Origin of the sequence: Micromonospora sp. CA-248260, assembly GCF_050942205.1 — a bacterium.
GTDB classification, from domain to species: Bacteria; Actinomycetota; Actinomycetes; order Mycobacteriales; family Micromonosporaceae; genus Micromonospora; species Micromonospora antibiotica.
Genome location: NZ_CP192021.1, coordinates 6,845,001 through 6,902,671 on the forward strand (window position 1 = coordinate 6,845,001; position 57,671 = coordinate 6,902,671).

45 protein-coding genes and 1 pseudogene (1 of these 46 only partly in view) are annotated in these 57,671 nt (G+C 72.6%); 21 read left to right on the forward strand and 25 right to left on the reverse strand.

Annotated features, from left to right (window positions below):
• Positions 1-56: the 5' portion of an SCO4848 family membrane protein gene (locus ACQP2H_RS29805; protein WP_433229749.1), read on the reverse strand. The gene continues 331 nt to the left of window position 1, outside the view; only the first 56 of its 387 coding nucleotides appear in the window; it begins with the start codon at positions 54-56; the stop codon falls past the left edge of the window.
• Positions 57-635: 579 nt separating this feature from the next.
• On the opposite strand from ACQP2H_RS29805, the gene argS reads away from it, so the two are divergent.
• Positions 636-2,354 carry an arginine--tRNA ligase gene (gene argS / locus ACQP2H_RS29810; protein WP_433229752.1) on the forward strand — a complete coding sequence of 573 codons (1,719 nt, stop codon included), beginning with the start codon at positions 636-638 and terminating at the stop codon, positions 2,352-2,354.
• A gap of 53 nt (positions 2,355-2,407) precedes the next feature.
• On the opposite strand, the gene ACQP2H_RS29815 is transcribed toward argS, so the two are convergent.
• From ACQP2H_RS29815 to ACQP2H_RS29825, 3 genes are read right to left on the reverse strand one after another with little or no spacing between them, the layout of a single operon-like run.
• The gene (locus tag ACQP2H_RS29815) at positions 2,408-2,923 is read right to left on the reverse strand and encodes an SRPBCC family protein (protein WP_219465172.1); all 516 of its coding nucleotides are present in this window, start codon (positions 2,921-2,923) and stop codon (positions 2,408-2,410) included.
• Entirely contained in the window at positions 2,920-3,282 is a 363-nt protein-coding gene (locus tag ACQP2H_RS29820; RefSeq protein ID WP_219465173.1) for a metalloregulator ArsR/SmtB family transcription factor, read from the reverse strand. Before ACQP2H_RS29820 ends, ACQP2H_RS29815 begins: the two co-directional genes overlap by 4 nt.
• A gap of 46 nt (positions 3,283-3,328) precedes the next feature.
• Positions 3,329-4,258 (reverse strand): SDR family NAD(P)-dependent oxidoreductase, encoded by a 930-nt coding sequence (locus ACQP2H_RS29825; protein ID WP_433229755.1) that lies wholly within the window; start codon positions 4,256-4,258, stop codon positions 3,329-3,331.
• 110 nt (positions 4,259-4,368) lie between these two features.
• Between ACQP2H_RS29825 and ACQP2H_RS29830 the strand changes: the two genes are divergently transcribed.
• Positions 4,369-4,962, forward strand: a complete 594-nt coding sequence (locus tag ACQP2H_RS29830) for a TetR/AcrR family transcriptional regulator (protein ID WP_219465175.1) — start codon at positions 4,369-4,371, stop codon at positions 4,960-4,962.
• On the opposite strand, the gene ACQP2H_RS29835 is transcribed toward ACQP2H_RS29830, so the two are convergent.
• Entirely contained in the window at positions 4,959-6,773 is a 1,815-nt protein-coding gene (locus ACQP2H_RS29835) for a sigma-70 family RNA polymerase sigma factor (RefSeq protein ID WP_433229758.1), read from the reverse strand. The two genes, ACQP2H_RS29830 and ACQP2H_RS29835, sit on opposite strands and share 4 nt — an antisense overlap.
• Before the next feature lie 129 nt (positions 6,774-6,902).
• On the opposite strand from ACQP2H_RS29835, the gene ACQP2H_RS29840 reads away from it, so the two are divergent.
• The 4 genes from ACQP2H_RS29840 (at position 6,903) to ACQP2H_RS29855 (ending at position 12,118) form a co-directional block, all read left to right on the forward strand.
• Positions 6,903-9,422 (forward strand): S8/S53 family peptidase, encoded by a 2,520-nt coding sequence (locus ACQP2H_RS29840; RefSeq protein ID WP_433229761.1) that lies wholly within the window; start codon positions 6,903-6,905, stop codon positions 9,420-9,422.
• Between the two features lie 74 nt (positions 9,423-9,496).
• Complete coding sequence (locus ACQP2H_RS29845; RefSeq protein ID WP_363817233.1) at positions 9,497-10,363, forward strand: hypothetical protein; 867 nt, start codon at positions 9,497-9,499, stop codon at positions 10,361-10,363.
• A gap of 301 nt (positions 10,364-10,664) precedes the next feature.
• A complete protein-coding gene (locus ACQP2H_RS29850; protein ID WP_357538224.1) occupies positions 10,665-11,891 on the forward strand; it encodes a cytochrome P450 in 1,227 nt (408 codons plus the stop codon).
• Positions 11,888-12,118, forward strand: a complete 231-nt coding sequence (locus ACQP2H_RS29855) for a ferredoxin (protein WP_433229765.1) — start codon at positions 11,888-11,890, stop codon at positions 12,116-12,118. Before ACQP2H_RS29850 ends, ACQP2H_RS29855 begins: the two co-directional genes overlap by 4 nt.
• 87 nt (positions 12,119-12,205) lie before the next feature.
• Here the strand turns inward: ACQP2H_RS29855 and rph are convergent, their stop codons facing one another.
• Positions 12,206-14,848, reverse strand: coding sequence for a rifamycin-inactivating phosphotransferase (rph, locus tag ACQP2H_RS29860; protein ID WP_433229768.1), 2,643 nt, complete (start codon positions 14,846-14,848; stop codon positions 12,206-12,208).
• Positions 14,849-15,289: 441 nt separating this feature from the next.
• Positions 15,290-15,997, reverse strand: coding sequence for a TetR/AcrR family transcriptional regulator (locus ACQP2H_RS29865; RefSeq protein ID WP_357538229.1), 708 nt, complete (start codon positions 15,995-15,997; stop codon positions 15,290-15,292).
• Positions 15,998-16,111: 114 nt separating this feature from the next.
• Here ACQP2H_RS29865 and ACQP2H_RS29870 point away from each other — a divergent pair, with 114 nt between their 5' ends.
• The 4 genes from ACQP2H_RS29870 (at position 16,112) to ACQP2H_RS29885 (ending at position 20,489) form a co-directional block, all read left to right on the forward strand.
• Positions 16,112-17,092 carry an NAD(P)-dependent alcohol dehydrogenase gene (locus ACQP2H_RS29870; protein ID WP_357538290.1) on the forward strand — a complete coding sequence of 327 codons (981 nt, stop codon included), beginning with the start codon at positions 16,112-16,114 and terminating at the stop codon, positions 17,090-17,092.
• 286 nt (positions 17,093-17,378) lie between these two features.
• Positions 17,379-18,770: a carbohydrate-binding domain-containing protein gene (locus tag ACQP2H_RS29875; protein ID WP_219465184.1), complete on the forward strand. Its 1,392-nt coding sequence runs from the start codon at positions 17,379-17,381 to the stop codon at positions 18,768-18,770.
• Between the two features lie 136 nt (positions 18,771-18,906).
• Positions 18,907-19,500 (forward strand): DUF4956 domain-containing protein, encoded by a 594-nt coding sequence (locus ACQP2H_RS29880; RefSeq protein ID WP_219465185.1) that lies wholly within the window; start codon positions 18,907-18,909, stop codon positions 19,498-19,500.
• Positions 19,497-20,489, forward strand: coding sequence for a polyphosphate polymerase domain-containing protein (locus tag ACQP2H_RS29885; RefSeq protein ID WP_433229772.1), 993 nt, complete (start codon positions 19,497-19,499; stop codon positions 20,487-20,489). The genes ACQP2H_RS29880 and ACQP2H_RS29885 overlap by 4 nt, the downstream gene beginning before the upstream one ends.
• On the opposite strand, the gene ACQP2H_RS29890 is transcribed toward ACQP2H_RS29885, so the two are convergent.
• The 6 genes from ACQP2H_RS29890 to ACQP2H_RS29915 form a co-directional block, all read right to left on the reverse strand.
• On the reverse strand, positions 20,423-21,154 hold the full coding sequence (locus ACQP2H_RS29890; RefSeq protein WP_363818222.1) for a response regulator transcription factor: 732 nt from the start codon (positions 21,152-21,154) through the stop codon (positions 20,423-20,425). The genes ACQP2H_RS29885 and ACQP2H_RS29890 overlap by 67 nt on opposite strands.
• 149 nt (positions 21,155-21,303) lie before the next feature.
• On the reverse strand, positions 21,304-22,593 hold the full coding sequence (locus ACQP2H_RS29895; protein ID WP_433229775.1) for a cellulose binding domain-containing protein: 1,290 nt from the start codon (positions 22,591-22,593) through the stop codon (positions 21,304-21,306).
• Positions 22,594-22,696: 103 nt separating this feature from the next.
• A complete protein-coding gene (locus ACQP2H_RS29900; RefSeq protein ID WP_219465188.1) occupies positions 22,697-23,809 on the reverse strand; it encodes an SGNH/GDSL hydrolase family protein in 1,113 nt (370 codons plus the stop codon).
• Between the two features lie 423 nt (positions 23,810-24,232).
• Complete coding sequence (locus ACQP2H_RS29905; protein ID WP_433229778.1) at positions 24,233-28,135, reverse strand: multifunctional oxoglutarate decarboxylase/oxoglutarate dehydrogenase thiamine pyrophosphate-binding subunit/dihydrolipoyllysine-residue succinyltransferase subunit; 3,903 nt, start codon at positions 28,133-28,135, stop codon at positions 24,233-24,235.
• Between the two features lie 208 nt (positions 28,136-28,343).
• Positions 28,344-30,056 (reverse strand): PQQ-dependent sugar dehydrogenase, encoded by a 1,713-nt coding sequence (locus ACQP2H_RS29910; protein ID WP_219465190.1) that lies wholly within the window; start codon positions 30,054-30,056, stop codon positions 28,344-28,346.
• Positions 30,057-30,089: 33 nt separating this feature from the next.
• Entirely contained in the window at positions 30,090-31,136 is a 1,047-nt protein-coding gene (locus ACQP2H_RS29915) for an SMP-30/gluconolactonase/LRE family protein (RefSeq protein WP_357538240.1), read from the reverse strand.
• A gap of 534 nt (positions 31,137-31,670) precedes the next feature.
• Here ACQP2H_RS29915 and ACQP2H_RS29920 point away from each other — a divergent pair.
• Positions 31,671-32,522 (forward strand): SAM-dependent methyltransferase, encoded by an 852-nt coding sequence (locus tag ACQP2H_RS29920; protein ID WP_255597780.1) that lies wholly within the window; start codon positions 31,671-31,673, stop codon positions 32,520-32,522.
• An 89-nt stretch (positions 32,523-32,611) separates the two neighbouring features.
• Here the strand turns inward: ACQP2H_RS29920 and trpS are convergent, their stop codons facing one another.
• Positions 32,612-33,664 carry a tryptophan--tRNA ligase gene (trpS, locus tag ACQP2H_RS29925; protein ID WP_357538292.1) on the reverse strand — a complete coding sequence of 351 codons (1,053 nt, stop codon included), beginning with the start codon at positions 33,662-33,664 and terminating at the stop codon, positions 32,612-32,614.
• A gap of 393 nt (positions 33,665-34,057) precedes the next feature.
• Between trpS and ACQP2H_RS29930 the strand changes: the two genes are divergently transcribed.
• On the forward strand, positions 34,058-34,402 hold the full coding sequence (locus ACQP2H_RS29930; protein WP_433229783.1) for a GlsB/YeaQ/YmgE family stress response membrane protein: 345 nt from the start codon (positions 34,058-34,060) through the stop codon (positions 34,400-34,402).
• A 50-nt stretch (positions 34,403-34,452) separates the two neighbouring features.
• Here ACQP2H_RS29930 and ACQP2H_RS29935 read toward each other — a convergent pair whose 3' ends face one another.
• Complete coding sequence (locus tag ACQP2H_RS29935) at positions 34,453-35,238, reverse strand: class I SAM-dependent methyltransferase (protein ID WP_363817253.1); 786 nt, start codon at positions 35,236-35,238, stop codon at positions 34,453-34,455.
• 47 nt (positions 35,239-35,285) lie between these two features.
• Here ACQP2H_RS29935 and ACQP2H_RS29940 point away from each other — a divergent pair, with 47 nt between their 5' ends.
• The gene (locus ACQP2H_RS29940) at positions 35,286-35,873 is read left to right on the forward strand and encodes a helix-turn-helix domain-containing protein (RefSeq protein ID WP_363817256.1); all 588 of its coding nucleotides are present in this window, start codon (positions 35,286-35,288) and stop codon (positions 35,871-35,873) included.
• Here the strand turns inward: ACQP2H_RS29940 and ACQP2H_RS29945 are convergent.
• From ACQP2H_RS29945 to ACQP2H_RS29955, 3 genes are all read right to left on the reverse strand, one after another.
• Positions 35,863-36,009, reverse strand: a complete 147-nt coding sequence (locus ACQP2H_RS29945) for a hypothetical protein (protein ID WP_219465202.1) — start codon at positions 36,007-36,009, stop codon at positions 35,863-35,865. The two genes, ACQP2H_RS29940 and ACQP2H_RS29945, sit on opposite strands and share 11 nt — an antisense overlap.
• A gap of 173 nt (positions 36,010-36,182) precedes the next feature.
• Positions 36,183-36,956, reverse strand: a complete 774-nt coding sequence (locus tag ACQP2H_RS29950) for a hypothetical protein (RefSeq protein WP_357023216.1) — start codon at positions 36,954-36,956, stop codon at positions 36,183-36,185.
• A 453-nt stretch (positions 36,957-37,409) separates the two neighbouring features.
• On the reverse strand, positions 37,410-37,703 hold the full coding sequence (locus ACQP2H_RS29955; RefSeq protein ID WP_433233777.1) for a hypothetical protein: 294 nt from the start codon (positions 37,701-37,703) through the stop codon (positions 37,410-37,412).
• A gap of 143 nt (positions 37,704-37,846) precedes the next feature.
• Here ACQP2H_RS29955 and ACQP2H_RS29960 point away from each other — a divergent pair, with 143 nt between their 5' ends.
• Complete coding sequence (locus ACQP2H_RS29960; RefSeq protein ID WP_433233779.1) at positions 37,847-38,539, forward strand: hypothetical protein; 693 nt, start codon at positions 37,847-37,849, stop codon at positions 38,537-38,539.
• Here the strand turns inward: ACQP2H_RS29960 and ACQP2H_RS29965 are convergent.
• The 4 genes and pseudogenes from ACQP2H_RS29965 to ACQP2H_RS29980 form a co-directional block, all read right to left on the reverse strand.
• Positions 38,425-39,084: pseudogene (locus ACQP2H_RS29965) on the reverse strand (serine/threonine-protein kinase); the annotation flags it as partial. The gene ACQP2H_RS29960 and the pseudogene ACQP2H_RS29965 sit on opposite strands and share 115 nt — an antisense overlap.
• Before the next feature lie 341 nt (positions 39,085-39,425).
• Positions 39,426-40,967: a cellulose binding domain-containing protein gene (locus ACQP2H_RS29970; RefSeq protein ID WP_357538251.1), complete on the reverse strand. Its 1,542-nt coding sequence runs from the start codon at positions 40,965-40,967 to the stop codon at positions 39,426-39,428.
• Positions 40,968-41,172: 205 nt separating this feature from the next.
• Entirely contained in the window at positions 41,173-42,654 is a 1,482-nt protein-coding gene (locus tag ACQP2H_RS29975) for an endo-1,4-beta-xylanase (protein ID WP_433229788.1), read from the reverse strand.
• 345 nt (positions 42,655-42,999) lie between these two features.
• The gene (locus ACQP2H_RS29980; RefSeq protein ID WP_208564973.1) at positions 43,000-44,409 is read right to left on the reverse strand and encodes a helix-turn-helix domain-containing protein; all 1,410 of its coding nucleotides are present in this window, start codon (positions 44,407-44,409) and stop codon (positions 43,000-43,002) included.
• Between the two features lie 132 nt (positions 44,410-44,541).
• On the opposite strand from ACQP2H_RS29980, the gene ACQP2H_RS29985 reads away from it, so the two are divergent.
• From ACQP2H_RS29985 to ACQP2H_RS30000, 4 genes are all read left to right on the forward strand, one after another.
• Positions 44,542-44,712, forward strand: a complete 171-nt coding sequence (locus ACQP2H_RS29985; protein ID WP_208564974.1) for a putative ATP-grasp target RiPP — start codon at positions 44,542-44,544, stop codon at positions 44,710-44,712.
• A 71-nt stretch (positions 44,713-44,783) separates the two neighbouring features.
• The gene (locus ACQP2H_RS29990; protein ID WP_433229793.1) at positions 44,784-45,779 is read left to right on the forward strand and encodes an MvdC/MvdD family ATP grasp protein; all 996 of its coding nucleotides are present in this window, start codon (positions 44,784-44,786) and stop codon (positions 45,777-45,779) included.
• Positions 45,776-46,768, forward strand: coding sequence for a TIGR04500 family putative peptide maturation system protein (locus ACQP2H_RS29995; protein ID WP_433229796.1), 993 nt, complete (start codon positions 45,776-45,778; stop codon positions 46,766-46,768). Before ACQP2H_RS29990 ends, ACQP2H_RS29995 begins: the two co-directional genes overlap by 4 nt.
• On the forward strand, positions 46,765-48,918 hold the full coding sequence (locus tag ACQP2H_RS30000) for a peptidase domain-containing ABC transporter (protein WP_433229798.1): 2,154 nt from the start codon (positions 46,765-46,767) through the stop codon (positions 48,916-48,918). The genes ACQP2H_RS29995 and ACQP2H_RS30000 overlap by 4 nt, the downstream gene beginning before the upstream one ends.
• A 5-nt stretch (positions 48,919-48,923) precedes the next feature.
• Here the strand turns inward: ACQP2H_RS30000 and ACQP2H_RS30005 are convergent, their stop codons facing one another.
• Complete coding sequence (locus tag ACQP2H_RS30005; RefSeq protein WP_433229801.1) at positions 48,924-49,619, reverse strand: histidine phosphatase family protein; 696 nt, start codon at positions 49,617-49,619, stop codon at positions 48,924-48,926.
• Between the two features lie 243 nt (positions 49,620-49,862).
• Here ACQP2H_RS30005 and ACQP2H_RS30010 point away from each other — a divergent pair, with 243 nt between their 5' ends.
• The 3 genes from ACQP2H_RS30010 (at position 49,863) to ACQP2H_RS30020 (ending at position 55,231) form a co-directional block, all read left to right on the forward strand.
• Entirely contained in the window at positions 49,863-50,921 is a 1,059-nt protein-coding gene (locus ACQP2H_RS30010; RefSeq protein ID WP_357538260.1) for a polysaccharide deacetylase family protein, read from the forward strand.
• A gap of 319 nt (positions 50,922-51,240) precedes the next feature.
• Complete coding sequence (locus ACQP2H_RS30015) at positions 51,241-52,611, forward strand: ricin-type beta-trefoil lectin domain protein (RefSeq protein ID WP_308290936.1); 1,371 nt, start codon at positions 51,241-51,243, stop codon at positions 52,609-52,611.
• Between the two features lie 262 nt (positions 52,612-52,873).
• Complete coding sequence (locus tag ACQP2H_RS30020) at positions 52,874-55,231, forward strand: low temperature requirement protein A (RefSeq protein ID WP_433229805.1); 2,358 nt, start codon at positions 52,874-52,876, stop codon at positions 55,229-55,231.
• Positions 55,232-55,247: 16 nt separating this feature from the next.
• On the opposite strand, the gene ACQP2H_RS30025 is transcribed toward ACQP2H_RS30020, so the two are convergent.
• On the reverse strand, positions 55,248-56,468 hold the full coding sequence (locus ACQP2H_RS30025; RefSeq protein WP_363817273.1) for a cellulose binding domain-containing protein: 1,221 nt from the start codon (positions 56,466-56,468) through the stop codon (positions 55,248-55,250).
• 177 nt (positions 56,469-56,645) lie between these two features.
• Positions 56,646-57,476 (reverse strand): RNA polymerase sigma factor SigJ, encoded by an 831-nt coding sequence (gene sigJ, locus ACQP2H_RS30030; RefSeq protein WP_433233728.1) that lies wholly within the window; start codon positions 57,474-57,476, stop codon positions 56,646-56,648.
• Positions 57,477-57,671: the final 195 nt, after the last annotated feature.

Sequence of the window (57,671 nt, forward strand, 5' to 3'; positions counted from 1 at the left end):
GCCAGGTCCGCCGTCGGCACCGACGCGGACAGTCGCTTCGTTTCCACCATGCCCATCGGCCGAGCCAGACCGAGCCAGCCACGTCTACCAGGCCAGCCACGCCCGCCGGGGCCAGCCAGCGCCGACCAGGGCCGGCCGGGCCAACCAAGCCCGCCGTGCCGACCACGCCCGCCGTGCCGACCAAGCCCGACCCGGCCGGCCACGCCAGCCGGGCCAACCGCGTCTACCAGGGCCGACCGAGCCAGCCACGTCTACCAGGCCAGCCACACCCGCCGGGGCCAGCCACGCCAGCCAGGGCCGACCCAGGCCAGCCACGCCTGCCGGGGCCGGCCAGGCCGAACGGGTCAAACGGGCTGGCGTCGCCGCCAGCGGGCGGTCGAGAAACCGGGTGTACCCGCCGCCGGGCGGCCCGCTACCGTTGCGGCATGACCAGCGCGCCCGCCCAGCACCCCGGAACGTCGTACGACGTCCAGGTCGGTGCGGAGCGACGCCGGCGATCCGTCGCCCGCCCGCGCTGACCCATTCCCTGCGACCGGCGGATCGAGCCGCCGGTCACCGCCGCTGTCCTCGGTCCGTCCGCAGACTCTCCCATCCCGGAGATCCGCGTCGACGGATCCGAGCAGATCGGCGTACCCATGGATCTTGAAAGGCTGCTCACCGACCGGCTGACGCCGGCGTTCACCGCCGTGGCCGACGGCCCGGTCGACCCCGTGGTACGGCGCTCGCCGCGCGCGGACTTCCAGTCCGACGCGGCGTTGGCGCTGGCCCGGCGGCTCGGCCGGTCGCCGCGCGAGATCGCCCAGGCGGTGCTGGACCGTGCGGTCCTCGACGACGTCTGCGCGACGGCGGAGGTCTCCGGTCCGGGCTTCGTCAACCTGACGATCGACGACGGCGCGCTGGCCGGCATGGTCGCCGCGCTGGCCGCCGACGACCGGCTCGGGGTGCCGGTGACGGCCGCACCGGAGACCGTCGTGGTCGACTACTCGGGGCCCAACGTGGCGAAGGAGATGCACGTCGGGCACCTGCGCTCCACGGTCATCGGCGACGCGGCGGTACGGCTGCTGGGCTGGCTCGGGCACCGGGTCGTGCGGGTCAACCACCTCGGCGACTGGGGCACCCCGTTCGGGATGCTGATCGCGCATCTGGTGGACCTCGGTGAGGCGGAGGCGGCACAGGAGCTGTCCATCGGCGACCTCGACGGGTTCTACCAGGCGGCCCGGTCGAAGTTCGACGCCGACCCGGCCTTCCGGGACCGGGCTCGGCAGCGGGTGGTCGCGTTGCAGGGTGGCGATCCGGAGACGCGGCGGCTGTGGCGGCTGCTGGTCGAGCAGTCCCAGCGGTACTTCCTGACCGTGTACCAACTGCTCGACGTCACCCTGACCGAAGGCGACTTCCGGGGCGAGAGCGCGTACGACGACCGGCTCGGGGCGGTGGTGGGCGACCTCGACCGGCTCGGGCTGCTCACCGACAGCGCCGGGGCGACCTGCGCCTTCCCACCGGGGTTCACCGGGCGGGACGGCACACCACTGCCGTTGATCGTGCGCAAGGGCGACGGCGGGTACGGCTATCCGGCGACCGACCTGGCCGCGCTGCGGCTGCGTACCGGCGAGCTGGGCGCGACCCGGCTGCTCTACGTGGTCGGCCTGCCGCAGCGGCAGCACTTCGCGATGGTGTTCGCGGTGGCCGGGCAGGCCGGCTGGTTGCGCCCGCCGGCCCGCGCCGAGCACCTCGGCTTCGGCTCGGTCCTCGGTCCGGACGGGCGGATGCTGCGCAGTCGGACCGGGGAGTCGGTGAAGCTGGTCGACCTGCTGACGGAGGCGGTGACCCGGGCGACCGCGCTGGCCCGGACCAAGAACCCCGCGCTGGACGAGGCGGACGCGGCCGAGATCGGCCGGGCCGTCGGTATCGGCGCGGTCAAGTACGCCGACCTGGTCACCGACCGCACCCGCGACTGTGTGCTGGACTGGGAACGGATGCTGGCCCTCGACGGCAACACCGCCCCCTACCTGCAGTACGCGTACGCCCGGACCAGGTCGGTGTCGCGGCGGGCCGGCACCGCTGTCGACCCGGACGCCCGGGTCGTGCTCACCGCGCCGGCCGAGCGGGCGCTGGCGTTCGAGCTGCTCGGGTTCGCCACCGTCGTCCACGAGGTGGCCCGGACGATGGAGTTCCACCAGCTCGCCGGCTACCTGCACCGGTTGGCGACCCGGTTCAGCGCGTTCTACGAGCGCTGCCCGGTGCTGCGGGCCGACGGGGAACTGCGGGCCAGCCGGTTGCTGCTGACCGACCTGACCGGCCGCACCCTGCGGCAGGGGCTCTACCTGCTCGGCATCCGTACCGTCGAGCGGATGTGAGCCGACCGGCCCGTGGTCGACCCGGGCCGGGCCGGGTGGCGCGGCCCGGGTCGTCAGCTGGCCCCGGTGCGCAGTTGCTCGAAGTGGGGCTTCATCGCCGGGTAGTAGTCACCGAAGTCGGCCTTCGGGGCGTCCGCAGGGGCGTCCGGGCCGGCGGTCACCAGGAGATCGAGGTAGAACTCCCAGCCGGGGCCGATCTCGCCGACGTGCTCCTCGCTGTCGAGGTGGTGGGTGAACCGCAGTTCGGTGGTGCCGGCCGTCTCGGTGAGCGCCAGCTCGATCCGCCAGCCGCCCGACTCGTCGGCCGACGACACGGCCAGGTGCCGGGGCGCCTCGCACGCCTCGATCCGCAGCGCCGTCCAGGGGGTGCCGTCCTCGAAGGCCATCTGCAACCGGATCGTGCGGCCGGGGCCGGCGTCGCCCTCCCACCGCCCGAACCAGCGGGCGGTACGGTCGGGTTCGGTGACGCTCGCCCAGACGTCCTCGATCGGGGCGCGGAAGGTGCGCACCAGCACCAGGTCGGTGCCGGTGAGGGTGCGGAACAACTGCCCGGTGGGGATGCCGGTCATGCGGTCTCTCCTACTGCTCGGGGTGCCGTGTCGCGGGTGCGCCGCTCACGGCGGGTGCGGTGGACCTCTGTCTCCAGCGCGTCGAGGTGCTGCGCCCAACCGCGCGGACGACGCAACCGGGCGAGCCAGTCGACCAGCTCGGTGAGCCGGTCGGTGTCGAGCCGGTAGCGCCGCTGCCGACCCACCAGCTCGCTGTGGACCAGGCCGCTGTCCCGCAGCACCCGTAGGTGGCGGCTGACGGCCGGTCTGCTCACCGGGAACCGGTCGGCGATCTCCCCGGCCGGGAGGTCACCGTCGCGCAGCAGCTCGAGGATGCTGCGGCGGATCGGATCGGATATCGCCGCCGCCACCTCGTCCACCCGGAAAGCGTAACCCATTGGTTACGGGTTTCCCGGGGTGCCCCCGTCAGCGCAGCGGGGCCGGCAGTGGGCGTACCCCGGTGAGCTCTTCGGAGTGGGCCCAGAGGTCGGCCGCGAGCTGCCGGTCGGTGGCGGTGCCGCGCAGCGGCGCGAAGGTGGGCTCCGCACGGCGGAACAGCCTGCCGGGGCCGATGTGCCGGCCGGTGGGCGCGGCCGGCACGGTGGCCGCGAAGAGCATCGGTGCCGCAGCCTCGTCGAGAGGGCGGCGCAGCGGCCCCATGACGACGGTCTCGACCCGCCGGGCGAGGGACGGCAGGTCCCGGGAGAGGTCGGTCCTGGTCATCCCGGGGTGGGTGAGCAGACTGCGCACCGGTGAGCCCGCGGCCCGCAGCCGCCGGTCGAGTTCCAGCCCGAACAGCACGTTGGCCAGCTTCGACGTGGCGTACGCCCCGCCCGGGGAGTAGCGGCGCTCGGCGGCCAGGTCGGTCAGGTCGAGTCGACCGAGCCGGTAGAGACCCGAGGAGACGGTGACCACGACCGGCGTCCGGCCGGCGGTCAACAGGGGCAGCAGCCGCCCGGTGAGGGCGAAGTGGCCGAGGTGGTTGGTGGCGAGTTGGCTCTCCACCCCCTGTGGGCTCAGCCGCCGGGGAACGGTGCCGATGCCGGCGTTGTTGACCAGCGCGTCCACCACGTCGACCGCACTCCCGAGGTCCTCGGTGAAGGCGCGGACCGAGTCGAGGTCGAGCAGGTCCAGTCGACGCACGACGAGATCTGCCCGGGGGTGGTCGCGCAGGATCCCGGCCCGGACCCGGGTGCCCTTGGCGGTGTCCCGGACGGCCATCACCACCCGGCCCCGGCGGGCGGCCAGGTGGCGGGTGATCGCCACGCCGAGCCCGCTGCTGGCGCCGGTGACCACGAACGTCCGGCCGGACTGGTCGGTGAGATCGGCGACGGTCCAACCGGGTGCGCTGTCCATGGGGTGCCTTCCGGTGGAGGAATGAAGTGGATTACCTATCCGATTGAACCCGGGGGTAAACGGATTGTCAATCCGATCGGATGGTCCATCCGTTGGGTTAGGCTGGCGCGGTGACGACGACACTGCGTGCGGACGCCGCCCGCAACCGGGAACGGGTGCTCACCACCGCCCGTGCCGTGGTGGCGGAAGGTGACCTGTCGTTGCCGCTCAACGAGATCGCCCGGCGGGCCGCAGTCGGCGTCGGCACGGTCTACCGGCACTTCCCGACCCGACGGGCGCTGCTGGAGGCGCTCGCCGCCGACGCCTTCGCCGCGCTGCTCGACCAGGCACGGGCGGCAACCCGCGAGGACGACCCGTGGGCCGGCGTGGAGCTGCTGCTACGGGCCTTCCTGCGCAGTCAACTTGACGATCCGGCCCTCGCCGAGGTGCTCGCGACCCCCGCGGAACAGGACGCCACCACGCAGACCACAGCCGGTCGCGCGGAGTTGGGCGACCTGGCCGCGACCGTGCTGGAGCAGGCGACCCGGGCCGGCCGACTGCGCCCCGGCCTCACGCTGGACGACCTGCAACACCTGGTCTGCGGTACCGCGTTCGCCGCCCGGATCGCCGGCACGCCCCGGCACCGCGACGAGCTGTACCTGACCGTGCTGCTCGCCGGGGTCCGCGCACCCGACCCCGGCGAGGGGTCACGGCAGGCCGACTAACCGGGCCGGACGCACGGGTCGGCGGTCGTGGTCGACGGGCTGTCCGCCGTACGGCCGTCGGTGCCGGTCACCCGCACCGACCAGGTCACCGCCGAGGCACGGAGCCCACCCACCGTCACCTGGGCGGACGACCCGTCCACGGTCATCGCCCGGCTCGCCGCCCGGCCACCCGCAGGTGTCCACCGCACCCGGGCCGTCCCGAGCGTGGCACTGCCGGTGGCCCGGACGACCAGGCTCCAGGTGGCCGCGCCGCAGCGCACGTGCGCGTTCGCCGTCACCGTGAAGGGCACGGCCAGCGGCAGTGCGGCCGGCGGGTGGGGCACGGCCGGTTTTCCGGTCGGGGCGGGGACCGGCGGCGTACCCGCAGGCGGCACGACGGCGGTCGGCTGCCCGGCTCCGGCCGACGGCGAAGCGACGACCGGCGGCGGGACCGCCGTGGCCGGCACACCGGCACCGGCCGGACCCGACGGCGACGCACCCCGCTGCGGGGAACCGCCGCCCGTCGGGGCGGTCGACGACGTGCCACCGGACAGTTCGCCGGAGGTCACCGCCGCCTGCTCGGCGGCCGGCCCGACGGGCGACAACGCCCAGGTCCCGGCCCCGAGGAGCAGCAACAGCAGCAGACCGGCGAGCCGCCGCCGGTTGCGCCGGCGGGCCGGCGGGCCGGCGGTGACCGCGACCGGCCGCTCCGGGCCGGCGGCGGTGCCCGCAGCCGCCGCGTCACCCGAGGTCACCACCGCCACGGGCGCGGCGACCGGCACCGCGTGGACGACCCGTCCGCCAGCGGCGGCATCCGGGGCGTCCCCCGCGACGACGGAGTCGCCCGGCGACGCAGCGGTCTCGGACGACGGAGGCGTCTCGGTCCGGCCGTCGGACGCCCCGACCGGACCGGCCGGGTCGGGGGCCTCTCCCGGGGCGGCGGCATCGACGGCACCCCCGTCGGTCGGACCCCCGTCGGCGGAGCCCCCGTCGGCAGGTTCGTCGCCGGCCGGGTCGGGGCCGGGGTCGGGGCCGGCGACCTGGCCGGTGGCGGGATCCACGTCGGCGAGTCGCGGCCAGACCGAGTCGGCGACCACCAGAAAACCCGGTGCCGTGTACGCGGTCAGCAGCGCCGCCGGGTTGCACTGCTCGCGCCGCAGCAGCCCACACCGGGCGCAGTCGTCGATGTGCCGGGCGACCCGCTTGCGCAGGGTCGGGGTGAGCCGGCCCTGCCAGTCGTCGAGCAGGTCGGCCAGGGCCGGGCAGTCCCGCGCCCCGCCCCGGGCGACGAGCAGCGCACCGAGTGCCCGTTCGAGCTGGGACCGGGCCCGCGACAACCGGGCGTGCGCATGGTTGGCGGGCACCCCGAGCGCCGCACCGATGTCCACGGAGGACAGGTCGTGGCGGATCGCCAGGTGCACCACCTCACGGTCACCGGGGTTGAGCGCGGCGACCGCCAGGTGCACCAGGTCGCGTACCTGGTCGGCGTTGACGGCGGCGGCCGGGTCGGCGGTGTCGGCGACCGGCTCGGCCGCCTCCGCCAGCGGAGCGGAGCGGGACCGCTCCCGCAACTGCCGCAGGCACTCCGTCCGCACGATCGCGTACAGCCAGGACCGCAGCCGGTCCGGGTCACGCAGCTGGTCGATGCGCTGACCGGCGAGGAGGAACGCGTCGTGGACGGCGTCCGCGGCGGCCTCCGGCTCGCGCAGCATCACCCGGGCGTACGTGTAGAGCCGGTCGGCGTACCGCCGGTAGATGCCCTCCAGGCCGACCCGGTCACCACGTCGCAGCGCCTCGACCAGCGCCCGGTCGTCCAGCGCCGTCACATCCATCCGTTCCCCCACCACTCGTCCACCGCTCCAGTAGAGCGAAGAAAAAAATTCCCGGGAACTTTCTGTTGGCATGCCGACCCCCCGGCACTCCCACGGGTGTCATCGCAGCGCCGACACCGGGAGACACCCATGACAACGACACGTTCCTCGACCCACCGACCGGGCACCGGCCGACGCCGGTACCTGGCCACCGTAGTCGTCGCGACGCTCGCCGCCGGACTCGTCGCGACCACCTCGGTGGACGCCACCGCCGCCACCGTCCCGGGTGGCCCGACCGGGGTGCCCGGGGCCGCCGGAGCCGAACCGCTGGCCTTCCGGGTCGACCCGGGCCTGACCGCGCCCCGGCTGTCACTCGACACCGTCGGGCGGGTCGGCACCGACCGGCAGGTCGGTGTGGTGGCCGGGCCGGACGGGAAGCCCGCCGGCCTGGTGCTCGACGAGGTGATGGTGCGGGTCGCCGGCCAGTCCGAACTGGACGCCTTCCTGGCCCGCTGGGGTGGTCAGGTGCTCGACTCGTTCGCCCCCGACGAGCAGGGGCAGGACCACCTGGTCCGGGTGGACGCCAACCGGGCCGACCCGGCGGGGCTGGTCGCCGACCTGCTCGCCGCCGAGCCACGCCAGTCCGGCGGGTACCGGGTCGGCGACGAGCGCGCGTTGCGGCTGCTCGCGCTGGCCGCCGCCGAGTGGCGTACGGGCACCGAGCTGGTCCTCGACTGGCTGGTGGAGCCATCCGGCATCACCGACGGCCAGGTGTTCGAGGCCCCGGACATCGGCAAGAACGTCTTCGACTGGACGTTCATGCGGGCCGGTGGCGCGATGGACATCGGGGTGGCGCCGGCCTGGCAGCTGCTGGAGAGCAAGGGTCGGCTGACCAAGCAGGTGAAGTACCTGGTGCAGGACGGCGGCTTCCAGTTCAACTCCGACTTCCCCAGCAAGGTCTCGCTGCACAAGGCGGAATGGGGCGAGAGCAACACCAACGACTGCACCGGCGGCACGCCCTGCCCGTGGCACGCCACCAGCGTGGTCCTCGCCGGGATGGGCCGGGTCGACAACGACTACGGCACCGCCGGTCCGGCCGGGCCGGTGGTGCAGGAACTGGTCGCCGTCCGCAACGGCATCGACTACTGGACGGTCCTGCGCCGGCTGGAGAAGGCCGCCGAGTCGACCCACCCGGACGTGGTCAACCTCAGCTTCACCCGGGACGTGAACCTCGGCGTCAGCCACGCGCGCACCTGGACCGACCGGCGGATGAAGCACGTCCGGGACACCGGGGCGCTGATCGTCGCCGCCGCCGGCAACAACGGCACGAACGTCGACGGCGACACCCTCTGGGTGCCCTGCGAGAGCACGCACGTCATGTGCGTGGGCGGGATGAACACGAACGCGACCGTGTCCGGCGGGTCGAACTGGGGCACCAAGGACCTCACCACGTCGGTGGAGATCTACGGTCCGATGTGTGTGGCGGGCCTGACCGATCCGGGTACGCCTGCGGTCAACACCACGAAGACCACCTGCGGCACCAGTGTCGCCTCGCCGTTCGTGGGCGGGGTCGCCGCCCTGGTGATGGCCGCCGACCCGACGCTCACCTCCGAGCAGGTCCGCGAGATCCTCAACGACACCGCCCACGTCGGCGGGCTGGGCGACAAGGTGACCGGCAGCCAGCGCCGGGTCGACGCGCTGGCCGCCGTCGCCGAGGCGCTGGGCGTGACCGTCGGCAAGCCAGCGGTGACCATCAGCACCCCGAAGACCAAGCAGAAGTTCGGGGTGAACCAGTCGGTGGACCTCTGGGGCACGGCCACCGACTTCCTGGGCAAGGAGATCCCGCTCACCTGGACCAGCAGCCTCGACGGTGAGCTGGCCACCGGGTCGCAGACGTTCGTGCCGTCGCTGTCGGCCGGCAGCCACGTCATCACCGCCAGCGCCACCGACAGCCTGGGGCGTACCGGCTCGGCGTCGGTGACCGTCACGGTGGTGGACAGCCCGACGACGGTGGGGATCATCTCGCCGCCGGCGGGGCTGACCCTCACTGCGGGGCAGTCGGTCGGACTGCTCGGCACCTCGAACGATCCAGACCTCTTCGGCCAGCTCCCCGACGCGGAGGTGTCCTGGACGGTCCGGCGCGGCAACACGGTGGTCCTGGAGAAGGCCGGTCACCAGGCCCTGCTGCCGGCGAACGCGGTCACGCCGGGGGCGTACACCGTGACGTTCGCGGCGGGTGGGGCGAGCGTGCAGCGGGCCTTCGCGGTCACCTCGGCACCGGCCGGGCAGTCCCGGCCGGTCGCCACGATCACCCTGCCGACACCGGCCCTGGAGCTGACCACGATCGAGTCCGGGCCGAAGTCGGTCGCGTTCGTCGGGACCGGGTTCGACGTCGAGGACGGCGTGGTCGCCGGGACCCGGTTCCGGTGGACGGCGTACGGCGACGGCGGCGTCAAGCAGGTGCTGTGCCAGGGCGGCGGGGTGCCCACCGGCGAACCGGTCGACGACAAGGGCACGCCGAAGAACTGTGCGTCCTTCACCGCGGCGCTGGCCCAGCTGACCAGCGGGACCGACACCACCACCTGGTCGGTGTGGCTGGAGGTCTTCGACGCATCGGGTCTGGTCGGCACGGACTCCGTGCCGGTCCGGATCCGGCGGGTCACCCCCTGACGGTCCGTTTCCCCATCCGAACTCCGCCCGGGACCGACCGGTTCCGGGACCGCACGACACGAGGAGAGAACATCATGCGCAGCCAAGAGTGGACGCGACGGACGGTCGCCCTGGGTGGTGCCCTGCTGAGCGCGGTGGTGCTCGGTCAGGTCGCGCTCAGCGGGCCGGTGGCGGCGGTGCCCGGCCTGCTGATCCGCACGACGGTCGGGCCGAGCAACAGCGTCGCCAAGTCGCAGAGCGCGGTCTGCCCGACCGGCACCACGGTCATCGGCGGGGGCGGCGCGATCACCGGGTCGGGTCTCGGCCAGGTGGGCATGGACATCATGCAGCCGCTGGCCAATTCCGGGCTCTACTCGGTGACCGGCCGGGAGGACCCGAACGGTGTCGCCGGGAACTGGGCGGTCACCGCCGGCGCGATCTGCGCCCCGGCGCCGTCGGGTCTGGAGGTGGTGACCGGCCACTCCGCGTCCAACTCGGTCAACCCGAAGTTCCTGGAGTTGTTCTGCCCGGTGGGCAAGCGGGCCATCGGCGGCGGTGGTGCGGCCCTGGCCCTCGGCTCGGGGGCGAGTGACGTGCTCCTGGAGGACCTGCGGATCAACCAGAGCAGCGTGACGGTGGCGGGGGTCGAGGCCGGCAACGCCTTCGCGGGCAACTGGTCGGTGGACGCGTCGGTGATCTGCGTCGACCCGCTCCCCGGTGAGCAGCGGGTGATCGTGGACAGCGCCGACAACTCCACGGCCAGCCGCACGGTCACCGCCACCTGCCCGGCCGGCAAGCGCCTGCACGGGGTCGGCGGCGAGATCGTCGGCGGCGAGGGCCAGGTGCGGCTGACCGAGATGCGGCCCACCTCGTCGACCACGGCGACCGTCCGCGCCGCCGAGGACGAGAACGGTTTCAGCGGCAACTGGAAGGTGCGCGCGTACGCCGTCTGCGCGACCTGAGCCACCGGTCGTCGACCGACAGCCACCCCTGAGGCCCTGCGGTCCCGCGCCGATTCTCCGGCGCGGACCGTGGGGCCGTCCGCCGTCGGGCCGGCATCCCCGGTGCCTCTTGCCGTCGGGCCGGGTCCCCGGTGCCCCTTGCCGTCGGGCGCGGGAGACGGGCGGGGTGAGCAACGGTCCGCGGGAGACGGGCGGGGTGAGCAACGGTCGGCGGTCGCGGCGCAGGGTTGTGTCGACCTTCGCCGATGAGTAACGTCACGAATCGGTGCGACTACTCACCGTCATGGCAGGAGTGTTCCACATGACACAGACCACGCAGACCGACCTGCCCCACTGGCCGCCGGTCAACCCGGCCCGCAGCCCGTTCGCCCTGCTTGACGACGCCGAACGACTGCGCCTCGCCGGTCAGGCGGTGACCCGGGTGCAGCTGCCCACCGGAGCCACCGCCTGGCTGGTCACCCGGCATCCCGAGGTGCGGCAGCTGCTGCGCCACCCGGCGTTCAGCTCCGATCTGCAACGCCCCGGCTTTCCCCTGCTCCGCCCGCTGCCCCCCGAGGTGACGGCGGATTCCCAGGGGGCCTTCATCCGGATGGACGGCGAGGCGCACCTGCGGCTGCGCCGGATGCTCACCGCAGAGTTCATGATCAAGAATGTCCGCCGGATCGAACCGCTGATCCACCAGACCGTCTCCGAGGCCCTGGCCGACCTGGCCGCCGCCGGCCCACCGGCCGACTTCGTGTCGACGTTCGCCCTGCCGCTGCCGTCCAAGGTGATCTGTCACCTGCTCGGCGTCCCCTACGCCGACCACGACTTCTTCCAGTCCCGCAGCCGGCTGCTGCTCAACCGCCAGGCGCCGATGGACCAGCTCCAGCACGCCGCCCAGGAGCTGCGGGAATACCTCCGGTCGCTGATCGACGCCAAGCGGGCCCGGCCCGACGACGCCGACGACCTGCTCAGCCGGCTGATCCGGGAACGCGTCGAGCCGGGTGAACTCGGCGTCGACGAACTCGGCGGGATGGCCCTGCTGCTGCTCATCGCCGGCCACGAGACCACCGCCAACATGCTCGGCCTGAGCGTCCTGCTGCTGACCCGCCACCCCGGGCGGTACGCGCTCCTGCGCGACCGCCCCGACCTCGCCCCGGGCATGGTGGACGAGCTGCTGCGCTACCTCAGCATCGTCCGGACGGGGCTGTTCCGGGTGGCCACCGAGGACGTCGAGATCGGCGACCGGCTGATCCGGGCCGGCGAGGGCGTCATCGCCCTGCTCTCCCTGGCCAACCGGGACCCGGAGGTCTTCGACGACCCCGACGGGTTCGACCCGTACCGGCAGGCCCACCAGCACCTGGCCTTCGGGTTCGGGATGCACCAGTGCATCGGTCAGCCTCTCGCCCGAGCCGAACTGCGCGTCGCGCTGGTGGAGTTGGCACGACGCTTCCCCGACCTGAGGGTGGCGGCGGACCCACAGGAGTTGACCACCCGGGACAACTCGGTCGTGTTCGGCCTGGACGCTCTCCCGGTGACCTGGTGACGCCCGCCCCACGACAGCTACCGGCGGAGACGACGCCGCGGGTGGCCGTCGACCGGGAGCGGTGCTGCGGGGCGGGCAACTGCGTCCTGACCGCCCCGGAGGTCTTCGACCAGGACGACACCGACGGCCTGGTGCTGCTGCGCGACCCCGCCCCGGGAGCCGCGTCGCGCGACCGCGTCCAACGGGCCGCCGACCTCTGCCCGGCGGGTGCGATCCGGGTCGGCTGACGGCACCGGTGAGCGTCCGTCATCCCCATCCGCGCCGCGCTGGTCGGGTGCCCGGCCCCGTGACCCGGGCACCCGACCGGCGGCCGCTCACGGGAGAAGTTCGACGTACCCGTCGGTGCCGTGCACGCGGATCCGCTGCCCGTCCGGGATCAGCCGGGTGGCGTCCACCACCCCGACGACGGCCGGCAGGCCGTACTCCCGGGCGATCACCGCGCCGTGGGTCATCAGGCCACCGACCTCGGTGACCAGCCCGGCGACGGTGACGAACAGCGGCGTCCAACTGGGATCGGTGTACGGCGTGACGAGGATGTCCCCCGGTTCGAGATCGGCCCGTGCCACGTCCCGCACCACGCGCGCCCGACCCTCGACGGTCCCGGCGGAGACCGCCAGGCCGACCAGCGCGCCGACCGGCACGTCGTCCCGCTGGTACGTCCCGGCGACGATCTCGCCCTCCGAGGTGAGCACCCGGGGCGGGATGAGCGCCCGGTACGACAGGTGCTCCGCCGCCCGTCGAGGGATGAGCCCGTCGTCGACCCGGCGGGTACGGACGACCTCGTCGAGTTCGGGGAACGTGAGGTACCAGATGTCCTCCCGGCCCCGCAGCACACCGTCGGCCACCAGGCGGTCGGCCTCGGCCAGCAACGCCTGCTTGTACGCGAAGGTGCGGGTGACCATGCCGTACTTCGGGTACTCCCGGTAGCCGACGAACGTCCGGGCCCGGTCGATCATCCGTTTGGTCCGCTCGGCCTTGTCCGCGCCGCCGTCGGGCAGGGCCCGCAGCCGCTCCAGCACCTCCCGCTCCTTGTCCCGCGCCGTGCGCAGGCCCTGCTCGAAGTGCCGCCCGCCGGCCCCCGGTGCGAAGTTCCTGATGTTGCCCAGGATCAGCGGCACCAGCATGGCGGGACGTTCCCGCCAGCGGGGCCGGGTGATGTCGATCTCGCCGACCCCCCGCATGCCGTACCGGTCGAGCCAGGACCCGATGGCCACCCGGGCCTCCCGGCCACCGGCGAGCTGGTCCAGCCCGGCCAGCAGGTCGTCCGGCCCGCCGGGGGCGTCGCACTCCCGGCCGGGCCCGCCGTCGTCCGCCACCCGGCTCAGGAAGGCCACGACCTCCGGGTACGGCCGGATCGCGTCGGCGACGTCCAGCAGGGCCAGCCCCATCTCCGAGGTGACGTTGTGCGGGACGGACTGGGTGAGCGGGTCGGCGGCGTTGCGCTCACCGAGCCACTCCTGGAGGTGTTCGTTGAGCCACCAGACCGCCTCCATCCCGGCCATGATGACCGGGATGCTCCTCGGATCGATCATCATCCGGGTCAGCCGGGGGAAGTCGGTCCGGATGAAGTCGAGCAGCGCCGGCCCGGACTTCGTCCGGATCTCGCGGGCCAGGGCGGCGTTGGCGTCGTCGATCCGGGTGATCAGCTCGGTGACCAGCGCGGGATCGGTCTCGACGGGCGGTGCCGCCGGCCCGGGTGGCGGCCCGGCGGGCTTCTCGTCCGGCACCTCCCGGACGAAGTCACCGCGCTCCACGATTGTGCGCAACGCGTCCCCGATCAGCGGGTCGGACCTGCCCAGGGCCGCCAGCAGGCCGGCGCGGCCGGTCGGCGACGCCAGCTCGGGCGTCACGTCGGCGAACAACCGGCCGGCGGCCTCGTACATGGGCCGGGCGGCGATCAGCTGGTACATCGAGAACCCGAGGGGCTTCATCGGGTCGGTCATCATCTGCTGGTGGCCCACGGACACGTAGACGTGGTTGTCGGTGTCGTCGGCCACCGGGACGGGGAACAGCGTGGTGACCGGTCGGGTCTGGACGATCTGGAAGTCGTCGTCGACCAGGCACCACTCGATGTCCTGCGGCTGACCGAAGTGCGCCTCGATCCGCCGGCCCAGCCGCACCAGCCGGACGACCTGCGGGTCGGTCAGCGCCGGCTGGTCCTGCCGCTGCGGGTCGATCGCCACCACCCGGGTCCCGCCGGTCGGCGTGGTCCGCACGGCGTGGCGTTTGGCGGCGATCGTCCGGGCGACGACACCGTCGTCGCGGACCCGGAAGACGTCCGCGTCGACCAGCCCGGAGACCAAGGCCTCGCCGAGGCCGAACCCGGCCTCCACGAAGGAGACCCGCCGGTTGCCGGTGACGGGATCGGCGGTGAACAGGACGCCCGCCGCCCCGGCGGGGACCATCCGCTGGACGACCACCGCCATCGCGACCCGGTGGTGGTCGATGCCGTTGCGCTGGCGGTAGGTGACGGCCCGTGCGGTGAACAGCGAGCCCCAGCACCGGCTGATCTGCCGCAGGACCGCCGTCGGGCCGACCACGTTGAGGAAGCTGTCCTGCTGCCCCGCGAAGGAGGCGGTCGGCAGGTCCTCCGCCGTCGCGCTGGACCGGACGGCGTACCCGCCGTGCCCGCCGAGCGCATCGAGGGCACGGATGATCTCCGTCGCGACGTCGTCGGGGACGGTGACGTTCTCGATGGTGCGGCGGATCTGCGCGCTGAGGGTGCCGATCGCCGCCCGTTCGGTGGGTGCCAGCCGGGCCAGTCGATCGAGTTGCCCGTCGAGTCCCGACGCCAGCGCGGTGACCCGCCGGAAGGCGTCCGTCGTCACGCAGAAGCCCGCCGGCACCCGGACCCCGTCGATGCGGGTCAGTCCGCCGAGGTGGGCGCCCTTGCCGCCGACCAGGTTCCGCTGCGTCGGGTCGACCTCACGCAGACCCCGTACGTACCGACCGGTCATCGGGCGACCTCCGGGGCGGTCGGGCGTCGCCGCATGACGGTGGCCGGGTGGTTCAGCGGCCTCGAATATGTCTTCGGGTACGTGGACATCGTTTCGCCTTCCGCTGGTGACAGGTCGCCGGCGCACCGTCGTGATGCATTTCCGCTGGCGGCGACCTCGGCTGACGATTCTGCGGGGTGACCCGGGTCTTGCGGCAAGTCCCCCCGTCCGCTATATGTTGGGAGAGCAAGAAATGGTGCGCGCGTCGAAATGGCGAACGCGCCCGGCGAAACGTTTTCACCAGGCCGCCTGTCGATATCGGGGCCGGGCGGTCGGCGTCAGGGCCCCGGTAGGGGACGGTCGCCGACCGGCGTCGGGGCGGTCGGGGCCGGGACGGTGGCCGATCGGCGTCGGGGCGGTCCGGGGTGACACGCCGGTGAGCGGCGGGCCGACCTCAGCTGATCAGCGCGCCGACGTCCAGCCTTGCGCGCGCAGCCGTTCGATGCCGTCCAGCAGCAGGTCCAGCGCGAACTCGAACTCGAACTGGTCGTCGCAGCCCTGCCCCACGACGGACCCGTCGTCGTGCGAGGCCGCCTCGGCGATCTCGGCGACGTGCGGGAACCGCGCCGCGACCTCCGGCGGCAGGGGCGCGGGGGGCGTCGGGGCGGCCGGTCCGGTCCGGCCGGCCTGCCGGGACGCGTCGAACAACTCCTGGCTGAAGCCCAGGATGCGGCTGCCCATGGCGTGCATGACGTGGTGGGTGAGGTCGGTGGAGAGGCCACCGGCGCGTAGCGCCCCGATCATCGAGTCGAGGTAGCCGAGGACGGCCGGCGTCGCCATGGTGCGCGACTCGATGGCGAGCGACGCCCAGGGGTGCCGACGCAGCACCTGCCGGGCCGACAGGACACGTCGGCGGATGGCGGGCTGCCAGCCGACGCCCGTCGTCAGCGGCTCGATCTCGCCGACCACCACGTCGATCATGCCGTCGAGGAGTTCGTCCTTGTTGGCCACGTGCTTGTAGAGGGCCATCGGCACGACGCCCAGTTCCTGCGCGAGGTTGCGCATGCTGAGCGACTCGATTCCGGCCCCGTCGGCCAGCACGACGGCGGCGCGCAGGATGCGGTCCCTGCTCAGCGGCGTCCGGCGCAGCGTCTCAGCCTGCTCGGCCATCTCGGTCCCTGTCCTCGGTCGGCGAGGGAAACCTTAACCGGCATTGACAGGTGTACGCCGTACACCTACCGTGGTCGACATCTGGTGTACGGCGTACACTCCGAGGAGGGCGAGATGAAGGCGATCGTGCAGGACCGGTACGGGCCCCCCGAGACGTTGACCCTCGCGGACGTCGACGTGCCGGTGCCCACCGCCGACGAGGTGCTCGTGCGGGTCGAGGCCGCCGCGCTCAACGCGTACGACTGGCACGTGATGCGCGGCGATCCCCGGATGGCGCGGTTGGCGCTGGGCCTGACGCGGCCCCGGGCCCGCATCCGGGGTCGCGACTTCGCCGGTCGGGTCGAGGCCGTCGGCGTCGACGTGCGTCACCTGCGCCCCGGCGACAGCGTGTTCGGCGACCTCGGGGACGCCAACGGCGCGTTCGCCGAGTACGTGTGCGCCCCCGCCGCCCTGGTCGCGCCGAAGCCGGCGAACCTGACCGCGCCGGAGTCGGCAGCCCTGCCACTGGCCGGGGTGACCGCGCTCCAGGGGCTGCGGGACGCGGCCCGGGTCGCGCCCGGCCAGCGCGTGCTCGTCAACGGCGCCTCCGGTGGTGTCGGCACCCTGGCCGTGCAGCTCGCCAGGGTGCTGGGCGCGACGGTGACCGGGGTGTGCAGCACCCGCAACGTCGACCTGGTCCACTCGCTCGGCGCCGACCACGTCGTCGACTACACCCGCGAGGACTTCACCCACGGGGACCGCCACGACGCGGTGTTCGACCTGGTCGGCAACCGCAGCCTCACCGCGCTGCGGCGGGCACTGACCCCGACCGGGACGCTGGTGCTCTCCGGCGGCGGTGTGTACCGGGGCGGCAGCCTCCTCGGGCCGGTCCGGCTCATCGCGCGGGGGCGACTGCTGGCCCCCCTCGTCCGGCAGCGCGTCGTCGTCCTGACGGCGACCCCCGGCCGGGAGCACCTCGACACGCTCCGCGCCCACGCCGAGGCCGGCCACCTCACACCGGTGATCGACCGGACCTATCCGTTGCCCGAGGTGCCCCATGCCATCGGCTACCTCGAAGGCGAACACGCCAGGGCGAAAGTGGTCATCACCATCTGACCGGCCCGCCATCCGCCGGCCCGGCCGGGCAGGCTCCCGATTCCCCGGTCAAGCGTGCCCGGCTCAGAGTTCCGTCAATATCACCTGTCAGTCAGCTGGCAATGGTGAAAGCGCTTCGATTTCCTGCTCCAGCACTGTCGGCGAGCGACGAATCTCATTTACCATCGTCGATGCAATGCCTCGTTCATCCGCCGTTCACCCTACCGACGGCCGGCCTTCGAGGCGTCCGCACCGCGCCCGGGCCCGACGCGCCCCACCCCGCCCGCCCCGAGGAACAGGACCCCCCATGACAGCCACCGCACGTCGTACCGCCGTCCTGGCCGGACTCACCGCCACCCTGCTGGCCGGCCCGCTCGCCGTCGCCGCCGTCGCCGCCGCGACCGCCACGATCACCCTCAACGGCTCCAGCGCGAGCGTCACCGGCAGCAACGTCACCGTCGCCGGCAGCGCCGTCACCATCACCGCGCCCGGCTCCTACGAGATCAGGGGCACGCTGAACAACGGCCACATCGCTGTCGACACCGCCATCACCGGCACCGTGGAACTCGTCCTCGCCGGCGCCTCCATCACCAACTCCACCTCCTCGCCGCTGTACGTGACCAACGCCAGCGCGGTCACCGTCACCCTGGCCGCGGGCACCAGCAACAACCTCACCGACGCGGCGACGTACACCAACACCGGGGAGCCGGACGCCGCCCTGTTCAGCGCCGCCGACCTGACCATCGGCGGCACCGGCGCGCTGACCGTGCGCGCCAACCACGCCGACGGCATCGTCAGCAAGGACGACCTGGTCATCCAGTCCGGCACCATCACCGTCAACGCGGTGGACGACGCGATCCGGGGCAAGGACTCCCTCACCGTCAACGGCGGCACGATCGCCGTCACCTCGTCCGGCGGCGACGGGCTCAAGTCCAACGACACCGAGGCCGGCAAGGGCGTGCTCACCATCACCAACGGCACCATCACCGCCTCGGTCGCCGACGACGCCATCAAGGGCGAGAACGTCCTGAACATCTCCGGCGGCACCATCAACGTCACCCGGTCCTACGAAGCGCTGGAAGGACTCCGGACCACCATCAGCGGCGGCAACATCACCGTCGTGGCCAGCGACGACGCGGTCAACGCCGCCGAGGAGGGCCTCGGCCACATGGAGCCGTCCGCGATCGCGTTCATCAAGGTCACCGGCGGCACGGTGGTGGCCAGCGGCGGCACGGACGGCTTCGACTCCAACGGGTCGCTCACCTTCGCCGGTGGCACCGTGGTGGCCCGGGGCTCCAGCACCCGGGGCGGCGGCGAGGGCGCGATCGACGCCGACGGCCCGATCGCCTTCACCGGCGGCACGGTGGTGGGCGCGGCGCTGACCTCGCTGGCCGTGTTCCAGGCGGTGCCGAACACCGGCCAGGGCTGGGTGGCCCCCCGGTTCAACGCCAACCTGGCCGCCAACACCATCGTGCACGTGGTGTCCGGCAGCACGGTGCTGGGTTCGTACCGGACCTCGGCCACCGTCCGGGAGGTCGTCTTCTCGTCCAACCGGATCACCAACGGCCAGCGGTACGACATCTACACCGGCGGCAGCGTGACCGGCACCAACGTCGGCGGTCTCTACACCGGCGGCAGCATCACCGGCGCCACCCGGGTGCTGACCGGCGTCACCGCCGGCCGGTACGGGCGGTTCTGAGTCCGGGCCCTGCGGTTCGGGCCCGCCCGGGCCCGAACCGCGCCACCGGCCCGCCTTTGCACCACCGCCAGATCCGATGCCACACCGCCGGACGCCGCACACGGCAAACGGCCGGCGGACACCCCAAGGAGCAAATATGTCGCGCTTGGTCCTGGCCGGAGTGGACCTGGTCGCCGTGGTCCTGCTCGTCTTCGCGCTGTACTTCCCGCGCCACCGACGACGGGACCTGGTGGTCGCCTACCTCGGCGTCAACGTCGGCGTGTTCGCCGTGGCCAGCTCACTGAGCAGCAGCACCGTCGGCGCCGGGCTCGGGCTGGGGCTGTTCGGGGTGCTGTCGATCATCCGGCTCCGGTCCACGGAACTCGACCAGCACGAGGTGGCGTACTACTTCTCGGCGCTCGCGCTCGGCATCCTCGGCCCGCTCTCCGGCACCTCGGTCCTGACGGTCGGCGCGCTGACGGTGCTGATCCTCGCCGTGATGTTCGTCGGGGACCACCCCCGACTGCTGCGCCGGTACCGGCGGCACGTCATCGTGCTGGACAGCGCGGTCACCGACTCGGTCGCCCTCACCGCACACCTGGAGCAGTTGCTCGGCGCCCGGGTGCACAACGTCAACGTCGAGCGCGTCGACCTGGTCAACGACACCACGATCGTGGACGTCCGCTACTCGCGGCCCAGGGTCACCGCCACCGGCGGGCGGCGGCCGGTCGACGCGGGCACCGCCCGGTGACCGCCCCCGACCCGCCCACCGCGGCCCTGATCCCGCCCACCGCGGCCCTGATCCCGCCCACCGCGGCCCTGATCCCGCCCACCGCGGCCCTGATCCCGCCCACCGCGGCGCTGACCCCGCCCACCGCGGTCCTGACCCCGCTCACCGGTGCGCTGGCCCAGCTCACGCCGATCGGGCTCGCGGAACTGACCGAACGCGCCGCGCTACAGACCCGGTTCGACCGCAAGTACCTCCTTCCGCTCGCCGAGCTGCCGCACCTGCTCGCCGGGCTCGACCACACCGACCAGGTGCTGGAGATCGACGGCAGGCGCGCGTTCCGCTACGAGTCGATCTACTTCGACACCGCCGACCTGGTCAGCTTCCGGCTCACCGCCCGCCGACGCCGCCGCCGCTTCAAGATCAGGACGAGGACGTACCTCGACTCCGGCCTCTGCTGGCTGGAGGTGAAGACGGAGGGCACCCGGGGCGGCACGGTCAAGGAACGGCTGCCCTACCGTCCCGACGACAGCGGCACCCTCACCCCCGGGCGGTCGTTCGTCGACGGGGTGCTCGCGGCGCTGCGCACCGGCCCCACCCTGACCTTCGCGCCGACCCTCACCACCAGCTACCTGCGCAGCACGCTCTATCTACCGGCTACCGCGAGCCGGGCGACCATCGACGTCGCGTTGCGCTGGGAGGATCACCGGGGCCGTCGGTTGGCGCTGCCCGAACTGGCCATCATCGAGACGAAGACCGGCTCCACCGCCTCCCACGTCGACCGGCTGCTCTGGCGGCAGGGTCACCGCCCGGTGGCCATCTCCAAGTACGCGACCGGGCTGGCCGCCCTCGACCCCGACCTGCCCGCCGGGCGTTGGCAGCGCACCCTACGTCGGCACTTCCACCCCACCCTCCACGGGGATCCGGGCGCGCGCCAGGAGACGTCTCACCGGGGCGGCCCCGCAACAGACCCCGCCGCATCCTGCGCCCGCGGGGGCAGCCGTAACGCGTAACCGACACCCCGGACGGTGTGGATCAGGGGCGGGTCCCAGCGGTCGATCTTCCGCCGCAGGCAGTAGACGTACGACTCGACGATCCGGCCGTCGCCACCGAAGCGGTAGTTCCACACCCCGTCGAGGATCTGCGCCTTGCTGACCACCCGGCCCGCGTTGGCGAGCAGGAACCGCAGCAGGTTGAACTCGGTGGGCGACAGCGGCACCGGGTGCCCGCCCCGGCGTACCTCGTGGGCCTGCTCGTCCAGCTCCAGGTCGGCGTACCGCAGCAACCCGCCGTCCTGGGTGCCCTGATCCGCCCGGTAGCGGCGCAGCACCGCCCGCACCCGCAGCACCAGCTCCTCCAGGCTGAACGGCTTGGTGACGTAGTCGTCGGCCCCGGCGGTGAGCCCGGCGATGCGGTCGGCCACCTCGTCACGGGCGGTGAGGAACAGCACCGGCACTCCCGGACCGGGACCCGCACGCAGGCTCCGTGCGACCTGGAGACCGTCGAGATCCGGCAGCACCACGTCGAGCACCACCAGGTGCGGTTCGAAGTCCGCCGCCACGACCAGCGCCTCCCGGCCGCCGGAGGCCACCCGGACCTCGAAGTCGTGCCTTCCCAGCGTCGCCGAGAGCAGCGCCCGGAGATGGGGGTCGTCGTCCACGACGAGCACCCTGGGCATCGGGGTAATCACGCACTGTTCGTACGGGACATGGTGGGGAGTGGCCTCGCAGTCGGCTGTGGATCAGCTGTGAGCAACCTGCCGGTCGTGCCACCCGTGGCGCACCGGGTCGCCCACCCGTCGTGCCGACGGGTGGGCGACCGACGCACTCAGGGGCTGGTGCAGGTCGGCGACGGGCTGGTCGGCGTGCCGGTGCCGAGGAAGCCGAAGGTCGTCGAGGTGCCGGGGGCCAGCGCACCGTTGTAGGAGACGTTGCGGACGGTCGCGGTCGAGCCGCTGGTGCTCAGCGTGCCGTTCCAGACCTGGCTGATGCCCTGTCCACTGCCCAACTGCCAACGGGCGGTCCAGCCGTCGACGGCGGCGCTGCCGGCCGTCACCGTGACCTCAGCCTGGAAGCCACCCGACCACGAGCCGATCGTGCGGTACGTCGCGGTGCAGGCGGTGCCGGGCGGCGGGGTCGTCGGCGGCGGGGTGGTCGGCGGAGGCGTGGTGGGCGGCGGGGTGGTGGGCGGAGGCGTGGTCGGCGGCGGGGTGGTGGGCGGCGGGGTCGTCGGCGGGGTCGTCGGCCCGCCCGGCGGCACCAGGGGGCAGGTGGAGCTGTACCGGGAGACGCCGGTGCTGTTCGCCAGCGGGCAGAGGAACTGGGTGTAGCGGGTGTCGTAGTCCAGGAAGATCTTGAGCCAGGGGATCAGCAGCCGCATCTCGGTCGGGTTCGACCGGGTGAACGACAGGTGGTCGTTGCCGGCCAGCTCCGCCCAGGCGTGCTCCACCCCGGCGGGCAGCGTGTTGTAGATGCCCTGCACGTAGGACGGGGTGACGGTGCCGTCGTTCTGCCCCGACAGGAGCAGGGTGGGGACCTGGGTGGTCGACATGTTCAGGTTGTTGCCGGGCGTACCCGGGGCGAGGCCGACAGCGGTCCGCAGCGACGGCCGCCGCAGCGCCGCCAGCAGGGTGCCGGCCCCGCCCGCGGAGTGGCCCATCACGCTGAGCCGGTTGGGGTCCACCCGGTTGCGCACCGGGCTGGTCCGGGTGAGGTAGTCCAGCCCCGCGAGCAGCTGGGTGGCCCGGGCGTCAGCACCGTCGGTCCGGCTGTTGGTCTCGATCCCGAGCACCACGAAACCGAAGGACGCCAGCCAGGGGCCCATCCAGGCCTCCTCGTTGGCGAACAGGGCGGAGTACCCGGGCACGATCGCCACCGCGCCCCAGGTGCCCAGGCTGGTGTCGGTCGGGTAGTAGACGAACCCGCCGTTGAAGCCGTTGCCCGCCGGCACGGTCGCCTGCGTGGTGGCGAACGGCCCCCGGGTGGCGGCCACACTCGCCGGGGTCGGGTCCGGGCCACGCTGGTAGGGGTTGTCCGCCGCCGCCGCCGCGGCGTGCGGCATGCTCGCGGTCGCCACGAGACCGAGGAGCACCGCGAGGCCGGCCGAGAGCCAGCTCACGAACCGGGGTACGGAGGTCCGGCGGCCGGCCGGGGGTGGGGTCGGGGGTCGATCTGCCGGTAGCGTCACTTCGGGCCTCTCCTTCGGTTGACGGGGCTGCGGACTACCGCCGGCTCCACTGCTGGTTGGCCTGGCCGTTGCAGGTCCACAGGACGAGCTTCGTGCCGTTGGCGGTGGCCCCGCCGTTGGCGTCGAGGCAGAGGCCGGACTGCACGCCGGTGATGGTGCCGTTGGCGTTGAGGTTCCACTGCTGGTTGGTGCCGCCGTGGCAGTCGTACGTGGTGACCAGGGTGCCCGGGGTGGTGCCGTAGCCGGCGGCGTCCAGGCACTTGGTGCCGAGCACGGTCAACGCCCGGCCGGAGGTGTACGTCCACTGCTGGTTGGTGCCGCCGTGGCAGTCCCAGAGCTGCAGCTGGAGCCCGTTGGTGGTGGCGGAACCGGGCACGTCGACGCACCGGCCCGAGGGGGTGCCGACGATCGTGGTGGTCTGTCCGCCGCTGTTGCCCGGGTTGCCGATGCTGCCGGGCACCGACTGCAGGGCGCTGTACCAGCGGGCGGCCATCTTGTCGTAGCCGCCGGAGGTGGGGTGGATGCCGTCGATCAGGTCGGCGGTGGACAGGGCGCTCTGCATGTCGACCAGGTGCACCCGCTTGCCGGCGTTCACCTTGCTCTGCACGATGCCCGGGATCGCCGCGTTGAAGGTACGCGCGGCCGCCGCCTGGTTGCCGTTGGAGAGCGTGATGATCTGCGCGACGAACACCTCCGCGGTGGGTGCGGTGGTGGTGATCCGGTCGATCAGGGTGGAGAGCCGGTTCGGCGCGGTGCCCACGTTGTAGTTCTGCAGGATGTCGTTGGTGCCGATGTGCAACAGCACGGTCTGCGGCCGTTGGTTGTTCAGCCAGCCGACGATGTTGGCGTCGATCTGGTCGATGCGCCAGCCGGGGTGCCCCTCGTGGTCGTGGTCACCGAGGCTGCCCGGCCCGTTGAACTGCGATCCGGTGAAGTCGATCGTGTACCGGCCGGCGGCGAGGCGCTGCCAGAGCCCGATCCGGTAGCCGCCCGGCACCTGGGTGCCCTCGGTGATGGAGTCGCCGAGCGGCATCACCCGTACCCCGCCGTTGGATTCGGCGTGGGCGGGGCCGGTCGGTGTCACCACCCCGGCGGTCATGACGCCGAGTACGGCGAGCGCCGCGAGCCATCGTGCCCTCGTTCGCATGGATTTCTCCCCTGGATCGGTGGAGCTGGCCGAGGGCGTGGGCCGGTCGGACGGCCACCGTGGTGAGGGGCGGCACGTCGGTGACGCGGGGCGGCCGGACCGGACAGCCCGCCGGCCGCCGGTCCCGCCGGGCACACGCCGATCGCCACCTCGACAGGACGAGGTGGTCTCGGCACCGGGACGGGTGTGAGCGTTAACAAAGACCATTGTAAATACTTGTCGCTGACCTGGTCCAGTTCGGCCCACCAGCCACCCCCGACGGAAGGCGATCGGGCACCCGGACGGGCCGACACCGCGACACCCGTCCGCTCCGCGAGACGTACGCCACGACCGAGGTCACCGGCTGACCCCACCACCCGAACCCTGACGGACGGGGCGGCTCACCACACCGGCGAGCCGCCCCGTCCGTTCGTCACCCGTACCTCAGGGCTGCGGCAGCGCCGCGTCGATGATCGCGGCCTGCTCGACCTCGTGCTGCTTGGCGGAGCCGACCGCCGGGGCGGCGGCGGCCGGACGGGAGATGCGGCGCAGCCGCACCCCGTCCAGGTGCTCCACCAGGTTGAGCGCCACGAACGACCAGGCACCCTGGTTGGCCGGCTCCTCCTGCACCCAGGCGACGTCCTCCGCGTGGGGGTACCGGTCGAGCACCGCCCGGAGTTCCCCGACCGGCAGCGGGTAGAGCTGCTCCAGCCGGACGATGGCGGTGTCGCCGATGCCGCGGTCGGCGCGGGCCTGCACCAGGTCGTAGTAGACCTTGCCGGAGCAGAGCAGCACCCGCCTGACCCTCTCGGCGGACGGCGCCTCGACACCCGGCCCGCCGTCGTCCAGCACCGGCTGGAAACCGCCGGTGGTGAAGGCCGCCACGTCCGAGACGCAGAGCCGGTGCCGCAGCAGCGACTTCGGCGAGAAGACCACCAGCGGCTTGCGCTTGGCCGACAGGGCCTGCCGGCGCAGCAGATGGAAGTAGTTGGCCGGGGTGCTGGGGATGGCGACCCGCATGTTGTCCTGCGCGCACAGTTGCAGGAAGCGCTCCGGCCGCCCGGACGAGTGGTCCGGCCCCTGCCCCTCCTGCCCGTGCGGCAGCAGCAGCACCAGCGACGACCGCTGACCCCACTTCAGCTCGCCGGAGGAGAGGAACTCGTCGATGATGGACTGCGCACCGTTGGCGAAGTCACCGAACTGCGCCTCCCAGAGCACCAGCGCATCGGGGTTCTCCACCGAGTAGCCGTACTCGAAGCCCATGGCGGCGTACTCGCTCAGCAGCGAGTCGTGCACGAAGAACCGGGCGTCGCCGGTGGCCAGGCGGGACAGCGGCAGGTACGACTCCCCGGTGGCCGCGTCGACGACCGCGGCGTGCCGTGAGGTGAACGTGCCGCGTCGCGAATCCTGGCCGGCCAACCGGACGGTGACGCCCTGGCTCAGCAGCGAGCCGAAGGCGACCAGCTCACCGAAGCCCCAGTCGATACCGCCCTCGACCGCCATCCGCGCCCGCCGCTGCAACACCTGCTGGACCCGCTTGTGCGCGGTGAACCCCTCCGGCAGGTGCAGGTGCGCCTCGCCGACCGCACGGACGGCCGCCGCGTCGACGGCGGTGTCGACCTGCTGTTCGGGCGCCGCGGACCAGGACGGGCGGGCCCGCGACGGCGCGACGGCCACGTCCCGGCTGGCCTTGAAGACCCGCTCCAGCTCAGCCTGGTACTCGCGGAGCTGCTGCTGCGCGGTCTCGACGGTGATGTCGCCCCGGCCGATCAACTCCTCGGTGTAGATCTTCCGGACGCTGCGCTTGGCATCGATGATCTCGTACATCCGGGGGTTGGTCATCGACGGGTCGTCGCCCTCGTTGTGCCCACGGCGGCGGTAGCAGACCAGGTCGATCACGACGTCCTTGTTGAACGCCTGGCGGTACTCGAAGGCCAGCCGGGCGACCCGGATCACCGCCTCCGGGTCGTCGCCGTTGACATGGAAGATCGGCGCCTGGATCATCCGGGCCACGTCGGTGCAGTAGAGCGACGAACGGCTGTACTCCGGGGCGGTGGTGAAGCCGACCTGGTTGTTGACCACCACGTGCACGGTCCCGCCGGTGCGGTAGCCACGCAGCTGGGACAGATTGAGCGTCTCGGCGACGACCCCCTGCCCGGCGAACGCGGCGTCACCGTGCACCAGCACCGGCAGCACCGTGTAGCCCTCCAGGCCCAGGTCGAGCCGGTCCTGCTTGGCCCGGACGATGCCCTCCAGCACCGGATCGACGGCCTCCAGGTGCGACGGGTTGGCCACCACGCTGACGGTGGTGCAGTGCTGGCCGTCGGGCGTGGTGTACCTGCCGGTCTGCCCGAGGTGGTACTTCACGTCGCCGGAGCCGTGCGCCGAGTCCGGGTCCATCTGGCCCTCGAACTCGTTGAAGATCTTCTCGTACGGCTTGCCGACGATGTTGGCGAGCACGTTGAGCCGGCCCCGGTGGGCCATGCCGATGACCAGCTCGTGGAAGCCGCCCTCGGCACAGGCCTGGAGCACCTCGTCGAGCAGCGGGATCAGCGACTCGCCACCCTCCAGCGAGAAGCGACGCTGACCGACGTACTTGGTCTGCAGGAAGGTCTCGAACGCCTCGGCGGCGTTGAGCCGGTTGAGCAGGTGCTGCTGTTCGTCCGGGTCCGGCTTGGTGTACCTGATCTCGATGCGCTCCTGGATCCAGCGACGCTCCTCCGGCTCCTGGATGTGCATGTACTCGACGCCGACCCGGCGGCAGTAGGTGTCCCGCAGGACGCCGAGCACGTCGCGCAGCCGCATCTTCTGCCGGCCGGCGAAGCCACCGACCGGGAAGGTCCGGTCGAGGTCCCACAGGGTCAGGCCGTGTTGCAGGACGTCCAGGTCGGGGTGCCGGCGGATCGTGAACTCGAGCGGATCGGTGTCGGCCATCAGGTGCCCGCGCACCCGGTAGGCGTGGATCAGCTCGATCACCCGGGCGGCCTTGTCGATCTGCCCCTCGGAGGTCCGGGCCACGTCCCGCATCCAGCGCACCGGCTCGTACGGGATGCGCAGCGAGGTGAAGATGTCGTCGTAGAGGCCGTGCTCACCGAGCAGCAACTCGTGGACCGTCTTGAGGAACTCGCCGGACTGCGCGCCCTGGATCACCCGGTGGTCGTACGTGCTGGTCAACGTGGTGACCTTGCTGATGCCATGGTCGGCAAGCGTCTCGTCGGACATGCCCGAGTACGGCGCCGGGTACTCCATCGCGCCGACGCCGATGATCGCGCTCTGGCCGGGCATCAGCCGGGGCACCGAGTGCACGGTGCCGATGCCACCCGGGTTGGTCAGCGAGATCGTCGTGCCCGAGTGGTCCTCCATGGTCAGCTCGCCGCGCCGGGCCCGCCGGACCACGTCCTCGTACGCCTGCCAGAACTGCCGGAAGTCCATGCTTTCGCACTTCTTGATCGACGGTACGACCAGGGTGCGGGTCCCGTCCGGCCGGGCCAGGTCGATGGCGATACCGAGATTGACGTGCTCCGGCTGCACCAGCGCGGGCTTGCCGTCCACCTCGGCGTAGGAGTTGTTCATCTCCGGATGCGCGACGACCGCGCGCACCAGCGCCCAACCGATCAGGTGGGTGAAGCTGACCTTGCCACCCCGGCCCCGGGCGAGATGATTGTTGATCACGATGCGGTTGTCCACCAGCAGTTTGGCCGGCACGGCGCGGACACTGGTGGCGGTCGGCACATGCAGCGAGCTGCTCATGTTCTGCACGATGCGGGCCGCGACCCCGCGCAGCGGGACCGTGCTCGCGGCGGTGGCCGGGTCACCCGCCGCGCCACCGCCGGAGGTCTTCCCACCGGTCGCCCGGGTTCCGCCGGACCGCCCACCGGGCGACCCGGCCCGCTCGCCGGACGCGGGAGCCTGCCCGGCCCGGGCGGTCGGCGGGGTCGGTGCGCTCGCCCCGGTCGCCGCCCCGGCGTGGGCGTCCGCGGGCCTCACCACATCCGGCGCAGCCGCCGCCCGCGGCGCGGCCCCGCCCTCTCGCGCGGCCCCGCCCTCTGGCGGGGTGGTGTCCTGAGGCGGGGTGGCCGCGTCCTCTGGCGGGGCGGTCGAGGCCGGTGGCGGGGTGGGCGTGGCCGGTGGCGGTCGGTAGTCGGCGAAGAAGTCGTGCCAGGCATGGTCGACGCTCGTCGGATCGGCCAGATAGCGCTGGTACATCTCGTCGACGATCCACTCGTTGGGACCGAAATCCGCGAGCGGATTGTCCTGCGAGGTCTGCTGGGTCGACACAGCCGGGTTCGCCTCTTTCACCTCAGATTGACGGCACGCGACGGTCTCATCACGGTGGACGGAAACCACGTCCGATTCAGGCTACGCCGCCACGTCCCAGCATTGTGGACACGGCCCACCGGCAGATCCCGCTCCACCGGAAGTCCGGTCCCGCTCCGCCAGGGCTCGGGTGCGGGCCCGGGCCGGTGCGGTCGCCGACCGGGATGGTCGGCGACCGCACCGCAGGTGGTGGTCCGGTGGTACGCGGTCGCGGCTACCGGACGCGCAGCGGACCCGGCTACCTGCCCAGGGTCACCTTGAGGATCCGCTCGTTGCTGTTGTTGGGAATGCTGTCCTTGTCGCCGCCGGTACTCGTGGTCAACCACAGGTTCCCGTCGAGGGTCGGCTCGACGGTCCGCAGCCGGCTGTACGTGCCGACGAAGTACTGCTGCACGTCGGTGAGGGTGTTCCCACTGATCACCGCCCGGTACATCCGGTTGCCCCGCAGGCAGCCGAGATACAGCACGTCCCGGACGATGGCCAGGCCGCTGCACGACGCCTCCGCCACCGGGTAGGTGCGTACCGGGGCGATGAAGTTCGGGTTGGCGCAGGACCCCACCGTGCCCTCGCAGGCCGGCCACCCGTAGTTGCCGCCCCGGACGATGATGTTGGTCTCGTCCATGACGTTGTTGCCGAACTCCTGCTCGAAGAGCCGGCCCCGGGAGTCGAACGCCAGCCCCTGCGGGTTGCGGTGCCCGTAGCTCCACACCGCGTTGCCGAACGGGTTGTCCGACGGCACGGTGCCGTCGGGGCGTACCCGCAGCACCTTGCCGCCCAGGTCGTTGACGTCCTGGGCGCGGTCCGGGCTCTGCCCGTCGCCGGTGGCGGCGTAGAGCATCCCGTCGGGGCCGAAGCGCAGCCGCCCGCCGTTGTGGTACTTGTTGCGCGGGATGCCGGTGACCAGCACCTGCACCGTGCCGGTCTGCAACGTGCCGTCGTAGCGGATGCGGACGATCCGGTTGTCGGTCGTGGTGGTGTGGTAGATGTACAGCCAGCGGTCGGTGGTGAAACTCGACGACACGGCCAGGCCGAGCACCCCGCCCTCGCCGTTGGTGCCGGCCACGTTGGGCACCGTGCCGATGCTGCGCTTGTTGCTGCCGTCCGGGTTCATCGCGACGACGTCGAACAGGTCGCGCCGGCCGTAGAGCACCGTGCCGTCGGGCAGTTGCACCAGCCCCCACGGCAGGTCCCGCTCGGTGGTGACCACCGTCGTGCCGCAGACCGCGCTGGTGCAGGCCGACCCGGTGCGCACGGTCACCGCGCTGCTCGCCGTGGAGGTGTTGCCCTGCGCGTCCCGGGCGACGACCGTGTACTGGTAATCGGTTGCGGCGGCCAGCCCGGTGTCGGTGAACGAGGTCGCCGGCGGGTTGGCGGCCGTGCCCGTGACCGAGCCGACCGTCACCCCGCCGCGCAGGATGTCGTACCGGGTGACCGCCACGTTGTCGGTGGACGCCGTCCAGGTCAGGGTCACGTCGGTGCCGTTGGCGGTGCCGGCGAGGTTGGTCGGGGTGGTGGGCCGCTGGGTGTCCGACTGGCAGAACGGCGGTGTCACGGAGAGCGTGGCACTGGCCTGCGACACGTTGCCGGCGGCGTCCCGGGCGTTGACGTACCACCCCCAGGTGACGCCCTGGGCGACGGTGAGGGTGGCGGTGAGCGTGTTGCCGGCTACCGAGGTGACCAGCTGGCCGTCGTGGTAGATGTCGTAGTACGCGACGCCGACGTCGTCCCGGGACGCGGACCAGGTGAGCGTGACGGACTGACAGGTCAGCCTGCTGCTGCGCAGGTAGCCCGGCGCGGTGGGCGGCCGGGTGTCGGCGGCGGCCCGGGCGAGGGTCGTCCCGGTCGGCGCGGTCGTCCCGGTCGGCGGGCCGGCGGAGACGGGTGCGCCGGCCAGGATGGTGCAGGCGCTGGTCAACAGGGCCAGGGTGGCATGACGAGGACTGATTCGCACGCGATACGTCCCTTTCTCAGAGCCTGGTCGTGGTCAGTACGGGTAGCCCGGCACGTTGAGCCGCACGCTGTACAGGCCGGAGTCGTTGGTACGGCCCGAGGTGACGAAGAGGGTGCGCCGGTCGGACCCGCCGAACGCCACGTTGGTGGTGCCGCTGGGGCCGGACCGGATCGTGCCGAGCTGGCTGCCCGTGGGCGAGTAGACGTGCACCAGCCCGTCGCCGCCGGACGTCCAGTAGACGTTGCCGGCGCAGTCGATCGTGCCGCCGTCCGGACCCCCGACGTAGTTGACGAACACGCTGCGGGGGCCGGTGCTCCCGTCGGGCTGGACGGCGTACTTGTAGATCTTGTTCTCGCCGTAGGCGCCGACGTAGAGGGTGCCGCCGTCCGGGGAGAGCGCGATGCCGTTGGGCTGGCGCAGCGCGTCGTCGACCAGCGACACCTGGCCGTTCGAGACACGGAAGACGCTGGTCCGCCCGCCCATCTGGTCGGGGCGGTTGCCGCGCTGGAAGTTGGGGTCGGTGAAGTAGACGACGCCGTCGGAGCGGACCGCCACGTCGTTCGGCGAGTTGAACGCCCGGCCCTGGTAGTTGCCGGCGACGACCCCCCGGGCCAGGTTGTCGAGCCGGTAGGTCGAGACGCTGCGCTGGTCGTGCGTGGCGGCCACGAGCTGCTGCCCGTCGGGGGTGAGCGCGAGCCCGTTGCTGCCGGCGTTGCCGAGGAAGGTGTCGAAGGTGGCCGGCGGGGTGAACCGCCTGATCGTGGACGGCTGGACCCACTCCGACCCGGTCGCCGCGGCCATGTCGGAGAAGAGCAGGTAGCCCCGGTCGGCGATCCAGACGGGGCCCTCCAGGAAGGCGAAGCCGCCACGGATCTTCGTGGCCGTGACCGAGGTCGACGGCAGCGGCGGGCCGTATCCGGTGCCGGTCGGGCAGACACCGGGCGGTGCGCCGGGTGGGCCGGCGAGGGCGGCGGGCTGACCGGCCGACGGTGCGGGCGCGGTGTCGGGGCCCGCCGGGACGGCGGCGGGCAGGGCGAGCAGGAGGCTGGCCAGCACGGTGGCGGCCGGTTGCAGGACCATCGGGAACTCCGATCGGCGAACGGAGCGGCCGTCGTTGGCGGTCGCGGGGTGGCACCGGCATTGATACACCGGTATCGATGTGTCACGGGCAGCATAAATTAGGAACCACCCCACCGCATGGGTGGCGATCCACCGATCCCGGCAATGATCCGGATTTCTTACTAAGATGCTGGTCAATACCGATGGACCGCCGGGAACTTCCGGACACCGGCCACCGGGCCGGTCCACATGGTGATCGGATCTGGTCGATGGATCTCCCCGCGTCCGTCCGGTCGCTCCGGCGCGGCCCGTCGCCGCAACGGCGGAGACGTTCCGCCGCCGACCATCGTGGACCGGTCGACTGTGGACGCCGATCGGGTCGCGCAAACGCACCGACAGTCCTGATTCGCACTCTCCTGCCGCGTTACCGACAGAGGCGGAATCGACGATGGGAGCGCGCTCATCTACCCTCAGGGCAGATCCGGCCCACGTCGTGGGCCGGCACCGGTTCGGCAGCCATGGGTGTCGTGGTCTCCCCGCCAGTATTCACCGACCATGGCCCTGTTCGGAGGGATCGAAGCGTTGACGAGCGACAAGGTGGCGCCGCCGGGCGTCGACACCACCCGGCCCAGCATCGCCCGGGTGTACGACTACTACCTCGGCGGCAAGGACAACTTCGCGGTCGACCGGGAGGCCGCCCAGATGGCGATGCAGGTCACCCCGGACGGTCCGGAGGCCGGGCGGGCCTGCCGGGCCTTCCTGCGCCGGTCGGTCCGCTACCTGGCCGCCGAAGCCGGCATCCGCCAGTTCCTCGACCTCGGCTCCGGCCTGCCCACCCGGGGCAACGTGCACGAGATCGCCCACCAGGTCGACCCGGACGCCCGGGTGGTCTACGTGGACAACGACCCGATGGCCCTCGCCCACGGCCGGGCCCTGCTCGCCGACGCCCGGACCACCACCGTGGTCGGTGCCGACGTCCGGCAGCCGGACGAGCTGCTGGCGGAGATGCGCGACCGCAAGCTGATCGACTTCGACCAGCCGGTCGGGCTGCTGCTCCTGGCGATCCTGCACCACCTGCACGACGACGACGATCCCGCCGGGGTGGCCCGCCGGCTGATCGACGCCCTGCCCACCGGCAGCTACCTGGCCATCTCGCACTTCTACGACCCGGGCGAGACCCAGCCCGAGGTCTCCGCGAAGGCGCGGGCGGTGGAGAAGGTCTTCAACGAGACGCTGGGCACCGGCCGGTGGCGTACCCGCGACGAGATCCTCGGCTTCTTCGGCGACCTGGAGCTGATCCCGCCCGGGCTGGTCCCGCTGGCCGAGTGGCACCCGGACGGCGAGGACGACTCCCGGCAGACCGCCACCTACCACACCATCGTCGGTGGGGTGGCCCGCAAGGTCTGAACGTCGGGCACTGCCGTCGGTGACCTGCCGCCGGCCACACCCGTGGCCGGCGGCCGGCTCCCCGAGCACGCCACCGGCCACGGCCGACGTCAGTAGCAGGTGTTCATCGCCGCCCGCACCTCGGCGAGGGTGGCGTCGGCGACCGCGCGCGCCCGCTCGTTGCCCTCACCCAGGATGGCCCGCAGGTGGGCGCGGTCCTGCCCGTACTCGGCCCGACGGGCCCGGATCGGGGCCAGGTACTCGTTGACCGACTCGGTGACGACCTTCTTGAGCGCCGCCGCCCCCGCCGACCCGATGTCGGCGGCCACCTGCTCCGGGGTACGCCCCTGGCACAGGCCCGCCAGCAGCAGCAGCGACGACACCTCCGGTCGGGTGGCCGGGTCGTAGCTGATGTGCCGCTCCGAGTCGGTCTTGGCCCCCTTGACCAGGCGGGCGGTCTCGTCGGCGGTGGCGGCCAGGGTGATGGCGTTGTTCCGGCTCTTGCTCATCTTGGTGCCGTCCGTGCCGAGCAGCAGCGGAGCACTCGACAACAGCGCGTCGGGCTGGGGGAACACCGCCTTGCCGCAGCCGTACCGGTCGTTGAAACGACGGGCGATCGTCCGGGTGAGTTCGAGGTGCGGAAGCTGGTCCTGGCCGACCGGCACCAGATTCGCCTTGCAGAACAGGATGTCGGCGGCCTGGTGGACGGGATAGGTGAACATCAGGCCGCTGACGGCGGACTGCCGCGAATGCGAGATCTCGTCCTTGACGGTGGGATTGCGGTTGAGTTCCGACACCGAGACGAGGCTGAGAAACGGCAGCATCAACTGGTTGAGCGCCGGCACCGCCCCGTGCGTGAAGATCGTGCTGCGGGCCGGGTCCACCCCGATGGCCAGGTAGTCCAGGACCAGTTCCTCGACGTGCTGGAGCAGATTGTCCGCCACGTCGCGGTCGGTGAGGACCTGGTAGTCCGCGATGACCACGAACAGCTCCACCCCGAGTTCCTGGAGCCGGACCCGGTTGTGCAGCGTGCCGAAGAAGTGACCGAGGTGCAGGCGGCCGGTGGGACGGTCACCGGTGAGCACCCGGAACTGCCCCGGGTCCTTACGGATCAGCTCCTCCAGCGCGGCGCTGCGGGCCTGCGCGGCGGATGTCCCGAGCACGTCGGTCGGCCGGGCTGAGGCAGCGGCACCGGCATCTTCGGTCTGGGGTACGGCGGAATTCACACCATCTCCTGAAGGGTCGGTCTCGACGCCATGATGACACGGACCCCACTTCGGACACCGGCGACGCGATTCCGACCGCGCACCGAATCGGCGGGGACCGGATGACCGTCCGAGGCGTTGACCTGCCACCACTGGACCGGCCCGACGCGGTGGGCGTACCTGAAGGACACCTCGCTGTGCCGGCGGGCGCACGCCGGACGTGGCCGGTCGGCGCGGGCCTGCGGTGCCCCGCGCGGCCCGGTCCGACCCGGGCCGGGCGCGCGGTGCGGAGGTTTCCGGTGGTACGCCGGGCGGGCATGTACTCCCCCACCCTCGGGAGGGAGTGACTCGATGCTGGTGACCGGTTATCTCGGTGCGGTGCTCATCGGTGCCCTCGTCGGCCTGCTCGGTCGGCTGGTGCTGCCCGGCCGGCAACGGATCGGTGTCTTCGCCACCTTCGTCATCGGTGTCGGTGCGACCGTGCTCGGCACCGTGGTCGCCCGGGCGTTGGGCATCGCCGACGACGCTCCGGTGCAGGTCTGGGTGCTGCGCTGGGACTGGATCGTGCTCGCGCTCCAGGTCGGCTTCGGGGTGGTCGGTGTCGCCGTGGCGAACATGCTCACCTACACGCGGCTCGCCGGTGGCGACGACGACCGCCGGCGACCGACCCGGACCAGGACCCGCACCCGGAGCTGACCGGGTGCGGGTCGGGCGGGGCCACGGCCGGGCGGTACGGAACCGGTGCGTCAGCGGCGGGCCAGCCAGACCGTCCGCCCGGTACGGACGCTGAGGTCGGCACGGGTCGCCAGACCTGCCACGGTCTGCTCCAGCGCGGCGAGGTCCAGGGCGGGGAGCCGCCCTTCCAGCCCGTGGCGCATCCGGCTCAGCGTGGCCTGCGCGTAGCGGGTGGTGGCGGCCGGTACCGGTGGACGCAGGTCGATGTCGAAGTGCCGCTCGGTGACCGAGGTGAATCCGGCCTGCCTCATCCGCTCGCCCCAGTTCTCGTGCATGTGCAGGCCCGCCTCCTGCCGCCGCTTCGCCGCCTCGGCGTGCCAGCGCCGCTCCACCTCCTCGTCCGGGGTGCCGGTGAGGAAGTGCGGGAACGATTCCAGTTCGGCGATCACCAGTAGACCGCCCGGCCGCAACATGCCGTACGCGGACGCGAGCGCGGTCGCCGGATCCTTCATGTGGTGCATCGACGCGGCGGCCCAGATCACCTCGACCGGCCCGAGGTCGGGCCAGGGCTGGTCGAGATCGGCTTCGACGGTGCGGATCCGGTCGCCCAGCCCGGCCGCGTCGGCCCGGTCACGCAGGTGGGACAGCATCTCCGGGGAGAGGTCGACCGCGGTGACGGTGGAGCCGGGCAGCTCCCGCGCGAGGGCGAGGGAGCCGGTGCCGGTGCCGGCACCGAGGTCGACGACGTGGGGTTGCGCGGTGGCCTCGCGGCCGACCCAGCCGATCACGTCGCGGAAATACTCGTGGAGCACCTCCGCGTCCAGGTCGAGCAGCTCGATGAGATGGTCGTGTGCCATGGGGAAACGGTAGCCCGACCATGCCTCGCTGGCATAGCATCTTGCCTATGAGGCAAGACAAGGATCTGGAGACCCTGGTCCGGCAGCGCATCCGCAGCCTGCGGGTGGCCCGAGGCTGGTCGCTGGACGAGCTGGCCCACCGCTGCCTGATCAGCCCGTCCACGCTCAGCCGGATCGAGACCGGACACCGGCGGGTCGCCCTGGACCAGATCGCCACGATCGCCCGGGTGCTGGGCATCACCCTCGACCGGCTGGTCGAGTCCGACGCCGACGACGACGTCGTGATCCGTCCACACTGCGACGAGGACCGGGGCGTCACCACCTGGCTGCTCTCCCGGGACAGCAACCAGACCGTCGCCAAGCTGCGGATCACCCGGGACGTCCCGACCGACCTGCGGGTGCACCCGGGCCGGGACTGGTTCACCGTGCTCTCCGGCACCATCGAGCTGCGCCTCGGAGACCGGACGATCCTCGTCGGCACGAACGAGGCCGCCGAGTTCTCCACCCTGGTCCCGCACGCGTTCGGCGCGCACGACGGCCCGGCCGAGATCCTCTGCATCCTCGACCACGAGGGCGAGCGCAGCCACCTCGGCCCACACCCGCCGCATCCGGGCCGCCCGGCGGCTAGGCGGTGATCACCGGCCAGGCGTAGGCCAGCAGCGCGCACGCCGCCCCGAGCAGGGCCAGCGAGAACCCCCGGGTGGGGATCGGCAGGGCGGCGAGCACGAGCAGGATGACCGCGATGACATAGAGAAACGCCTGTGCCGACATGACTGTCCCCTCAGGAGGTTGACGAACGGGCGGGATGCTCTCTACCCCGGACAGCCCGGTCGGGAAACCCACCCCCGGGCAACCGTCCCGGGTCGACCTGTCCCGCCCTACACCCGTCCGGGGCGGGACGACGACGGATCGTCGTCCCGCCCGGAGGGCGCAACCGGCAGGTGTCAGCAGCCGAGCCGCTTGGTGGACAGGGCGATGTCGTCGATCCACAGGTCGAACGCGCCCGGGGTCGTGCCACCCTGGTAGAGCTGCCAGCCGATCTTCACGGTGTCGACCGTGGGCAACACGAAGGGCACGTCGTTGCCGCCGTGTGCGGTGGTGGAGGCGGTCAGGTCCGGGTTCGCCACGCCGTCGATCCACACGGCGACCCGGTTGTCCGCCGGGTCGAGCTGCCACTCGAAGCACTGCCAGGTGTCCTCGACGACCGGGGCGGACTCCCGCCAGTTGGTCCAGTCGCCGGTCGGGCCACCGTCGGCGCCCACCCCCCAGAAGGTGCCGGGGACGGTCGGCGCGTACTGGCCGCCGACCGGGCGGACGACCTCCGTGCTGCCGGTGCCGGTCGCCTCGACCAGCGTGAAGTGCGCCCAGTCCGGGGCGGTGGGGAAGGCGTCGACCCGCAGCCGCATCCGCCCGTAGAAGCGGTTGCCGGGCGCGGCGAAGTCGTCGACCCGCAGGAAGGCGCGTCCGTTGTCGACCGTGTGCAGGTGCAGCACCTGGTTGCCGCGCCGGGCGCGCTCGACGGTGAGCGTGCCGTGGCGGGTGTCGACGCCCCAGTTCACCGTGCGGGGACCCCCGAGGGGCAGCCGGTCGAAGTCCTCACAGAACAGCAGGCCACGGGGGCACGACCGCTCGGCGGCCGTCGACGGGCCGGCCGGGACACTGCCGGCTGCGGTGCCGAGGATCAGGGCGGCGGTGAACACCGCGAGGAGACTGCGCATGGTCTTTCCTCCATGACGGCCGACCCCCACCACGCGGGCAGGGCTCAGCGGGAAATCCCGGCCGGCCCGAGCACCACCGGCCTCGTCCCGGGCGCGTCGGACGCCCATGGCGGTCAGAGGTGGGGCGGTCTCGGCGGGTACGGGAAGGCGAGGCGGGGACACCGACGACGGGACACCTGCCCGTCGCCGTTGGTGCTGGCCCGGCGATGCGGCACCCGCGGCTGCCGAACTGGCGCGGTGCCGGCACTGCGCTGCTCCCGTGCTCACCGTTGCCAGCGCGGTTGCCCCCGTGCTGCGGCGATCTGAGCCATTCCAGCACGACCGGATCCGATCAGGCAACATCGACAGACATCAGCACGCCTGGTGGGCCCGGGCGAGCCGGTCGCTCCCGGCCCGCGGAGCCCGGTCGGCACCGCCCCCCACCCGACCGGGTCGCGGCGCACGGCTCCCCAGCTAGCCGACCGCGCCCCGGTCGACCAGGCTGAACGTGGTGCCCACCGGGGCGTCGCCGAGGACCTCCACATAGATCTTCTTCTGGGACGGGCTCCACTGCACCACGCCGTACTGCTCGCTGACGATGGCGTAGGCGAGTCGCCCCTTGTCGTCCTTGCCCTCCCGGGAGATCCCGAAGAGCGTCGCCGCGGTCGGCTCGCAGTCGGTGCCCACCAGGGAGGCGTACCCCTGCGCGTCGAGCTTGACGCCGAGGCAGGGCCGGTGGGCGATCTGCGGGTTCAGCGACCTGATCATGAAGTCGACGCCGACCGGGGTCGAGCACGAAACGGGCGTCCGGCGTGGTCCCGTCGCCGACCCCCACCACACCGTCGAACGGCAGCGAGAGGTCACGGTCGATCTCCACCACGTGCAGCAGGATCTGCCGCTGCCCGGCCAGGATGGCCCGGGTACGGTCCGGGGCGGACGGCGACGCGGCGGACGGCGACGCGGGTGGCGTACCCGATCCGGATGCGGTGGTCGTCGGGCCACCCGTCGTCGGCCCACCGGCTGCCGCGCCGGTCGGATCCGGGGTCGACCGGTCGCCGACCAGTCGCGGGCCGAACACCGCGACCGACACCAGCACCGCGACCACCGCGACGGCCGCTCCCACCCCGACCAACAGGCGACGCCGGGACGAGACCCGTCGACCCGCCACGTCCACCCCCGCCGCCGACGGTTCGCCCGAGCCACCCGACGCCGACGCCGGATCACCCGGGCCGTCGCCGGGGACGCCGGTTGCCGCGACCGGTGCCGGCGACCCGGCCGACGGCCGGTCGGCACCGGCGGAGGACGGCGCGACGGGCGGGGCCGGAACACCCGCCGGGGCCGGAACACCCGCCGAGGCCGGAACACCCGCCGAGGCCGGAACACCCGCCGAGGCCGGATCGCCCGCCGGGGCCGTGACCGTCAACAGCCCGTCGAGCAGCTCCCGCGCGGTGGGCCGCACGTCGGGGTCCTTCTCCAGCGCCCGGGAGACCAACTCCCGCAACGGCCCCCGCAGACCGGTCAGGTCCGGCGGTTGGGTGAGGATCCGCATCGCTGTCGCGGTCGCGGAATCACCCCCGAACGGATTCCGGCCCGTCGCGGCGTAGGCGACCACGGCACCCCAGGCGAAGATGTCCGCGGCCGGGCCCACCGCCCGACCGGACGCGGTGTCGAACCGCTCCGGCGCCATGTACGAGACGGTCCCGACCATCTGGTGGGTCCGGGTGTGCTGGCTGGTCGCCTCGAACGCCCGCGCGATCCCGAAGTCGATGACCTTGATCCCGCCGGGTGCCACCAGCACGTTCGCCGGCTTCAGGTCCCGGTGGATCACCCCGGCACCGTGGATCGCGGTGAGCGCGGTGGCCACCCCGACCGCGATGCCGTGCAGTTGCGCCGAGCCCAGCGGCCCACCGTCGCGGATCACCTGGGCCAGGCTGGGGCCCTCGACGTACTCCACCACGAGGTAGGGCGGGTCGTGGTCCGGGTCGGCGTCCAGCACCTCGGCGGTGCAGAACGGCGGGACCTGGCGGGCCCGGTTCACCTCACTGCGGAACCGGCCCCGGAACTCGTCGTCGTGGGACAACTCCGGACGGACGACCTTCACCGCCACCCGGCGTCCCTGCGGCGACCGGGCCAGGAAGACACTGCCCATGCCCCCCTCACCGAGGCGGTCGAGCAGCTCGTACCCCCCGAGTCGGGCCGGGTCGCCGGGACGCAACCCGTCGTTCACGTCGGCTGCCCGCAGACCACGACCAGCCCGCGAACCGTTGCGCCACTCACGCGTACCCCTCAGATCACTCGGACACCGTCGGCAGCCTATCGCCCGCCAGCCCGGGACCGCCGGTGCCGTCGGCGGGCCCACCGGCGCGGACGAACACGACGGGCCCCGCCGGGATGACCGGCGGGGCCCTCTTCGTGGTCACCCGGATCGTGGCGGACGACCAGACTGCTGCGCCGCTTCCTGTGAGGTGCCCAGGGACGGCCGGGAGGGGGTCAGTTGCAGGTGGTGCCGTTGAGCTTGAAGGGTGCCGGCACGGTGGGGGACCCGCTGGCGGTGAAGCCGAAGCTGACCGCCCCGTTGGTCGGGATGCTGGCGTTGTGGCTCTCGTTGCCCACCGTGACCGCAGCGCCGGTCTGCTGGAGGACGCCGTTCCAGTAGCCCTGGACCAGCTGGCTGCCGGGGAAGGTCCAGCCGAGCGACCACCCGTTGACGGCCGGGCCGTCGTTGTAGACGGTGACGCTGACGTTGAAGCCGGCGTTCCAGGAGTTGGTCACCACGTACGACACCCGGCAGGTGCTCGCGAGGGCGGTGGCCGGCCGGATGTCGCCGTAGTCGTCCCGGGCGGTGGCGAAGTCCTGGAAGCCGAAGCCGGGACCGGCCGACCGGGTGGTGGTGCCGGCCGCGAGGACGGTGCCGTTGGCGTTGACCGAGTAGACCGGCCCACCGCTGTCGCCGCCCCGGGCCGACTCGTCGCCGTCGAGCTGGGTGGCCTCGACCAGGTCCTCGATGTCGTCGTAGTGGAAGTCGACCCGCAGGTTGCAGACCGGGCCGCCGATCTCACCGGCCGAGGTGTAACCCGACTGGCAGAGCAGCTGACCGGGGAAGACCTGGGTCCAGCCGGTCACCTGGGCGCGTACCTCGTCGTTCTGCCCACCGACATAGATGTGGCTGCCCGGCGACGAGGTCGACACCAGCATGGTGTCGTGGTCGTCGTTGCTGGCGACCGAGTAGCCGATCAACGTGCCGGTGTTGGTGTTGGTGTTCCAACCGACGTGCCAGGGCTGACCGATGGGGCCGCAGTGTTCCGCGGTGAGCAGGTAGCCCACGTTGGTCGTGTAGTTGCGGACACCGAAGCCGGCGGTGCAGGCGTACGTGGTCAGGCCGATGCCGATTCCGCCGTCGTACGGCGCGGAGTCGTTGTAACGGGACCGCTCGACCATCCGCTCCCGGACGACCGTCCGGGTGCTGACCCCGGTCGCCGGCAGCTTCGGCTGCTTCGCGCCGGCCTTCGGGTCGACGGCGACCTCGATGCCGGAACCGTCGGTACGGAGCCGGACGGCGTGCGCGGCGTCCTTCGGGTCGGCGTCCACCACGGGGGTGAGCTTCGCCGCCGCCTTCTTCAACTCGGTACGGGAGTACGTGGCCGCGACCACCTCGACCGGGGCGGTGCGGCGAGCGGTCGTCACCGCCGTCGCGACGTCCTTGGGCAGGGTGCCCTTCCACCAGAGCGTGACATGGTCGTCCACCAGCCCGATGCCGGCGTAGCCGCGCGGGGTGCCGGCGTCGACGGCGGTGCGGATGACGTTGGCGGCGTCGACGAGCGGGGTCTGGGCGATCATCCGGTCCCGGGTCTGCGCCGGGATCAGGTCGAGCAGGGAGCGGCCGTTCTCGGACGTCGGCGTCGTCGCCGACGTGCCGAACGGCTGGCTGGGCGCGGCCTGCGAGGCCGCCGTCAGTGGGCCGACCAGCACCGTGGTGCCGAGCAGCACACCGGCGACCACCGAGCGGGGGGTCGCTTTCCAGGTTTGCGTCATGACCAAGAGTCAAGTGACTCCGCCGCCCCGGGAACATGCAGAAGCATCGGCAAGAATCGGCCACGACGGTGGCGCCGCCCACACCCTGGTCGACCACGACGCCCGGTCGCCGCAGGCCGGCCCACGCCGACCGGGTCCGGAGCTGGTGGCTGCGGCCCCGGTCGGCGTGGGTGGTGTGCCCGCCGTCAGGCGGTGGTGCGGGGGATCAGGCGGTGGCGCAGGAGATGTTGCCGGGCGCGGTGCTGCTGCTGCCGTTGGCCAGGAAACCGAGGGTGGTCGAGGCGTTCGGGCCGAGGGCGCCGTTGTAGGAGGCGTTGCGGATGCTCACCGCGCCGCTGTTGCCGGTGTTGGTGCCGTTCCAGACGTTGACGATGGTCTGTCCGCTGGCCATCGTCAGCTGCACCGTCCAGCCGCTGATGGCGGCGGAGCCGTTGGTCACGATGATCTCGGCCTGGAAGCCACCGTTCCAACTGCTGACCGTGCGGTACGTCGCGGCGCAGCCACCCGGCTGCCCGGTGGGCGGCGGCGTGGTCGGCGGAGCGCTGGTCGGCGGGGTGGTCGGTGGCGTGGTGGGCGGGGTGGTCGGCGGAGCGCTGGTCGGCGGGGTGGTGGGCGGCGGGGTGGTCGTCCCCGGCACCGTGGTGGAGGCCGCGTTGAGGGCGTTGAGGACGGAGGTGTACGCCGGCTTGGGGTTGCTGTTGCGGTCGAACAGCAGCGGGTTCTCGTTGCCCCGCCAGGAGTCGCTGTCCCGGATGCCCCAGGTGGTGATGCCGACGCAGCGCGGGACGTTCATGCAGGCCTGGGTCATGCCCTGGTACTGGCTGGTCGAGGCGTTGGTGACGTCGACCTCGGTCAGCGCCACGTCCACCCCGAGGGCGGCGAAGCTGGACAGCGTCTGCTGGAAGTTGCCCGGCAGCGAGCTGCCCCCGGTGAAGTGGGTCTGCAGACCGACGCAGTCGATCGGCACGCCGCGCGCCTTGAAGTCCTTGATCATGTTGTAGACGCCCTGCGTCTTGGCGTACGTCCAGTTCTCGATGTTGTAGTCGTTGTAGCAGAGCTTCACCGACGGGTCGGCGGCCCGCGCGGTGCGGAACGCCACCTCGATCCAGTCGTTGCCGGTGGACTGGAGGTTCGACGACCGCCGGCTGCCGTTCTCGGCGTACGCCTCGTTCACCACGTCCCAGGCGTAGAGCTTGCCCTTGTAGTGGGCCATCACGCCGTTGATGTGGCTGATCATCGCCTGCCGCAGCGCGCTGCCGCTCAGGCTGCCCCAGAACCTCGGCTGCTGGGCGTGCCAGGCCAGGGTGTGGCCCCGGAACCGCATGCCGCGCTGGGTGGCCCAGTTGTAGATCGCGTCACCCCTGCTGAAGTCGAACTGCCCGGGGTTGGGCTCGGTCGCGTCCGGCTTCATCTCGTTGACGGCCGTCATCATGTCGAACTCGCGGCTGGCGATGTTGAGGAAGCCGGAGTCGTTGAGCCGGTCCGCCCCCATGGCCGCACCGAAGTACCGGCCGCTGCGCTCGGCGGCGGCCTTCAGCGTGGTCCCGGGCGGCCCGCTGAGGTCGGCCTGGGCGGTGGTGGCCACGACCATCGAGGTCACGGTGATCGCCAGGGCGCAGGCCCCGCCCAGCAGCAGCCTGACGCTGCTCCTGGTAAGGCGTTTCGATGGAGCGGGTACGTCGTTCATCTGTGCGTTTCCTCTCGGTGTTCTGTCTGGTCCGTCGCCGCACCAACACGGAACCGGCCGATCGTTGTGGGGTCGACGACCGGAGCACCGCACTCGCCGCGCGGGACCAGCACGACACAGGGGACGCCGGGCCGGCACTCACCCGGCCGCGTCCTCATCGGTGACCACCGGCCGGCTGCCCGGTCCGCCCGGTGGATCGCGAACACTCCGCGTCGTACGCCCGTGCGGGGTGACGCTGCCCTGCGGTGATGTTATATCGAATGCATTCGATCTGCGACAGGTGTCGGGAGGGTCCTGGCGACCCGACACCCTGCGCCACCGCCCGACCACCCGGAGACGTCGCCCTCAGCGGGCACGGACCCGCCGGGTGGCCAGCTCGGTGCGGTTACGGACCCCGAGTTTGCGGAAGATGTTGCCGAGGTGGAACTCGATCGTCTTGACCGACAGGAAGAGCCGTTGGGCCGCCTCCCGGTTGCTGAGCCCGTTGGCGATCGCGGTGGCGACCCGGGCCTCCGCCTCGGTCAACGTCGGCCCGCCCGGGGGCGCCCCGAACACCGGCCCGACGACCGGGGAGAGGTCCACCCCCGACGGGCCCGCGACGGGTGCGCCGCCGAGCGCCCGGAGATCCCGCATCACCAGCGTCAGCATCCCGGCGGCACCCGTGCGGGCGTAACCCGCGCACGCCTGCTCCAACAACCGGGCCGCCTCGCCCCGCCGGCCGGCCCGACCGTGGTGCGTGCCGAGCAGCCAGGCCAGCCGGGCGGCCAGCAGCTGCTCGGTGGGTCGGGTCAGCAGGTCGAGCGCAGCCGTGAGCGCCGCCGTCGTCCCGACCGCGTCCGGGTCGAGGATCCAGGCCCGCCAGGCCGGCAGCACCGGCCCACCCGGCCAGGAGACGGGCGGGTCGTCGACCCCGGCGAGCAGTTCACCGGCCACCCCGGGTCGGCCGGCCAGGGCGTGATGGGTGGCCAGCTCCCAGCGGTGCTCGTACTGCAGGCCGGCGGTCGCGCCGACGTCGGTGGCCACCACGAGTTCGAGCAGCCCGGCCCAGGTCTCCCGGTCACCCCGGGCGAACGCCAGCGCGGCCGTGCACTCGGGCAGGTGGTGGGCGACCCACGCCGACCCGACCCGCGCGGCCAGCTCGCGGGCCTGGTCCAGGTGGACGGCGGCATCGTCCAGGTCACCACGCAGCGCGTCGCACTTGGCCAGCCAGGAGGTCACCTCGGCCTGCACGTCGAGGCTGCCGCACTGCCCGGCCAACCGGGCCGCCTCCCGCAGCTCGGCCTGGCCCCGGACGAGGTTGCCGGCCCAGGCGTCGCCCACCCCGATCAGCGCGAGCATCCGGGCCCGGTCCACCGGCGTCAGGTCCAGGTCGGCCAGCAGCGGGGCGAACCGCCGCGCCTCGTGCGGACGCATCAGGGTCATCACCGCGGTCAGCGCACACTCGACCAGCACCGGGTCGTCACCGAAGGCGTGCCGGTCGAAGATCCGTACGGCGGCGTCGAGGTGCTCCGGGCCCTCGGCGAGGCCGGCCCGGGTCGCCGCCGTCCCCGCCAGGGTGCGGTAGATCAGCTCGGTCCGCGCCGAACCGCTCACCTCGTGGGCCCGCCGCACCCGGTCCAGCAACGCCAGCAACCGGTCGCGGTCGGCGGTGCGGGACAGCGCGAGGAACGCCTGGAACACCAGGCGCGCGGACTGATCCGGGTCGGCACGGTCGGCCGCCGACAGCAGGCGCTCGGCCGTGATCTCGGTGGACACCGGCCGAGCGTAGAACCCGGGACCAACCCTGGGGATTTCCCTGGTGCCCAGCTCACCCCGGTCGGCACAGACTGCTCGCACCAGCCGGTCCAGCCGGCCGGCCGGCGTTGCGAACCAGATAGAGGTAACACCATGAAGCGCAGGACCGTACAGATCGACACCATTCCCGCCGACGGGGTGGAGCTGGCCGACGAGCAGCTCGCCGGGATGCTCGGTGGGCTGCCGCGCAACGGCGCGGGCTCGTCGAAGACCATCGACGACATCCCCGGCGGGGGTCGACCGGACACCGACACCGACTTCTGATCCGTCACCGTCGGCGATCCGGCCCACCCCCCGGTGGCCGGACCGTCGGCGGGCCCCCGCCCGGAGCACCCATGATCCTCATCCTGACCGCCCCCGACGACGTGCACGCCGACGCGGCCGAGGTGGAGCTGGGCCGGCGCGGCGTCCACTGGGTCCGCTTCGACCCGGCCGACGTGCCGTCCCGCGCATCGCTGTCGGTGACCATCCGGGACGGTCGGCTGACCCGCACCCTGGTCCGGCACGCCGACCCGCTCGGAACCGGTGACCGGGTCCTCGACCTCGACACGGTGACCGCCGTCTGGTTCCGCCGCCCCGGCATCCCGGTCGCCCCGGCCCACCTGGGCGAACCCCACGCCGGTTTCGTGGTCGAGGAGAGCCGGCAGTTCGTCGGCGACGTCTGGGAGACCCTCGACGTGCCGGCGCTGCCCGCCGCCCGGCCGGTGGTGCTGCGGGCCCAGCAGAAGGTCCGCCAGCTCCAGCTCGCCCTGCGCCTCGGTTTCGACGTGCCGGCCACCGCCGTCGGCAACGACCCCGGGGCCGTGCTCGACCTGTTCGACCACACCGGCGGTCGGATGATCACCAAGCAGGTCGGGCTGACCAGCCTCCGCGACGAACTGATGCGCTTCACCGAACCGGTCACCCACCGCGACGTCGGCCACGTCGACGGGGTACGCCACTGCCCCCTCATCACGCAGGAACGGGTGCCCAAGCGGGTCGAGCTGCGGGTCACCGTCGTCGGCGACCGGGTGTTCACCGCCGCCATCGACTCCCAGCGGTCCAACCACGCCCGACACGACTGGCGTCGCCAGGACGACCGGAACACCCCCCTGAGCCGCTACGACCTGCCCGCCGACGTCGCCGCCCGGTGCGTGGCGCTGACCCGCGCGCTCGGCCTGCGCTACAGCGCCCTCGACCTGATCGTCACCCCTGACGGCCGGTACGTCTACCTCGAGATCAACCCCAGCGGCCAGTACCTGTGGGTGGAGGAGGAGACCAGGCTGCCCATCACCGCCGCCGTGGTCGACCTGCTCACCACGCCCGCCCCCACCCCCGGAGCCACCACATGACCACCCTGGACCCGGCCCTGCTCGACGCGGCCCTCACCCTGGTGCGGGAGCTGACCGTCGACCGGGCCGGCCTGCCCGAGGCCCGCCGACGCCTCACCCCGCTGCGGGAGCGCTGGCCCGGGGCCGATCCGGCGATCGTGCGGGACGAGGAGGTCGCCGACGGCTCCGTCTCCTTCGACGTGCTGCTGCGCGAACCCGCCGGCACGGTCTCCGTGGCGTACAGCCCGACGCCGGCCCTGCCGTGGCCGCTTCGTGGGACGGTCCGGCACTCCGACCACCAGCTCGCCCGGGTCGGCACCCGGACGCTGCGGGTGGGCGAGGCGCTCACCGCCCTCGACTTCCTCTGGTACGACCACGACGTGCTCGCCCGGCTGGTCGACACCGGCCTGGTCGCCGAGGAGCTGGAGCAGCACCCGGTCGAGGTCGACGACGGCGAACTACAGGCGGCGGCCGACGCGTACCGCCGGGCCAAGGGGCTGCTCGATGCCGAGTCGACCGCCCGGTGGCTGGCCGAGCGGGGGCTCTCCGCCGAGGACTTCGCCGACCTGGTCGCGCACACCGTGGCGGTCGCCCGGCTGCGGGCCCGGGTGGTGGGTGACCGGCTGCCGGAGTGGTTCGCCGCGCACCGGTCCACGTTCGACCGGCTCCTGATCGCCTGGACCGCCGAGGGGACGCCCCCCACCGACCGCGCGACGGCGCTCGCGACGGTGGCCGCCGCCGTCCGCGCCGGCCGGGCCGCCGGCGTCCTGCGGCCGGTGGCGGTCGCGGCCCCGGCGGAGCTGCGCGACGCCACCGGGCCGGTGCCGACCACGATCGCGGGGACCGCGGTGACGGCGGTGGTGGTCGACCGCGAGCCGGCCGTCCTCGACGACGACACCCGGGCGCTGGTCGAGCGGGCCATGTTCGACGAGTGGCTGGCGCAGCGCCGGGCCGACACCGACGTCGAGTGGTTCTGGTTGCCCCGGGACCGGACGACCCGGGTCCGGTGACCGGGCCGCGCCGGGTGCCGGTGGTGCTCCAGGTCGCCGCCACCGACTGTGGGCCCAGTGCGCTCGCCATGCTGCTCGCCGCCTGCGGTCGGGCGGTCCCGGCGTCGTACCTGCGGGCCCGGCTCGACGTCGGCCGGGACGGCCTGAGCCTGCGTGACCTGCGCGACGCGGCGCAGGAGCACGGGCTGCGCTGCCGGGCGATCGCCCTGCCCGCACTGCGCCGGGACGCCACCCGGCTGCGGGAACTGGCGATGCCCCTGCTGGCGCACTGGAACGGCGACCACTACCTGGTGGTGGAGCGGGTGGGCCGGCGCGGCATCGACGTCGTCGACCCGGCCGTGGGTCGGCGGCGGCTGTCACCCGCCCAGTTCTCCGCCGGGACCACCGGAGTGGTGCTGCTGGCCGCACCCGACGGGCCCGCCCCGCCGGTCCCACCGGCCCCGTCACCGGTACGCGACCTGCTGGTGCCGGTGCTGCGTCGGCACACCGGCCTGCTCGCGCTGCTGGCGGCGACCTCGGTGCTGCTCACCGCGACCGGCCTGGCCGTACCGTGGGCGACCGCCGCGCTCATCGACGCCGTCGTGCCCCCGGCGGCGTCCTGGCTCGTCGCCGTCGCCGCGCTGGCCGTGCTCACCGGGGCGTTCTCCCTGGCCCGGGGGCTGACCGTGACCGGCCTGCAACGGCGTATCGGCAGCCGGCTCGGCACCGAGACGGTGCACCGGCTGTTCGCGGTGGTCTACCGGTACTTCCACCGCCGGTCCACCGGTGACCTGGTCGACCGGGTCCGGGCGGTGGCCGGTGTCCGGGACCTGTTGGCGTCGGCGCTGGTGGCGACCGCGCTCGACGGGTTGCTGGTGGTCGGCTACCTGACCGTGGTGACGGTGCTGGCACCGGTGCTGGGGCTGGTGGCCGCCGCCGTGATCGCCGTCCAGGCGGGTACCGCGTTGTGGGTGGGCCGCCGCTCCGGTGCCCTGCAACGGGAGGAGCTGCTCGCCTCCGGTGAGGAGGCGGCCCGGCTGGCCGACGCGGTGCAGGGCATGGCGGCGATCCGGGTCGCCGGGGCCCAGCAGCGGGTACGGCAGCGCTGGCAGGAGTCGTTCGACCGGGGCGTGTGGGCGGCGCACCGGCTGGCCCGGTTGTCGGCGGTCGCGGATGCGCTGCTCGCCGCTTGGTCGATGGCGAGCCCGGTGCTCATGCTCCTGGTGGCGGTCGGGCGGGCCGATTCGCCGGGTCGGGCGGCCGGGCTGTCCGCGCTCGCGGTCGCCGCGATCACCCCGGCGGTGGCGCTGGCCCAGCGGTTGCCGTCGTTCACCCTGCTCGCACCCACCATGGACCGGCTGGCCGACATCGCGGACGCACCGCTGGAGCAACCCGTTCCCGGCGTACCCGCACCCAGGCTGACCGGCCTGGTCACCCTCGACGGGGTGAGTTTCCGGTACGACCGGCGGTCGCCCTGGGCGTTGCGCGACGTCACCGCCGTGATCCCGCCCGGCAGCAAGGTGGCGGTGGTGGGCGGTTCGGGCAGCGGCAAGAGCACCCTGGTCGGCCTGCTGACCGGCCTGTACGCCCCGACCGGGGGGTGCATCCGCGTCGACGGCCACGATCTGGCCACGCTGGACCTGTCCTCGGTGCGCCGGCAGATCGGGGTGGTCCTGCAGGGGACCTACCTCGGCGCGGGCACCCTGCGGGAGGCGTTGACGCTGTCCCGCCCGGACGCCTCCGACGCCGCCGTCGCCCGGGCGCTGCGGCTCGCCGCGCTGCACGAGGACGTGGCGGCCCTGCCGATGGGGTTGCACACCCACCTCGGCGACGGTGGCGTCGGCCTGTCCGGCGGGCAACGTCAGCGGGTCGCGCTGGCCCGCGCGCTGCTGGCCGACCCGGCCCTGCTCATCCTGGACGAGGCGACCAGCGCGCTGGACGCGGTGACCGAGGCGGCCGTCGAGGCGAGCCTGCGCACGCTGCCCATGACCCGACTGGTCATCGCACACCGGTTGTCGACGGTCGCGGACGCCGACCTGGTGCTGGTGCTCGACCGGGGGCGGTTGGTGGAGAGCGGACCGCCCCGGGTGCTGCTGACCGCCGGTGGGCCGTTCGCCCGGCTGGCCGGGGTACCCGGTGCCGTCGGGTCGTGGCCCGATCCGGTCCGTTGAGCCGGTCACGGTGCGTGCGGGACGGCGGCGAACTCGACGAGGTCGAGGCGGCCGTGGGTGGACGCATAGCGGGTGAGTGAGGTGTTGGCGACCGGGGTGGTGGCAAGGACCGCGTCGAGGTCGGCGAACGACAACCCCTCCAGGACGTGCCGGGCGGCGACGACCACGGCGTCGTGGGCCACCACCCACACCCGGCGGCCGGCGTGCCGGCGGTGCAGGTCGGCCAGGGCGGCGCGGACGCGGGCGGCGACGTCGTCGAACGTCTCACCGCCGGGTGGCCGGTAGGCGTGGAGGCCGTCGGCGGCGAGCCGGGCCGCCTCGGCGGGGAACCGTTCGGCGATCATCAGCGGGGTCAGCAGTTCCAGCTCCCCCATGAGCCGGTCGACCAGCCGCCCGTCGAGGTCGACCGGGGCCGGGGTGACGCCGAGGGCGGCGGCGGTGTCCGCCACCCGCGCCCAGGTCTGCCGGGCCCGCCGGTACGGGGAGCAGACGACGTGGTCGGGATGCCGGTCGGCGGGTTGCGCCGCGAGCCAGCGGCCGAGCCGGGTGGCCTGTCGCCGGCCCAGTGGTGACAGCGGGACGTCGGCGTCGCGTCCGGTGAGCCCGTGGGTGGCGACGCCCCGCGCGTGGGCCTCGGCGAACGCGACGTTGGCGACGCTCTGCCCGTGCCGGACGATGGTCAACTCCGCGACGGTGTCCACCGTTCCACTGTCCGGCAGCAGCCGGCGCGGGGCGACCCCGGGCGGCGGGACGCTGCCGGGAACGACGGCGGTACCCGGCAGCGCGCCGGCCTCGACGCCCCCGACCGAACACGTTTCCGAAAGTTTCCGAAAGTCGTTGACGCGTTCGAAACGCCGCTGCAATACTCCGATTCACAGCGACATCAACGTATCTCGATAGAAACCTGCATCCCCAGGCAGCACCGCCCCCAGGAGGACCTGCGCATGATCTCCAGCACCGGTGACTCCGGTTACCCGTCCCGCTCCCGAGCCTCCCGCCTGACCGTCCGGCTGGCGGTGCTCGCCACCACCGTGGCGCTGGGCGCCGTCGGCGTCGCGGTCTCCGCCACCCCGTCCAGCGCCGCCGCCTGCAACGGCTACGTCGGTCTCACCTTCGACGACGGACCGACCGGCAGCACCGGCGCGCTGCTGAACGTGCTGCGCGCCAACAACGTCCGGGCGACCATGTTCAACGTCGGGCAGAACGTGCAGGGCAACCCGTCCGCCGCCCGGGCCCAGGTCGACGCCGGCATGTGGATCGGCAACCACAGCTGGAACCACGCGCACATGACCTCGATGGGTCAGAGCCAGATGCAGTCCGACCTCTCCCAGACCAACTCGGCGATCCAGTCGGCGACCGGCGTACGGCCGCAACTGTTCCGCCCGCCCTACGGCGAGACCAACTCGACCCTCCAGTCGGTCGCCTCGTCGCTCGGCATGCGCCAGGTGATCTGGGACGTCGACTCCCAGGACTGGAACGGCGCGAGCGTCAGCCAGATCGTCTCCAACGCCGGCCGGCTCCAGAACGGCCAGGTGATCCTGATGCACGACGGCATCCAGAACACCCGCGACGCGATTCCGCAGATCATGGCCAACCTGAACAGCCGTGGCCTCTGCCCGGGCATGATCTCGCCGAGCACCGGCCGGGCGGTGGCCCCGGACGGCACCCCGCCGACCAACCCCCCGACCACCCCGCCCACCGGCACGCCGACCACCCCGCCGGCCGGTGGGACGTGCACCGCGACGGCGACGTACCCGAACGTGTGGGGCGACCGGTACAACACCTCGGTGACGGTCCAGGGCGGCAGCAACTGGACGGTGGTGGTGGCGCTGACCGCGCCGCAGAAGGTCAACACCACCTGGAACGGCACGCCCAGCTGGGACAGCTCCGGTTACGTGATGACGATGCGGTCCAACGGCAGCGGCAACACCTTCGGCTTCACCACGATGATGAACGGCAACAGCGGCGCCCGGCCACAGATCCGCTCCTGCACCACGGGCTGACCGGCACGCCGCTGTCGAGTCACCGGCGCGGGGCGCAGCGCTCGGACCCCGTCCCGACCACCGGCCCTCCCCGGACGTCTCCACGGCGTCCGGGGAGGGCCGTTCCATGACCCCCGGAGACGACCTCGAAACTATCGGGTCACCTGCTCGAAACTACCGGTTGAAAACCCCGGGATTACCTGCCAACCTGAAATCCATCGATAATCGTGAACGTAAACAGCACGCTACGGGGCCACCCACCATCCACCACCAGGAGGTACCGACAGTGCGCGGACACGTACCCCACTCTCCGCCCCCGGAGCAGCCCCACCCCGCCCGGGTGTCCCCCCGTCGGCGGGGAAGGCTGTTCACGCTGGTCACGGCCGGGATCGCCGCCGCCGTCGCCGGGTTGTTCACCATGACGGTGGCGACCGGGACGGCGTCGGCCGCCGACAACCCGTACCAACGGGGCCCCGACCCCACCCGGAGCAGCGTCGCGGCCGTGAACGGCCCGTTCGCCAACACCTCGGTCGCCGTCCCGACCGGGTACGGCTTCAACGGCGGCCGGATCTACTACCCGACCGACACCAGCCAGGGCACCTTCGGGGCGGTCGCCATCTCGCCCGGCTACACCGCGCTGTTCTCCGTCGAGCTGGCCTGGATGGGGCCGTGGCTGGCTTCGCACGGCTTCGTCGTGATCGGCATCGAGACCAACAGCCGCAACGACTTCGACACGGCCCGGGGCACCCAGTTGCTCGCCGCGCTGGACTACCTGGTGCAGCAGAGCCCGGTACGGGACCGGATCGACCCCAACCGGCTGGCCGTCTCCGGTCACTCGATGGGTGGTGGCGGGGCGCTCAGCGCGGCGCTGCGCCGCCCGGCGTTGAAGGCGGCGGTCGGCATCGCGCCGTACTCGCCGTCGTCGAACCTGGCCAACGACCGGGTGCCCACGATGGTCTTCGCCGGGCAGGCGGACACGGTGGTCACCCCGTCCTACGCCACCGGGCTCTACAACAGCCTCCCGACCACGACCGAGAGCGCCTACCTGGAGGTCGCGGGGGCCGACCACGGGTTCATGGTCGGCCGGTCGAACCCGGTGCTGATCCGGACCATGCTGCCGTTCCTCAAGATGTTCGTCGACAACGACGCCCGGTACAGCCAGTTCCTCTGCCCACTGGCGGACAACAGCGGTGTGGTCAGCTACCGCAGCACGTGCCCGCTGCTGCCGCCGACGTCGACCACCCCGCCGCCGATCCCGTCGGACACCCCGCCGCCGATCCCGACCACCCCGCCGCAGACCACGCCGCCGCCGAGCAACCCGCCCGGCGCCGCCAGCCTGATCGTCGGCGCGCAGTCCAACCGGTGCCTCGACGTGCCCAACGCCTCCCGCGCCAACGGCACCCGGGTCCAGCTCTGGGACTGCAACCGCGGGACCAACCAGTCGTGGACGTACACCACGAACAAACAACTCCGGGTGTACGGCGACATGTGCCTGGACGCGGCGGGCTCCGGTAACGGCGCGGCGGTCCAGATCTACGGCTGCCACAGCCAGACCAACCAGCAGTGGAACGTCAACGCCAACGGCACCATCAGCAGCGTGCAGTCCGGGCGGTGCCTGGACGTCTGGAGCACGGCCAACGGGGCGCAGGTCCAGCTCTACGACTGTCACGGGCAGACCAACCAACGGTTCACCCTGACGCCCCTGACCTGACGGTCGACCGGCGACCGCTCCCGCAGCGCGCGGACCCGGGCCGGCGTCTCCCGCATCCGGGGAGGCGCCGGCCCGGCCCGGTGGCGTACGCGGCGGAGGTGACTTCCGCTCGGCGCCGACCGTTCGCACCGCTAATCGACGTTGACGGGACAAGCCGTGTCCGGTTTGCGAGGCTTATCGGGTGCGGAGGGATGATCCCGCGCCACACCCGACAGCCGGGGGTCGGCGTCTGGTGGCCCGTGACCCCGGGGCCATCGGCGATGTGAGCTGGGTCGAGCTCTTCGTCGATCTACTCTTCGTGTTCGCGTTCCTGGCCGTCACCACGCTGATGGCCGAGCATTTCAGCCCCCTCGGGTTGGTCCAGGGCGTGCTCGTGATCCTCCTACTCTGGCACTGCTGGACCCCGTGTGTCTGGCTCGGCAACGTGGTGCACCTCGACCGGGGGATCATGCCCCCGGTCATGCTCGGCATCGCCGCCGCCCTGCTGGCGATCGGGGTCGCGATACCCGAGGCGTTCACCGACCGGGCGGGCGGACTGCCCGGCCCAATGGTGCTGATCTGCGGATATCTGCTGATCCGGGCGACCGCCATGGTCGTCCTCACGTTCGTCAGCCACCGGGGCGAGGGCGGCCGGCCGTCGGTGGTCGCCGCCTGGTCGATCTTCATCGCCGGTGGGCTGGTGCTGCTCGCCTCCTACCTGGTGCCGCCGCTGCTGCCGGCGATCGTCGACGCCACCCTGGTGCAGGCTGTGCTGTTCGCGAGCGCTCTCATGATCGACTCGCTCATCCTCGTGGTAGCCAGCAAGGGTGGCTGGCGGGTCGTCTCACCGTGGCACTTCGCCGAACGGCACGCCCTGATCGTGCTCATCGCGCTCGGCGAGACGATCATCTCGATCGGTGCCAGCGAGGGGCTCGGGGTGGACCGCCCGGTGACCCCCGAGTTGGCCGTCGGGGCGGTGCTGGGCATCACCGTGGTCTTCGCGCTGTGGTGGAGCTACTTCGACCTGGCCAAGGTGATCATCGAACGGGCCCTGCGGGCCAGCTCCGGGCGGGACCGCGCCAGGGTCGGTCGGGACGTCTACAGCGGGCTGCACCTGCCCATGATCGGCGGGTTGATCTTCTTCGCGCTGGGGCTGAAGTACCTCAACACACACACCACCCCGAAGAGCACCCAGCCGTGGCCGTCGGCCGGCGTCGCCATCCTGTACGGCGGTGTGCTGCTCTATCTGGGCGCGCTCGTCGCGGTGGAGTGGCGGGCGATCCGCCTGCTGGGTCGGGGTCCGCTGGTGGGGGTGGCGCTGCTGACGGCGCTGCTGACGGTGGTCGGACGGCTGACCGCGGTGCAGGCGCTGGTGGTGCTCGTCGCCGCCGTCTGCACGATGCTGGTGCTGGACAACACCCTCTTCCGGCGAAAACACCGGCAACTTCACGAGTCGATCGAGCAGGAGCGCCTCCACGTCGGGACGGTCGACCCTCGGGAACTCTTCGTCGACCTCGTGTTCGTGTACGCCTTCATCGAGGTCACCGCGGTGATGAACCGGTTTCCCACCCTGCTCGGCCTGGCCCAGGGCATGCTCCTGTTGGCGCTGCTGTGGTGGGCCTGGACGTCGTACACCTGGCTCGCCAACTCCGTACGGCACGACAGCACGGTGGTGCGACTGTGCACGGCGGGCATCATGACGGCGGTGCTGCTGATCGGGCTGGCGATCCCGCAGGCCTTCGTCCCCCTGCCCGGCAGCCTCTCGGGCCCGCTGCTGGTCGTCGGGTGTTACATCGGCATCCAGCTCATGCAGGGGTTGATCTTCCGGCAGCTCGTCCGGGAGAACTCCGACCTGCGGGGCACCCGGAAACGGTTCGTCGCCACGACCGTCACCATCGCCATCCTGCTGGTGATCGCCGTCGTCGAGCTGGCCGCCCCCGACACGGCCGCCCGGCACCCCGCCATCACGCTGCTCTGGGTGGCCGCGCTGCTCGTGCAGTACGTCGCCGGGTACTGGGCCGGTGGGCGGCTGTGGCGGATCAGGCTGGTCCGGCACTGGGCCGACCGGCACGCCCTGGTCATCCTGATCGCCGTCGGCGAGGCGGTCCTCTCCGTCGGCATCTCCATCAACAACGTGCCGATCTCCGCCCCCACGCTGGTCGTCGTCGTCGCGTCGGTGGTGGCCCTCGGCACGATCTGGTGGAGCTACTTCACCGGCATCGACGCGGCCCGGATCGCCCTCGAGGCCTACGAGGGGGACCGTCGGGTCCGCGCCGCGCGGGACGCGTACACCTATCTGCACCTGCCGATGATGGCCGGGATCGTCCTGATCGCCTACGGCCTGCACCAGACCCTGGCCGCGTCCCAGGAGCGGCACAGCGCCCTGCTGGGCCACTACATGCTGTTCTTCGGGGTGGCGTTGTACCTGCTCGGCAACCAGATGTTCTGGCTGCGGATCTTCCGGACGGTCAGCCTCCACCGGCTCATCGGCGCGGGGGTGGTCACCGCCCTCGCGCCGGTGACCGTCGCGCTGCCGTCCGTGCTTTCGTTGCTGCTGCTGACCGTGATCGGCGTCGTCTTCGCCGTCGTCGAGGCGGTGCAGGAGGGTGACCCACGGACCCGGCGGCCCGCCCGGACGTGAGCCGGGTGGGCCGGGCTCAGCCGACGGTGCAGGGGCCGCCGTTGAGCCCGAAGCTGGTCGGCGGCGCGTTGCTGGTGTGCCAGCTGCCCTGGATGCCGAAGCTCACCGAGCCGTTCGGCGCGACGACGCGGTTCCAGTCGACGTTACGGGCCGTCACCGTGGCCCCGCTCTGGCTGGTCGTCGCGTTCCACCCGGAGGTGACCTGCTGGTCCCCCCGGAAGCTGAAGGTGAGCGTCCAGCCGTCCACCGGCGCGGTCGCGGTGTTCCGGACCGTCACGACGGTGACGAACCCGCCCTGCCACTCGGACTGGTTCTGGTAGGTCACCCGGCAGGTGGTCGGCGGCGGTGTGGTCGGCGGGGTGGGCGTCGTCGGCGCGAAGACCGCGTTGGAGGCGATCGAGAGGTTGCCGGCCGCGTCCCGGGCCCGCACGTAGAACTGGTACCGCAGCGGCGTCGACGGCGGAGGCGGCGGCGGGAGCGCGATCGGGTACGTCGTCGTCGACACGGTGGCGACCAGGAACGAGCTGTACCAGCCGTCGAAGCGGTAGACGTTGTAGCCGCTCACCCCGACGTCGTCGGTCGAGGGTGACCAGGAGAGCGTGGCGGTCGAGTCGGTCACGTCGCCGAGGGTCAGGTTCTGCGGCGCGCTCGGCGGGGTGGTGTCCGGTCCGGTGTCGGTGACCGGGGTGACCACGGTGACCGGCTCCGACGACAGGGAGCGGTGCCCGACGACGTCCCGGGCGGAGATCCGGAACAGGTACTGCCGGCCCGGGGTGATGTAGTTGCTGATCGTGGTGGTGGTGACGTCGCCGACGCTTGCCGACATGACGACGTCGTCGAAGGGGCTGTAGTACGTGATGTCGTAGCCGGCGATGGCGCAGCAGCCACGGGTCGCGGCCGTCCAGGTGAGGGTGACCGACCTCGTCTTGACCTGGCTGGCGGTGACGTTCGTGGGCACGCCCGGCGGGAAGGGCGAGGTGTCCGGTGTGCCCGGCGGGGTGGTGGGTGGCGCGGTCGGCGGCGTAGTCGTGGCCGCTCCCGCCAGGGGCGCCGCGGCGGGTGCGGGCGCGACCCCGGGGAGCCCACCGGCGGCCGGTACGGGGAGCGTCGTGGTGCCGGCACCGGCGGCCGGTACGGCGATCGCTCCCAGGCCGAACACGGCGATCGACGAGACGACGGCGGCGAGCAGGCCGGGCCGCACGCGGCGGCGCGGCGCGGACGAACGGACCCCTGGCATACGTCCACGGTGCGGCAACACATCGAAGGTTGTCAACGACTTGCACCAACCGGTGCGTGGTTCCGGGCCACCTCGGACCCGATCGGGTCCGGCACCGGCTCGCGCGCTCGGTTGCGGGGCGGCCCGGACCGGCCCGCGACCGGACGGCCGCCTGCTCCCCGGGAGCCGCCCCGCAGCTCAGCCGGCCGTCCAGGCGCGGAGCTTGTCGGGATTGAGGACCGTCCAGATGCGCCTGATCCGGTCACCCACGACGTCGAACGCCAGCACCGCCCCGACGACACCCGCCACCTGCGCCACCAGACCTGGCTGCCCGTTGACCGTGCACTCCAGGAGCCGGACGCCGGAGGCCGCACCGCCCCGATCGGCGAAGAAACGTGCGACCTGCCCGGCACCCTCGATCGGGTGGAGTGCCGCGCTGACCAGCCCGCCACCGTCGCCGGTAGCGGTGGCGTCGGGCGTCAGCAGACCGACGAGCGCGTCGATGTCGGCGGCCTGCCACGCCTTCCTGAACTCCCGGACGATGCCGGCCTGGCGGGCGGTGGGCACGCCGGGTACCGGTGCCCCGCGCACGCGGCGGCGACCGGACGAGGCCAGCTGGCGGCACGCCGCCGGGGTACGGCCGACGACCTCGGCCACCTCGGCGAAGGAGTAGCGGAAGACGTCGTGCAGGACGAACGCGACGCGCTCGGCCGGGGTCATCGACTCCAGCACCACCAGGAAGGCCATCCCGACCGACTCGTCGAGGGCGATCTGGTCGACCGGGTCACCACCGGTGGGGTCGCTGGTCCACTCCGCACGTGCGGGCAGCGGCTCCGGCAGCCACTGGCCCACGTAGCGCTCCCGGCGGGCGCGGGCCGAGCCGAGCAGGTCGAGGCAGATCCGACCGGCGACCCTGGCCAGCCAGGCGTCCGGGGCCGCGATGGCGTCCCGCTGGCCGGGGGTCAGGGCATACCAGCGGGCGTACGTCTCCTGCACGACGTCCTCGGTGTCGGCCAGGGACCCGAGCAGCCGGTACGCGAGATTGACGAGCTGACGCCGTTCGCCGACGAGCCCGCTCGGGGCCGGGCCGGGCCGGGCCGGTCGGACCCCAGACCGGTGGGGTTGGTCATGCTGCCGCCGGCCCCCTCGCCCGCTCCCCGCCCACCGGCTCGACCGACGTACGCCAGCGGTGGTGACCCCGGCACGCCGCCTGACATTCGGCAG

What these genes read in the sequence shown, in the direction of transcription:
- ACQP2H_RS30025 (WP_363817273.1), bottom strand. Translation starts at nt 56,468, where the DNA reads ATGCCAGGGGTCCGTTCGTCCGCGCCGCGCCGCCGCGTGCGGCCCGGC.
- ACQP2H_RS29960 (WP_433233779.1), top strand. Translation starts at nt 37,847, where the DNA reads ATGGCCCGGGTACGGTCCGGGGCGGACGGCGACGCGGCGGACGGCGAC.
- ACQP2H_RS29890 (WP_363818222.1), bottom strand. Translation starts at nt 21,154, where the DNA reads ATGCCCAGGGTGCTCGTCGTGGACGACGACCCCCATCTCCGGGCGCTG.
- ACQP2H_RS29865 (WP_357538229.1), bottom strand. Translation starts at nt 15,997, where the DNA reads ATGGCCGAGCAGGCTGAGACGCTGCGCCGGACGCCGCTGAGCAGGGAC.
- ACQP2H_RS29935 (WP_363817253.1), bottom strand. Translation starts at nt 35,238, where the DNA reads ATGGCACACGACCATCTCATCGAGCTGCTCGACCTGGACGCGGAGGTG.
- ACQP2H_RS29970 (WP_357538251.1), bottom strand. Translation starts at nt 40,967, where the DNA reads ATGACGCAAACCTGGAAAGCGACCCCCCGCTCGGTGGTCGCCGGTGTG.
- ACQP2H_RS29995 (WP_433229796.1), top strand. Translation starts at nt 45,776, where the DNA reads ATGACCACCCTGGACCCGGCCCTGCTCGACGCGGCCCTCACCCTGGTG.
- rph (WP_433229768.1), bottom strand. Translation starts at nt 14,848, where the DNA reads ATGACCGGTCGGTACGTACGGGGTCTGCGTGAGGTCGACCCGACGCAG.
- ACQP2H_RS29880 (WP_219465185.1), top strand. Translation starts at nt 18,907, where the DNA reads ATGTCGCGCTTGGTCCTGGCCGGAGTGGACCTGGTCGCCGTGGTCCTG.
- ACQP2H_RS29835 (WP_433229758.1), bottom strand. Translation starts at nt 6,773, where the DNA reads ATGGATGTGACGGCGCTGGACGACCGGGCGCTGGTCGAGGCGCTGCGA.
- ACQP2H_RS29920 (WP_255597780.1), top strand. Translation starts at nt 31,671, where the DNA reads ATGGCCCTGTTCGGAGGGATCGAAGCGTTGACGAGCGACAAGGTGGCG.
- ACQP2H_RS29900 (WP_219465188.1), bottom strand. Translation starts at nt 23,809, where the DNA reads ATGCGAACGAGGGCACGATGGCTCGCGGCGCTCGCCGTACTCGGCGTC.
- ACQP2H_RS29950 (WP_357023216.1), bottom strand. Translation starts at nt 36,956, where the DNA reads ATGCGCAGTCTCCTCGCGGTGTTCACCGCCGCCCTGATCCTCGGCACC.
- ACQP2H_RS29955 (WP_433233777.1), bottom strand. Translation starts at nt 37,703, where the DNA reads ATGATCAGGTCGCTGAACCCGCAGATCGCCCACCGGCCCTGCCTCGGC.
- argS (WP_433229752.1), top strand. Translation starts at nt 636, where the DNA reads ATGGATCTTGAAAGGCTGCTCACCGACCGGCTGACGCCGGCGTTCACC.
- ACQP2H_RS29975 (WP_433229788.1), bottom strand. Translation starts at nt 42,654, where the DNA reads ATGAACGACGTACCCGCTCCATCGAAACGCCTTACCAGGAGCAGCGTC.
- ACQP2H_RS29930 (WP_433229783.1), top strand. Translation starts at nt 34,058, where the DNA reads ATGCTGGTGACCGGTTATCTCGGTGCGGTGCTCATCGGTGCCCTCGTC.
- ACQP2H_RS29990 (WP_433229793.1), top strand. Translation starts at nt 44,784, where the DNA reads ATGATCCTCATCCTGACCGCCCCCGACGACGTGCACGCCGACGCGGCC.
- ACQP2H_RS29815 (WP_219465172.1), bottom strand. Translation starts at nt 2,923, where the DNA reads ATGACCGGCATCCCCACCGGGCAGTTGTTCCGCACCCTCACCGGCACC.
- ACQP2H_RS30010 (WP_357538260.1), top strand. Translation starts at nt 49,863, where the DNA reads ATGATCTCCAGCACCGGTGACTCCGGTTACCCGTCCCGCTCCCGAGCC.
- ACQP2H_RS29915 (WP_357538240.1), bottom strand. Translation starts at nt 31,136, where the DNA reads ATGGTCCTGCAACCGGCCGCCACCGTGCTGGCCAGCCTCCTGCTCGCC.
- ACQP2H_RS29940 (WP_363817256.1), top strand. Translation starts at nt 35,286, where the DNA reads ATGAGGCAAGACAAGGATCTGGAGACCCTGGTCCGGCAGCGCATCCGC.
- ACQP2H_RS29870 (WP_357538290.1), top strand. Translation starts at nt 16,112, where the DNA reads ATGAAGGCGATCGTGCAGGACCGGTACGGGCCCCCCGAGACGTTGACC.
- ACQP2H_RS29945 (WP_219465202.1), bottom strand. Translation starts at nt 36,009, where the DNA reads ATGTCGGCACAGGCGTTTCTCTATGTCATCGCGGTCATCCTGCTCGTG.
- ACQP2H_RS29845 (WP_363817233.1), top strand. Translation starts at nt 9,497, where the DNA reads ATGCGCAGCCAAGAGTGGACGCGACGGACGGTCGCCCTGGGTGGTGCC.
- ACQP2H_RS29850 (WP_357538224.1), top strand. Translation starts at nt 10,665, where the DNA reads ATGACACAGACCACGCAGACCGACCTGCCCCACTGGCCGCCGGTCAAC.
- ACQP2H_RS29985 (WP_208564974.1), top strand. Translation starts at nt 44,542, where the DNA reads ATGAAGCGCAGGACCGTACAGATCGACACCATTCCCGCCGACGGGGTG.
- ACQP2H_RS29840 (WP_433229761.1), top strand. Translation starts at nt 6,903, where the DNA reads ATGACAACGACACGTTCCTCGACCCACCGACCGGGCACCGGCCGACGC.
- ACQP2H_RS29825 (WP_433229755.1), bottom strand. Translation starts at nt 4,258, where the DNA reads ATGGACAGCGCACCCGGTTGGACCGTCGCCGATCTCACCGACCAGTCC.
- ACQP2H_RS29875 (WP_219465184.1), top strand. Translation starts at nt 17,379, where the DNA reads ATGACAGCCACCGCACGTCGTACCGCCGTCCTGGCCGGACTCACCGCC.